General features: G+C 40.0%; 49 protein-coding genes, 1 tRNA gene and 1 pseudogene (1 of these 51 cut by a window edge). 24 read left to right on the forward strand and 27 right to left on the reverse strand.

Annotation, left to right across the window (positions count from 1 at the left end):
* Positions 1-951: glycoside hydrolase family 18 (locus tag ABFX33_RS15730; RefSeq protein WP_346086810.1), on the reverse strand; the 951-nt coding region annotated here is incomplete at its 3' end.
* 311 nt (positions 952-1262) lie between these two features.
* Here ABFX33_RS15730 and ABFX33_RS15735 point away from each other — a divergent pair.
* Positions 1263-2084: a M12 family metallopeptidase gene (locus tag ABFX33_RS15735; protein WP_120257547.1), complete on the forward strand. Its 822-nt coding sequence runs from the start codon at positions 1263-1265 to the stop codon at positions 2082-2084.
* Between the two features lie 59 nt (positions 2085-2143).
* On the forward strand, positions 2144-3040 hold the full coding sequence (locus tag ABFX33_RS15740; RefSeq protein WP_346086811.1) for a hypothetical protein: 897 nt from the start codon (positions 2144-2146) through the stop codon (positions 3038-3040).
* Positions 3041-3112: 72 nt separating this feature from the next.
* Here the strand turns inward: ABFX33_RS15740 and ABFX33_RS15745 are convergent, their stop codons facing one another.
* From ABFX33_RS15745 to ABFX33_RS15760, 4 genes are all read right to left on the reverse strand, one after another.
* Positions 3113-4267, reverse strand: coding sequence for an efflux RND transporter periplasmic adaptor subunit (locus tag ABFX33_RS15745; RefSeq protein ID WP_346086812.1), 1155 nt, complete (start codon positions 4265-4267; stop codon positions 3113-3115).
* On the reverse strand, positions 4260-8636 hold the full coding sequence (locus tag ABFX33_RS15750; protein WP_346086813.1) for a CusA/CzcA family heavy metal efflux RND transporter: 4377 nt from the start codon (positions 8634-8636) through the stop codon (positions 4260-4262). Before ABFX33_RS15750 ends, ABFX33_RS15745 begins: the two co-directional genes overlap by 8 nt.
* Positions 8637-8746: 110 nt before the next feature.
* Complete coding sequence (locus ABFX33_RS15755; protein ID WP_346086814.1) at positions 8747-9124, reverse strand: hypothetical protein; 378 nt, start codon at positions 9122-9124, stop codon at positions 8747-8749.
* A gap of 197 nt (positions 9125-9321) precedes the next feature.
* Entirely contained in the window at positions 9322-10674 is a 1353-nt protein-coding gene (locus tag ABFX33_RS15760; RefSeq protein WP_208642419.1) for a DUF3472 domain-containing protein, read from the reverse strand.
* 241 nt (positions 10675-10915) lie between these two features.
* Between ABFX33_RS15760 and ABFX33_RS15765 the strand changes: the two genes are divergently transcribed.
* The 3 genes from ABFX33_RS15765 to ABFX33_RS15775 all read left to right on the forward strand — a co-directional run bounded on the left by ABFX33_RS15765 (position 10916) and on the right by ABFX33_RS15775 (position 14741).
* Positions 10916-11374 (forward strand): GNAT family N-acetyltransferase, encoded by a 459-nt coding sequence (locus ABFX33_RS15765; protein ID WP_346086815.1) that lies wholly within the window; start codon positions 10916-10918, stop codon positions 11372-11374.
* 12 nt (positions 11375-11386) lie between these two features.
* On the forward strand, positions 11387-12217 hold the full coding sequence (locus ABFX33_RS15770; RefSeq protein ID WP_346086816.1) for an arylamine N-acetyltransferase family protein: 831 nt from the start codon (positions 11387-11389) through the stop codon (positions 12215-12217).
* A 190-nt stretch (positions 12218-12407) separates the two neighbouring features.
* Positions 12408-14741 carry a TonB-dependent receptor gene (locus ABFX33_RS15775; protein ID WP_346086817.1) on the forward strand — a complete coding sequence of 778 codons (2334 nt, stop codon included), beginning with the start codon at positions 12408-12410 and terminating at the stop codon, positions 14739-14741.
* On the opposite strand, the gene ABFX33_RS15780 is transcribed toward ABFX33_RS15775, so the two are convergent.
* A complete protein-coding gene (locus ABFX33_RS15780; RefSeq protein ID WP_346086818.1) occupies positions 14707-15876 on the reverse strand; it encodes a PepSY-associated TM helix domain-containing protein in 1170 nt (389 codons plus the stop codon). The genes ABFX33_RS15775 and ABFX33_RS15780 overlap by 35 nt on opposite strands.
* A 308-nt stretch (positions 15877-16184) precedes the next feature.
* Here ABFX33_RS15780 and ABFX33_RS15785 point away from each other — a divergent pair, with 308 nt between their 5' ends.
* The 4 genes from ABFX33_RS15785 (at position 16185) to ABFX33_RS15800 (ending at position 20262) form a co-directional block, all read left to right on the forward strand.
* Positions 16185-16919 carry a hypothetical protein gene (locus tag ABFX33_RS15785; protein ID WP_346086819.1) on the forward strand — a complete coding sequence of 245 codons (735 nt, stop codon included), beginning with the start codon at positions 16185-16187 and terminating at the stop codon, positions 16917-16919.
* 30 nt (positions 16920-16949) lie between these two features.
* Positions 16950-17525 (forward strand): hypothetical protein, encoded by a 576-nt coding sequence (locus ABFX33_RS15790; RefSeq protein ID WP_346086820.1) that lies wholly within the window; start codon positions 16950-16952, stop codon positions 17523-17525.
* Positions 17526-17852: 327 nt separating this feature from the next.
* Complete coding sequence (locus ABFX33_RS15795) at positions 17853-19661, forward strand: tetratricopeptide repeat-containing sensor histidine kinase (protein ID WP_346086821.1); 1809 nt, start codon at positions 17853-17855, stop codon at positions 19659-19661.
* A complete protein-coding gene (locus ABFX33_RS15800; RefSeq protein WP_346086822.1) occupies positions 19636-20262 on the forward strand; it encodes a response regulator in 627 nt (208 codons plus the stop codon). Before ABFX33_RS15795 ends, ABFX33_RS15800 begins: the two co-directional genes overlap by 26 nt.
* A gap of 97 nt (positions 20263-20359) precedes the next feature.
* On the opposite strand, the gene ABFX33_RS15805 is transcribed toward ABFX33_RS15800, so the two are convergent.
* From ABFX33_RS15805 to ABFX33_RS15835, 7 genes are all read right to left on the reverse strand, one after another.
* Positions 20360-22024, reverse strand: a complete 1665-nt coding sequence (locus ABFX33_RS15805; RefSeq protein WP_346086823.1) for an FISUMP domain-containing protein — start codon at positions 22022-22024, stop codon at positions 20360-20362.
* Positions 22025-22049: 25 nt separating this feature from the next.
* The gene (locus tag ABFX33_RS15810; RefSeq protein ID WP_120257535.1) at positions 22050-22247 is read right to left on the reverse strand and encodes a hypothetical protein; all 198 of its coding nucleotides are present in this window, start codon (positions 22245-22247) and stop codon (positions 22050-22052) included.
* A 618-nt stretch (positions 22248-22865) separates the two neighbouring features.
* A complete protein-coding gene (locus ABFX33_RS15815; protein WP_346086824.1) occupies positions 22866-24767 on the reverse strand; it encodes a RagB/SusD family nutrient uptake outer membrane protein in 1902 nt (633 codons plus the stop codon).
* Positions 24768-24795: 28 nt separating this feature from the next.
* Positions 24796-28287: a SusC/RagA family TonB-linked outer membrane protein gene (locus ABFX33_RS15820; RefSeq protein WP_346086825.1), complete on the reverse strand. Its 3492-nt coding sequence runs from the start codon at positions 28285-28287 to the stop codon at positions 24796-24798.
* 84 nt (positions 28288-28371) lie between these two features.
* Complete coding sequence (locus ABFX33_RS15825) at positions 28372-29589, reverse strand: FecR family protein (RefSeq protein ID WP_346086826.1); 1218 nt, start codon at positions 29587-29589, stop codon at positions 28372-28374.
* Between the two features lie 100 nt (positions 29590-29689).
* Positions 29690-30292 carry an RNA polymerase sigma-70 factor gene (locus ABFX33_RS15830; RefSeq protein WP_257090826.1) on the reverse strand — a complete coding sequence of 201 codons (603 nt, stop codon included), beginning with the start codon at positions 30290-30292 and terminating at the stop codon, positions 29690-29692.
* Between the two features lie 394 nt (positions 30293-30686).
* Positions 30687-30878, reverse strand: coding sequence for a cold-shock protein (locus tag ABFX33_RS15835; protein WP_120259193.1), 192 nt, complete (start codon positions 30876-30878; stop codon positions 30687-30689).
* 426 nt (positions 30879-31304) lie between these two features.
* Between ABFX33_RS15835 and ABFX33_RS15840 the strand changes: the two genes are divergently transcribed.
* A complete protein-coding gene (locus ABFX33_RS15840; protein ID WP_257090828.1) occupies positions 31305-31433 on the forward strand; it encodes a hypothetical protein in 129 nt (42 codons plus the stop codon).
* A gap of 116 nt (positions 31434-31549) precedes the next feature.
* Here ABFX33_RS15840 and ABFX33_RS15845 read toward each other — a convergent pair whose 3' ends face one another.
* Both ABFX33_RS15845 and ABFX33_RS15850 read right to left on the reverse strand, forming a co-directional pair.
* A complete protein-coding gene (locus ABFX33_RS15845; protein WP_346086827.1) occupies positions 31550-32335 on the reverse strand; it encodes a CPBP family intramembrane glutamic endopeptidase in 786 nt (261 codons plus the stop codon).
* Positions 32336-32473: 138 nt separating this feature from the next.
* Positions 32474-33115 (reverse strand): hydrolase, encoded by a 642-nt coding sequence (locus ABFX33_RS15850; RefSeq protein WP_120259192.1) that lies wholly within the window; start codon positions 33113-33115, stop codon positions 32474-32476.
* Between the two features lie 355 nt (positions 33116-33470).
* Here ABFX33_RS15850 and ABFX33_RS15855 point away from each other — a divergent pair, with 355 nt between their 5' ends.
* On the forward strand, positions 33471-33995 hold the full coding sequence (locus tag ABFX33_RS15855) for a TetR/AcrR family transcriptional regulator (RefSeq protein ID WP_346086828.1): 525 nt from the start codon (positions 33471-33473) through the stop codon (positions 33993-33995).
* An 86-nt stretch (positions 33996-34081) separates the two neighbouring features.
* Positions 34082-34411, forward strand: a pseudogene (locus ABFX33_RS15860) (DUF1348 family protein); the annotation flags it as partial.
* A gap of 111 nt (positions 34412-34522) precedes the next feature.
* Here the strand turns inward: ABFX33_RS15860 and ABFX33_RS15865 are convergent.
* Together ABFX33_RS15865 and ABFX33_RS15870 are read right to left on the reverse strand one after the other, a co-directional pair.
* Positions 34523-34852: a YegP family protein gene (locus ABFX33_RS15865; RefSeq protein WP_257090833.1), complete on the reverse strand. Its 330-nt coding sequence runs from the start codon at positions 34850-34852 to the stop codon at positions 34523-34525.
* Positions 34853-35109: 257 nt separating this feature from the next.
* Positions 35110-35197, reverse strand: a tRNA-Ser gene (locus ABFX33_RS15870).
* A gap of 174 nt (positions 35198-35371) precedes the next feature.
* On the opposite strand from ABFX33_RS15870, the gene ABFX33_RS15875 reads away from it, so the two are divergent.
* On the forward strand, positions 35372-35812 hold the full coding sequence (locus ABFX33_RS15875; protein ID WP_346086829.1) for a GreA/GreB family elongation factor: 441 nt from the start codon (positions 35372-35374) through the stop codon (positions 35810-35812).
* A 74-nt stretch (positions 35813-35886) separates the two neighbouring features.
* The gene (locus tag ABFX33_RS15880) at positions 35887-36399 is read left to right on the forward strand and encodes a BON domain-containing protein (RefSeq protein ID WP_346086830.1); all 513 of its coding nucleotides are present in this window, start codon (positions 35887-35889) and stop codon (positions 36397-36399) included.
* 88 nt (positions 36400-36487) lie between these two features.
* On the opposite strand, the gene ABFX33_RS15885 is transcribed toward ABFX33_RS15880, so the two are convergent.
* From ABFX33_RS15885 to ABFX33_RS15910, 6 genes are all read right to left on the reverse strand, one after another.
* On the reverse strand, positions 36488-37213 hold the full coding sequence (locus tag ABFX33_RS15885) for a tRNA threonylcarbamoyladenosine dehydratase (RefSeq protein WP_346086831.1): 726 nt from the start codon (positions 37211-37213) through the stop codon (positions 36488-36490).
* On the reverse strand, positions 37182-37874 hold the full coding sequence (locus ABFX33_RS15890; protein ID WP_346086832.1) for a TatD family hydrolase: 693 nt from the start codon (positions 37872-37874) through the stop codon (positions 37182-37184). Before ABFX33_RS15890 ends, ABFX33_RS15885 begins: the two co-directional genes overlap by 32 nt.
* Positions 37875-37938: 64 nt before the next feature.
* Positions 37939-39225, reverse strand: coding sequence for an anthranilate synthase component I family protein (locus tag ABFX33_RS15895; RefSeq protein WP_346086833.1), 1287 nt, complete (start codon positions 39223-39225; stop codon positions 37939-37941).
* Between the two features lie 3 nt (positions 39226-39228).
* Positions 39229-40506 carry an adenylosuccinate synthase gene (locus ABFX33_RS15900; protein WP_120257513.1) on the reverse strand — a complete coding sequence of 426 codons (1278 nt, stop codon included), beginning with the start codon at positions 40504-40506 and terminating at the stop codon, positions 39229-39231.
* Between the two features lie 130 nt (positions 40507-40636).
* Positions 40637-41128, reverse strand: a complete 492-nt coding sequence (locus ABFX33_RS15905) for a Fur family transcriptional regulator (protein ID WP_104381932.1) — start codon at positions 41126-41128, stop codon at positions 40637-40639.
* A 77-nt stretch (positions 41129-41205) separates the two neighbouring features.
* Positions 41206-43425, reverse strand: coding sequence for a RelA/SpoT family protein (locus tag ABFX33_RS15910; protein WP_120257512.1), 2220 nt, complete (start codon positions 43423-43425; stop codon positions 41206-41208).
* 150 nt (positions 43426-43575) lie between these two features.
* On the opposite strand from ABFX33_RS15910, the gene ABFX33_RS15915 reads away from it, so the two are divergent.
* The 3 genes from ABFX33_RS15915 to bshB1 all read left to right on the forward strand — a co-directional run bounded on the left by ABFX33_RS15915 (position 43576) and on the right by bshB1 (position 45665).
* Positions 43576-44208 (forward strand): DUF4294 domain-containing protein, encoded by a 633-nt coding sequence (locus ABFX33_RS15915; RefSeq protein WP_120257511.1) that lies wholly within the window; start codon positions 43576-43578, stop codon positions 44206-44208.
* Positions 44209-44282: 74 nt separating this feature from the next.
* On the forward strand, positions 44283-44774 hold the full coding sequence (locus ABFX33_RS15920; protein ID WP_120257510.1) for a glutathione peroxidase: 492 nt from the start codon (positions 44283-44285) through the stop codon (positions 44772-44774).
* Between the two features lie 159 nt (positions 44775-44933).
* A complete protein-coding gene (gene bshB1, locus ABFX33_RS15925; RefSeq protein WP_346087902.1) occupies positions 44934-45665 on the forward strand; it encodes a bacillithiol biosynthesis deacetylase BshB1 in 732 nt (243 codons plus the stop codon).
* A 96-nt stretch (positions 45666-45761) separates the two neighbouring features.
* Here bshB1 and ABFX33_RS15930 read toward each other — a convergent pair whose 3' ends face one another.
* From ABFX33_RS15930 to ABFX33_RS15945, 4 genes are read right to left on the reverse strand one after another with little or no spacing between them, the layout of a single operon-like run.
* Positions 45762-46571, reverse strand: a complete 810-nt coding sequence (locus ABFX33_RS15930) for a phosphate ABC transporter ATP-binding protein (RefSeq protein ID WP_346086834.1) — start codon at positions 46569-46571, stop codon at positions 45762-45764.
* Complete coding sequence (locus tag ABFX33_RS15935) at positions 46529-47380, reverse strand: PstA family ABC transporter permease (RefSeq protein WP_120257508.1); 852 nt, start codon at positions 47378-47380, stop codon at positions 46529-46531. Before ABFX33_RS15935 ends, ABFX33_RS15930 begins: the two co-directional genes overlap by 43 nt.
* Positions 47373-48269 carry a phosphate ABC transporter permease subunit PstC gene (pstC, locus tag ABFX33_RS15940; protein WP_346086835.1) on the reverse strand — a complete coding sequence of 299 codons (897 nt, stop codon included), beginning with the start codon at positions 48267-48269 and terminating at the stop codon, positions 47373-47375. Before pstC ends, ABFX33_RS15935 begins: the two co-directional genes overlap by 8 nt.
* Position 48270: 1 nt before the next feature.
* Complete coding sequence (locus ABFX33_RS15945; RefSeq protein WP_346086836.1) at positions 48271-49242, reverse strand: PstS family phosphate ABC transporter substrate-binding protein; 972 nt, start codon at positions 49240-49242, stop codon at positions 48271-48273.
* A 145-nt stretch (positions 49243-49387) separates the two neighbouring features.
* Here ABFX33_RS15945 and ABFX33_RS15950 point away from each other — a divergent pair, with 145 nt between their 5' ends.
* The 7 genes from ABFX33_RS15950 to gdhA form a co-directional block, all read left to right on the forward strand.
* A complete protein-coding gene (locus tag ABFX33_RS15950; protein ID WP_346086837.1) occupies positions 49388-51493 on the forward strand; it encodes a HEPN domain-containing protein in 2106 nt (701 codons plus the stop codon).
* An 11-nt stretch (positions 51494-51504) separates the two neighbouring features.
* Complete coding sequence (cobA, locus tag ABFX33_RS15955) at positions 51505-52263, forward strand: uroporphyrinogen-III C-methyltransferase (RefSeq protein ID WP_120257504.1); 759 nt, start codon at positions 51505-51507, stop codon at positions 52261-52263.
* A 2-nt stretch (positions 52264-52265) separates the two neighbouring features.
* Positions 52266-52844 carry a precorrin-2 dehydrogenase/sirohydrochlorin ferrochelatase family protein gene (locus ABFX33_RS15960; RefSeq protein WP_346086838.1) on the forward strand — a complete coding sequence of 193 codons (579 nt, stop codon included), beginning with the start codon at positions 52266-52268 and terminating at the stop codon, positions 52842-52844.
* A complete protein-coding gene (locus ABFX33_RS15965; protein WP_346086839.1) occupies positions 52834-53535 on the forward strand; it encodes a phosphoadenylyl-sulfate reductase in 702 nt (233 codons plus the stop codon). Before ABFX33_RS15960 ends, ABFX33_RS15965 begins: the two co-directional genes overlap by 11 nt.
* A 54-nt stretch (positions 53536-53589) precedes the next feature.
* Positions 53590-54480, forward strand: a complete 891-nt coding sequence (gene cysD / locus ABFX33_RS15970) for a sulfate adenylyltransferase subunit CysD (protein WP_120257501.1) — start codon at positions 53590-53592, stop codon at positions 54478-54480.
* Positions 54481-54512: 32 nt separating this feature from the next.
* Positions 54513-55757, forward strand: a complete 1245-nt coding sequence (locus ABFX33_RS15975; RefSeq protein WP_346086840.1) for a sulfate adenylyltransferase subunit 1 — start codon at positions 54513-54515, stop codon at positions 55755-55757.
* Between the two features lie 656 nt (positions 55758-56413).
* On the forward strand, positions 56414-57671 hold the 5' portion of the coding sequence (gene gdhA / locus ABFX33_RS15980) for an NADP-specific glutamate dehydrogenase (RefSeq protein ID WP_346086841.1). Its footprint extends 74 nt past the window's final position; the window shows 1258 of its 1332 coding nt (coding positions 1-1258); it begins with the start codon at positions 56414-56416; its stop codon lies beyond the right edge, outside the window.

Here is a 57671-nt window from a genome sequence, read left to right on the forward strand (position 1 = left end):
AACCGAGTAGTTGGTTGGGACAATCTGATTTTGTCCGTAAGGGACACCATCGCGATCTATTGCATAACTAAATACGCCAGCTTTTTTCCCTTGTGTAGGATTCCAATTGGTATAGCTATAGGCTCTGCTGCTTGCCAATGGCGAGGTGACATCACCCCAATTTGCACCATTCTCCTCATAAAAAGAAAAACCGATCAAATATTGATTGGGAAGGATTTTACCGGCATAGGAATTGAAAGTGCTCTGTAAACCATTGACCGAACGACCATAAGATTGCACTAATACGTAATCGAGTAAGCCATGAACAGCTGTAAATAACGGTGTATTGCCCTCTTGATTGGTATCATAGATCAACAACTTGCCCGTGCCAGATTTTGGTCCCAAAGACTTCGAAAGCGCTGTGAAAACACCTGTGGCTCGTTGTAAATCTTCGGTATTGAGGGAGCGTTCGACGTCAAAATCGATACCATCCAAATCATACTTTGTGATTTTATCATTTATGATTTTGGTTGCAAGTGCCTCGTAACCTGCTGCAGTGTTTGGAAAACTCTTATCCAATGCTGCACCAATATCCGCAGTCATCACCACTTTGGTACCACGTGCTCTTAAATGCGGTACATAGGAGGTCTTTAACGAATCCCAAAAAGCATTGGTCTCAGGTGTATAGTCCGGAAAGACAAAGGCGATATCCAAACTGTCTGGAAGTTCCTTCATGGATGTCTTGTTGGTCGCAGGATCTGTTGCTTTGTCCCGCCAAGTACGAAAGTAACCCGCCATAATCTGGTGATCGCTCTTTTTGTAGTTACGGAGATTTTCCAAATAGTTTGCTGCTGTATCAGCAGGATAAAGAACCGTATTGTCCTTCGTACAGGAGGAGACAGAAGCAGTTAGGAGAAGTGCCGCCAGTCCACAACTAAAAAAATAAGTTGCGTTTTTCTTAAATCTAATCATAATTTAAATGTTATCTATGATTAGAAAACGTTTAAGAAAACAAATTGTTGTAGAATACATTAAATATTTTTAGAATGTTATTAATATTACCTTCGGGCAAGCATTGTTAGCCGATTGGTGAGGGACTGTAAGGAAACAATACACAGTAACTAAACTTAATTTATTTTTTATCAAAAATACTATTGTTTCAATAAAATATATTTTTTAGATTTGATTTAATGTAACAGCAGTGTTACATTTTTGGTTGTTAGTTTTTCATGTGGCCACGTTGTAAGCTGACTTAAATTATGATTGATTAAAAAATTAAACGTATGGAATTAAGAAAAAAAATCCTATTTGGATTGATCATTTCCGCTTCGGCTACGCTCGTAGCTTGCAACAAAAACGCAGACAGTACAGAAGCCCCACAAGATTCTGAAGAACTGAAACCTGTTTCAAAAGCTGACATACCAGCCGGCTTTAAAGATGCACATGTCTGTAAAGACGTCTATTTGCCTGGTGGTACAGATCCTAGAGGCGCGGTGATCAGCGCAAAAAAATGGACCAATGGTAGTGTTATCACCGTACGCCTGTATGGTGGATCGACCAAAGTGCGCCAAAAAGTAATGCAATACGCCAATGAATGGTCCAAGTACGCCAATATTACCTTTCGTTTTGTCACCAGTGGTAACGCACAGTTAAGAGTTACCTTCACGGATGGTGCTGGGTCTTACTCGTATATTGGTACTGACGCATTGCGTATTGCTTCGAATGAGGAAACCATGAATTTTGGCTGGTTTGATGACAATACACCAGATTCCGAATTTAGCCGGACGGTAATCCATGAATTTGGTCATGCACTCGGTATGATCCACGAACATCAGCATCCTTTGGCGGCTATCCCATGGGATAAAGACAAGGTTTATACCTATTACGCTGGCTATCCAAATTATTGGAGTAAAAGTGATGTTGATAATAATCTGTTTGCAAAATATGCAACAACACAGACCCAGTACAGCAGCTATGACAAGAATTCTATTATGCACTATTCTATCAGCAGCGCGTTGACAACCAATGGTTTTAGTGTTGGCAACAATACGGTATTATCCGCAACAGATAAGTCCTTTATTGCACAGGTCTATCCTAAAAATTAATTATTAAGCTGATCTTTTCATACACCCCAGTAGATCGGGGTGTATGATCTTTTTTGTGTATGAAAAAATATCTTGCCCTCTTTTGTTCCAGCTTGTTTGCATTTGCAGTCTTTGCGCAGGAAAAAAAACCTAAATTCGCAATAACTCCTGTTATTGGCTGGAATCAGGAAAAATTGGACTGGAATATTGCGGGTGATGAAAATGGACAAAATCCCAATATATTATCCGAACTTAAATGGCGGAAACTCAGGGGACCTGAAATAGGACTTTCCTCAACGGTAGCGCTATCTTCGGTTTTACATGCCGACGTTTCCTTTCGTCACTTTTGGATCAGCCAAGGTGCCGTCAATGATGCTGATTATGCAAGCGATAATAGAGCTGTAAAAACAGCAGATTATGATTTTAAGGCTAATCGAGGTCATTCAAGCAATATTCGGGCGGAAATTTTTTACACAATCCGGACAACTGAAAAGTTCGCATTTGCAGCACATACCGGCTATTTTGGTCGCTATCAAACCTTGTATATGCTGGATGGCGTGACGCCGCTTGTCGAAGGCAAAGAATTGAAAAGCACCTATAAACCCCGATGGCATGGTCTTATTTTGGGATTAAAGACTGATTATCATACTGATCACTGGAGTCTGCGGCTTGATGTTAGCGGCCTATATTTTCCCCGTTATTCCGCAAATGCCAATTGGAACCTGCAGGAGGATTTTAACCATCCCATTAGCTTTACCCATAAAGCAAAAGGTCTGGGCTGGGAAGCAAACTTCCGGTTGGAGCGCCAGGTTGCCAAAACAATTTTCCCTTTTGTACAGATCGGTTATACAGGCCTGAAGACTGGAACAGGTACGGACCAACTGTTTAAGATCGATGGTACCAGCACGATAAGCCAGTTAAATGCTGTTCAATCTTCGAGTTTTAGGTTGGGATTGGGTGTTAGCATTAAGCTTTAAGAAAACCATAAGCGGGCAGCCTATCTTACGATAGACCACCCGCTTATATTTATTCATTCAGAAGATATGGTCCTATTCTTCCTTATTTTGTGCTTTCATTAAAAGTGCGAAGGCATTTTTTAAGACTAGTGCGGTATCTGCGTTGATCTCTTGCGAAATAATCTGTTGTTTCCCTTTGTCTTGTATACCAAGTTTTACTTCATTCATCTGGAATACTCCTGAACGGCGCTGAACAAAGACAAAATATTTATTCTGCCAACGGACGACAGCGTCTTCGGGCACAACTAAAGCAGTGGTATTGTCTACATTCAGATCTGCGTTCATAAACATTCCTGGGGTCAATATAGATTCAGATTGCTGAAAACGGCACAGGACTTCCGCCATTCTATTTTCGTCAAAAGTACGGTTGACCAAAAAAACGGCTGCTGCAATTTTCTTTGTTACATCAGAATTGGTATAGGCAGCAACTGTACTTCCGATTTTTATTTTTGGAAGATCTTTTTCGAAAACTTTAAGCGAAAGATACATATCCGATGGATTGACAATCTCAAATAGAATATCTGTAGGCGCGGTGTATTTACCCACAGTAATATTGACTTTCGTAATAAAACCATTGGTCGGCGAAATAATAGGAACCTCTTTTTTTATGTTTGCCGTGGTCAGTTTTTGTGGAGCAATTCCAATCAGACGAAGCTTTTCGGCTAATGAACTAATGAGTATTCGTTCACGATCCATTTCAGCTTTGGCCTGTTGAAATACTTTGTCACTGCTAGCCTTGCTTTGATTCAGTTCGTACTGCCTTTTGTATTCTGTCTCGGCTAGCGCATAATTTGTCTGGGCCGTCAAATAATCCTGTTGAAGTTGGATAAATTGGATGTCTTCAATGGTTGCTAGTACCTGACCTTTTCGAACGGGTTTTCCGGGGAGCATGGTGGTGGACCTGATATAACCGCCAATTGGAAAGCTCAAACTCACGGTATGCTCTGGCGCCACGGCCACATTACCCTGGAGGGTAATTTTACCACTGATACGCTCCTCCGTCGGTGATCCAACGACGATACCGGCTGCGGAAAGCTGTTTTGGATCCAATTGGACATTTTCATCCACATGAGAAGAATCCGCTACAACTGTTGTTGTTTTGTTTTCGCTTTTTTCTCCCCGTGTACAGGAAAGACTGCAGAAAAGGAGGAAACTCCCGTATATTATTGTGCTTATCGATTTATTCATTGTATAATTTGCTTAGTTGGATGGCTGCCTGATTGTAACTGTTTAAGGTGTTCATATATTCACTTTGTATGTTGATGGCTTGATTGACAAGAATGACCCATTGTAGGTAATCTATTTCACCATTAACAAATTGCTGATCGGCGGTGACAAAAATTGTTTCGGCATGTTTTAATCCCTGACTCTCATAGTATTGGAGTACTTTTTCAAATTTTTGGACTTGTTCCTGCGCGTTATCACGCTCTGTTTTGAGCTCATTTTTAACATAAGCGAGTTCTTTCAACTGGCTTTGCCAGGAGAGTTTAGCGGCATTTATTCGATTGGATTGGGCACCAAAAAAAAGAGGTACGCTGATGCCGGCACTAAAATAGCCCAAGCGATCGGATGAGCGGTACATGACCTCTTGGCCGTTAATCGTCTGCGGCCCCTTTAACGTTTGGCTATTATATCCCAGGGTAATCTCAGGAAGAAGTTTGGCGCGCTCCAGTTGCCACTGTTGCTGTGCAGCTTCAGTCTGAAGCTGCGCAATCCGGTAAAATGGAAGTGCTTCCATCAGTCCGGTCGAGTCCGCCTTGAGGAGCGAAGTCCATTGATACTTGACGGTTTCGGATGCCGGAACATAGCGAATACTATCTTGTAATAGAAAATTAAAGCGATTCAGCGTCATGTTCATATCTTTTTGGAGCAAACTCAATTGATTGTTAATCTCCTGCCGCTGTGTCTTTGCTGCTGTCTGCTCCAATATATTCGCAGCCCCGGCTTCAAAGCGTTTGCTCGTTTTGGCTTCAAAGAGACGATATAGGCTGTCTGCGTGTAGTAAGAGCTCCTTGCGCTTGTCCATCACCAAATAATCAAAGTAAAGCCTTTTAACGGCCGTACGAATCTCGAGTATATTGATTTTAGTTGCTTCTCGTGCAATGGAAAGATCATTTTGTAGAAGGGCTGTCTGTCTCTTGTACACTACGGGAAAGCTCAGCATCTGGCTAACACCAACACGATTGTCCTGATAAGCACTGTTTACATGGCCATAATCGCCAGAGATTTCTAATTTTGACGGATCAAACCCTGTTTTTGCTAATTTCTCTTTGGACTGTTCAGCGAGCCGAAGCTGCTGTATACGATAGCTATTGTGCGCTGTCATCTGTAGTGCATTTGCTAAAGATATAGGATGGATAGTGGTCGCTGTCTGTGCAGAAAGATTGGACAGTGGTAGGAAAAAACAGATCAATAGGACAGGGGTGATAACTTTTGCCTTTATTATATTTTTCTTATTAAAAAGTAAGTACAAAGCGGGCAATACAAATAGCGTCAGGAAGGTTGCGGAAATCAGGCCACCGATAACGACCGTTGCCAGTGGGCGTTGCACTTCAGCTCCCGCACCATTGCTTAATGCCATGGGTAAGAACCCTAAAGATGCGACTGCGGCAGTCATCAGTACTGGCCGAAGTCGATTTCGGGTACCCATCAGAATCAGTTCCTTCATATCTGTAACCACAGCTTCCTTTTTTATCCTGTTGAACTCGGAAATCAACACGATTCCATTCAAAACTGCGACGCCAAATAGTGCAATAAAACCTACACCTGCGGAGATACTAAAAGGCATTCCACGAATTGCTAGAGCAAAAATACCACCGATGGCAGAAAGTGGGATCGCGGTGTAGATAAGTGCGCCGTCTTTTAGGGAAGAGAACGCGAAATAGAGCATTCCAAAGATTAAAAGCAATGCAACGGGTACAGCAACACTCAGGCGGGACTTGGCCTGTTGAAGATTTTCAAATGTTCCGCCATAAGTCAGGGTGTATCCGCTATCCATTTTGAGCTTTGTGTTGACTTTCTTTTCCAGTTCATCTACAATACTCTGAACATCACGGCCCCTAACATTGAATCCGACGATAATGCGGCGGCGGGCATTTTCGCGCTGGATCTGATTGGGGCCTTCAACTTCGTCAATATGAGCGAGCTGATTAAGCGGAATTTGTATTCCCTTTGGCGTGGTGATCTGCAGATTTCTGACATCTTCAATGTTGCGGCGCCCTTCATCGCCAACACGTATCACAAGATCAAAGCTTTTTTCGCCTTCATAAATCTTGCCTGCAGCAGCACCAGCAAAAGCTGCATTGACGGTACGATTAATTGTGGCGATATCTAGACCATATTTTGCAATTTCATCCCGGTTGTAGTCAATCACGATCTGCGGCATTCCAATAACGGATTCTACATACAAATCTGCTGTTCCATTGACAGATTTGGCGATCTCTCCAAGCTTTTCAGCATAGCTGGCCAGCTTATCCAGATCTTCACCGTAAATCTTACAGACCACATCTTGTTTTGCACCTGTCATCAGTTCATTAAAACGCATCTGCACGGGAAATTGAAATCCCGTTGTAATTCCCGGCATCACTTCCTGCGCCGTAGCTGACATCTTGCTGGCGAGTTCTGGAAATGATGTAGCATTCGTCCATTCGGACTTCGGTTTGAGCACAATGATCATATCACCACCTTCAATAGGCATGGGATCGGTCGGTATCTCTGCACTCCCGATCCTAGATACAATCTTTTCAACTTCGGGATAACGGTTTTTTAGGGCCACAGAAACCCGGTCGATGGCATTGATCGTGGTCGATAAGTTTGTGCCAACAAGTAAGCGGGTCTCTACAGCAAAATCTCCCTCCTCCAATTGTGGAATAAACTCACCGCCCATTTTCGAAAAAACAAGGATTGAAATCGCAAAAAGTGAGATGGTAATCGCAATGAGTATTTTACGAACGGCTAATGCCCGGATTAGTGCGCGTTGGTAAATTTTTTCCAAACCAGCCATGACTCTATCTGAGAAATTAGGTTGATGATTGAGTTTTTTGCTCACAAAGATTGCACTGATCATGGGCACATACGTCAACGATAGGATAAAGGCGCCTAGAATAGCGAAAGCAACCGTCTGGGCCATTGGTTTAAACATCTTGCCTTCAATTCCGGTAAGCGAAAGAATAGGTAGGTAGACGATCAGGATAATGATTTGTCCGAAAACAGCAGCATTCATCATGCGGGCAGCAGAAGAAGTTACTTCCTGATCCATTTGCTGCTGGGATAAGCGATCCACATGATGATACTTTTTGGAGAAATGAATATGATGTAAAATAGCCTCCACAATAATTACGGCTCCATCGACGATCAAACCAAAATCTAAAGCGCCTAAACTCATCAAATTGCCACTGACGCCAAATAAATTCATCATACTGATGGCAAAGAGTAAAGATAACGGAATGACTGAGGCCACGATAAGTCCGGCGCGGAGATTACCCAAAAATAGAACAAGGACCAATATAACGATAAGCGCACCTTCAAGCAGGTTATGTTCAACGGTTCCAATAGCATTGTTTACCATTTTTGTCCGATCGAGGAAAGGTTCGATAACAATACCTTTGGGAAGATTTTTCTGAATTTGATCGATCTTATCTTTTACAACTTTGATAACATCCGATGAGTTGCCTCCCTTGAGCATCATGACAATACCGCCGCAGACCTCACCTTGACCGGCCATGGTCAGCGCACCATAACGGATCGCCGATCCGAGCTTGACATCGGCAACATGACTTATCAATACCGGAATGCCGGCATTATCTTTAACAACGATTTTATTGATATCGGCAATGGACTTGGTCAAACCAACACTCCGGATATAAAGCACAGCCGGACCTTTTTCGATATAAGCTCCACCCGTATTCTGATTATTATTTTCCAAGGCAGCAAAAACTTCGCTGATGCTAATATTCATTGCTTTTAACTTAGCGGGGTTGACGGCAACCTCATATTGCTTGAGCTCCCCACCAAAAGTCGCGACATCAGCTACACCAGGGGTGCCGAGGAGCTGTCTCCGAACGGTCCAGTCCTGGATTGTCCGTAGATCAGCCAGAGTATATTTTTGTTCGTATCCTTGTTGAGGTTTAAGAACATATTGATAAATTTCCCCCAGGCCAGTAGTGACGGGAGCCAGCATTGGGGCACTCGCATTTTCGTTGATTTCAATTTGCGAAAGACGTTCGCTGACCTGTTGTCGCGCCCAGTATACATCGGTACCATCTTCAAAGACAATGGTAATTAATGATAGACCGAACCTTGACATACTTCTGCTTTCCTTAATTTCGGGAATATTGCTGACAGCCAATTCTACGGGGAAAGTGATGAGGCGTTCCACATCTTCAGCACCAAGCGAAGGAGCTGTTGTGATGACCTGAACTTGATTATTGGTAATATCTGGTACTGCATCAATGGGCAACTTGGTCATTTGGTAGATGCCATAGCTGACCCATAGCACTATAAATAGACCAATCGCCAGTTTGTTTTGAACTGAAAACTGTATTATTCTATTAAGCATTCTAATAAAGTATAATGTATAAAATAGTCGTGCAAGCCTTGTTTTTGAACATAAAAAGGCCTACAACTTGAAAAAATCAGGTTGTTTTGAACATACTGATTAGTTACAAATTATACTTGTGGAGGACGGAATAAGGCCGAGATATAGGATTGAGAATAATTATCAGGTTTAGCTAAGCCAAAGGCTTTAATGAAGGCTACTTGAGGCGGTTTATAAAAATGGAGCTTATGATTTGATACAAATACAAATGAAAACGCTGTAAGATCGTATTTTTTGAATGGTAATTTCATATCCTCCTGCTCATCATTGTCAGGAAGATCCTGCCCCCAGTAATGCATAGAAAGAAATTCCATGAGCGATAATGGAGGACCTATTTCATTATGGATCGTAAAATGCTGATACAGCTTGGGCAATTTTGCCAGCTGGGATAGCATCGTCGATTCCCCGATAACCAAAAATAGAAATATGTAAAGAAATATTCTTTTCACGGCCATAAAAATACATCAGTTAAATCACTTTTACAATAAAATGCTGATTTAATAAATTTGGAAGTCGTCGATTAGGAATATCTGGCACCAATAAATCCAGTGCGCAAATAGCTACCTTCAAAAAAAGGGCTTCCGACATAAATCGGAAGCCCTTTTTTTGAAGGTACGCAACATGCCCTGTCACAGCGCCGCTGTGGTTATGGCAATGTTGTAAGATCTATCGCAGGTGCAGCATTTCCATTGGTTACCGTAAACAAAGTACCAGGGCTGACTACGGTATTGAAAAAGCCGCCATTTTTGAGGAAGAAGCTATTTCCATTGCTGCCGCCCATGGCATCGATGCGCTGGTTGCTGGAATAGGTTCCATCCACTGTAAATTTGGCCTGAACCACCGGCATCCAGGTGCCCGAAGCTGTCCGTACCCATTGATTTTTATAATCTGCCGAGCGTCCAAGGTAGCCGTTATCGGCGTTAAAGTTTTCAAGGAAGCTGTGGAAGTTGGTCAGATAAGTGGATATCTTGGGTCTTTTCCAGCTCGCCACCAGTACCCAGCTGTTGACCGAAGGATCATTAAACCAGGCGGTAAAATCAGTGGCACCATTTCCATCAGGCTCACCTTTAAGTAAGAATTTGTAGCTCTTACCACTTGTCCAGCTGTATTTCATGTAACTCTGTCCACCGGAACCCTCGCCGCCAAACTCGCCCGTCGTGGTGTTAGCTCCTTTGCGGTTGAGTGTAATACGATCTTCAACGGGTATTTCTGCTGGATTGTCCGTGCTGTAAGGACTCCATACTGAAAATAGGATACGGCGCTCCGTAGCCGAATTGACCTGCATGCCAAAATAGCCCTGGCCAAATCCATTGGCCATAAAATAGGAACCAATTTTATCTTCACCGGTAGGGACGTTGATTTCGCTATAATAATAGGAGACCTGCTGACTGGTCGGTACGGTGTAGCCTAAGTGACAGGAAGGTCCACGTCTTGACCAATAGTAGGTATTGTCGATATTATTGTCGCTGTAGATTGCGGTACCTGTTGTCGCTGATCCGCTCAAAATAAGATGGGAAACATCGGCAAAGTAACCGCCAGTTTTGGAAACACCCTGCAGGTCCATTTTGACATAACCGCCAGCATTGATTGTATAGTTACCCACGGTATAATCCTTTACGGTGCCACCTTTGAGACTCAGCTGCTTGCTGACACCGTTGATGGTCAGCTTGACCACGCTGCTGTCACCATTGGGCAATACTTTGGCTCGGATTTTCACGCTTAATGTTCCTCCCTGTGGCAATTTGGCATAGGTGCTCACAATGCTATTGGCATTGGTCCAGTTGGCTAAGCCATTGCTATTGACAACTTCAGCTGCGCCGGAGGGTGCTGCAGTAACAAAGGCATTGCCACCTAGCGGCACTTCATAGCCGTTGGGACCTGGGGTCGCCGCCCGCAAGGACAGTTTTTCCTCGGCCTCTGATTTAACAATAGTCTTCTGACAGGAAACAAAACAGATCAGTGCCGCACCGAGCAGTGCCGCGAATTTAATTTTTCTCATAATTTATCTTTAATTGTTTACTATTAATTTATCAAAAAACTTACATGTTACGAAAAGGAATTAAACGCAATCGATTGTGTTATTTACTTCTGTAACAAGCCCTACACTTTTGTAGCAATTTACAACAACCTGACATTTAATCCGATCCTCGAGCCGCCGATTTTAGTATATTGCATTAGCCGTTTATTACCCCAAATTTGAACAGGTATAATTACAATTAGCACAAACACAGCTCTTAGAAATGGAACTAAAAATCAGACAAGCACAGGAGAATGAAATCGATGTATTACTTGAATTTGAACAGGGAATTGTTGCAGCCGAGCGTCCCTATGACGAAACCTTAAAAGAAGGAGAATTTCATTATTATGATCTGCTGGAATTAATAAAATCAGCGGAAGCGGAGGTTCTGGTGGCTGCTATTGGCGATCAGATCGTCGGATCGGGTTATGCCAAAATAGTCGATGCCAAGCCTTATCAAAAGTATGCGAAATATGTCCATTTGGGATTTATGTATGTTAGGCCTGAATATCGTGGTCAGGGTATCAATAAATTAATTCTGGAGGCATTGACAAGCTGGGCAAAGGAACAAAAGATCTCCGAGGTCAGACTGCAGGTTTACGATCAGAATGAAAGTGCAAAAAAAGCATATAGCAAAGCAGGATTTAAGCCCAATTTATTGGAAATGAGAATAGAGATTTAATTTTTAAAAATAATGGAAGACTCAACATTAAAAGGCTATCTGGAGCGAATAGCAATATCGGAAGGCGTTTCTGCAGATCTAGAAACATTAAAAAAGCTTACGCAGGCGCATCCGAAGCATATTACTTTTGAAAACATAGATTCATTTACAGGCATTGTCCCAGCAATCGATACAGCGGATATTTTCCAGAAGCTGGTCACTGAAAAACGGGGTGGCTATTGTTACGAGCAGAATTCTTTATTCAAAGAAGTATTGCAAACGCTGGGATTTAATATGAAAATGCATCTGGCGCGAGTGTTGTGGAGCAGCAAAGATGGCTCAGAAACCGCACGTACACATATGCTGCTGACGACCGATATCGAAGGCAAGAAGTATCTAGTCGATGTGGGCTTTGGCTCAATGACACTGACAGCACCGATCGTATTTAATTCGGAGCAGGAAACTCCAAACGGTCGATTTCGTCTGATCAGCCTGGACGATAATTTCTACCGGTTGGATGTGTTCAAAAATGAATGGCTACCCATTTATAAGTTTACTTTAGAGGAAGTGCAGGTATCGGATCTGGATATGGCCAATTGGTATGTAGCGACCGGTCCCAGTTCAATGTTTAATAAATTTCTAATGATCACCCGTGTTGATGAGCATGCACGATACGCGCTTTTCAACAAGGAATTTAATATCCGCGATAGTAAGGGTGGCAAGGAAAGCAGCGAAATCACCAACGAGGAGGAGCTACAGTCGGTTTTGATAAATTACTTTAAGTTAGATCTACCAGCTACCATATTAACAACTACATATGCAAAACTTAACGAAGTCCAAAGTAGCTTTCAGGTTACACAATAAGGGATTTGCACAAAGGTTAAGCAGGCAGCACGGACAATAGGGCTTGTCTGTGCTGTGTGCACAATAATTGATAGCTTGGCAATATTTTTCTTGTACCTGTATTTAGATTTATTCAAAATAATGATATCTTTGGGCCGTTATTATTTTGAATTTAATTGGCACCATAATCATCTACAGACCGCTACAAGAAATGAAAGTTAATCCATCTAAGCTCACAATCGCATTATTATCTTGTTCTTTTTCCTTATCCCCATTCGTCTCCACAGGGTCAGTATTTAGCAGCAAAACTCCTTTACATAATTCGGTTTCCAAAACACAACAAAAGGGCTCGATTTTAGGTCGGGTAGTCGATGCGCAAGGTATGCCTTTGGCAAATGTGCATGTTCAGCTACATGGTGCAAAGAGTACCAAGTCTGATAAAGATGGTTACTTCAGATTAACCGATATTGATTATGGTAAATACCGATTGACATTAAGTTCCGTCGGCTTTGGCAAGCTATCGCAAGATATTGAATTGCGCGAAGAGCAATATGATTTAGAGGCTTTTACGTTGACTGCTGAGCAACAGAGTTTGGATGAGGTTGTGGTTACAGCAAGCCGATTAGCGGAACATATTGATGAAGTGCCGTCATCGATCACCTATATCGGTGGTAAGGCGCTCGATCAGCAGCGACAGATCAACGATAACCTACCATCTATCTTGATGCAGAAAGTGCCCAGCATTTCACCCAGTGAAGAAAGCCAAAATAATTTTATAGCTAAAATTCGTGGGCGCAATTTTTTGGTATTGATTGACGGTATTCCACAATCTACTCCTTTACGTAATGGTGGGCGCGACTTGCGGACGATCGATGCCAGTGCAATCGATCACATCGAGGTTATTAATGGTGCTACAGCGATGTATGGTAATGGTGCTGCAGGAGGTGTGATAAACTACATTACCAAAAAGCCGCAGAAAGGTAAAAAACTGAGTTCGTCAACCTATCTCAATAATTCACTGAATCTGGTAAAACCGAGCGAAACTTATGGATACAATATTGCTCAGGTATTTTCAGGGCAGTTAGACAAATGGGATTATGTTATTCAAGGTAAAGCTGGGCGCACCGGTGTGGTTCGCAGCTCCGATGGGGCAGTTGCCAGTCCGTTTTATGGACTGGGTGAGACAGATTCTTATAATGTCCTCGCCAAAATTGGCTATCAACTAGCCCCTGATCATCATGTCGAATTTATGGGTAATTATTATCGTAGCTTACAGGATAGTAAATATGTCGGTACCAAAGGCGATTTTGGCAAGTCACCGGCCATTGGCATCCCTTCTGATACCGTTATTAACGGTGGTACGCCCTATAACAAAGCATTTCATTTAAAGTATGATGGTCAATATGGAAAGACAGCCGCAAATTTGAACTTGTACTATGAGGATATGAATACGGTCTTTGAAACTTACAATCAAAATTATTCTGACCACAAAGGAGCAAGGCTAAACTTTAATACACCTTTTCAGCTGGGTGCATCGACCAATATGTCCCTGATCTACGGTGCTGATTTTCTGAAGGATCATACCGTACAGAAAACTATGAAAGATGATCTGGTTACACCAGATATGAATATGAACAATGTGGCGTTCTACCTGCAGAGTAAATTGAACATCGGTACTGATTGGATTTTAAAAGGCGGGGTGCGCTATGAAAATATCCGGTTTAAGGTGGGTGATCTGACCAAAAATGGAAAGCTAACTGCTGGTGAAAATAATAATTCAGATGCTTTTGTCTTTAATATCGCCACGCGGTACAATAAATATAGTTATGCGCAACCTTTTGCTTCGTTCTCACAAGGATATTCCATCGGTGATGTCGGGCTTATTCTGCGTAATGGTGTGCCATTGAGCCAAATAGATCCTAAACCTGTGGTGGTCAATAATTTCGAACTGGGCGTAAATGGTAAGATGGATATATGGGACTACCAGGTGACGGGGTATTATAGCACGTCTAAGAAAGGAACCACTTTTGCGGAAACCTCTACACCGGGCAATTATGAACTGAGCCAAGTACCACAACGCATTTATGGGATTGAGTTTGTTGGAAACATAAAGCCCGTTCGATGGTTGTCTTTAGGAACTGTGCTTGGTTATATGGATGGACGTCAGGATCTGAAAAATGAAGGCAAGTACAAAGATAAATTAGACAACTCCATTATTTCTCCATTCAAAATTAATCTAAATGCCGATTTCAAGTTAACGGATCAATGGAATGTGTATTTGCAATACCTCCATTTGGGTGGGCGGGACGTATTTCCTGCGGCAGAATATAATTATGGAAAATACCCGATTTCCGGTTATAATCTGGTTGATTTCCAAACGCGATATAAATATCAGAAATTCACCTTTTTATTCTCCATCAACAATTTATTCAATGCTGATTACTATCCCACCCATGCCGAAGTACGTGGTGCAACGAATGAGGGTCGGTATTACATTAAGGGAACTGGCACTATGGCAAATTTAGGGGTGCAGTTTGATCTCTAGGTCTACGCTTTTTTCTGGCCGTTGTCTTTTTACTTCTCTTATTGAGCCATATCCACAGACCGGTTATGGGGAGGGTGGCCGCAAGACTAACCGCCAGAAACACGATAATTTTTGAAGGAAGGCCAAATACCGAACCAACGTGGATGGGCTTAACCATCTTTCGCATTTGCTCGGCCAAAGGCAACTTGTTCATGGGGTTGTTTTTAATCAGCTTTCCAGATCTGCTGTCGAAATAGGCCTGATTGATCTGCAACAGTGCGCCAGCAAATGATTCTTTTGTCAATGAAAAAGCTAGATTTCCCTGATCTGGAAATGTCATTAGTATATTTCCCGGATTAGGATAAAGGTTCTTAATCTGCTGATACATTGTCTCCAGCGGCGAAAAAACAACGGGAATTTCCAATGTTGGATTTTTTACTTTTTCTTTTACCGTCTTGATATCTGCACCAAATAATCTAAAAAACTGCTTATTGTACCAGTCAAAGCTCCAGGTTAAACCGGTTAGGGTAAAAATAAGAAGAAATAATGCCGCATAGAATCCCCCCACAGCGTGAAAATCCCACACCTTTCTTTTGGTAGAAGCGGACATGTTGATTTTAAGACGTTGCTTGAGCAGGAGTTTATTTTTGGGCCACCATAGATAAATACCACTTATTGCGAGAAATAGGGTCGCAATGGCCGAAATCCCTGTAATGGTCGCTCCAATTTTGTCAATCAAAAGAAAGCGATGGATGTCCAATACTTTTTGAAAAAAACGCTCCGCCTGTGCGCCTTTAGACAAGACCTCACCTGTATAAGGGTTGATATAGGCATACCAATATTTTTCTTTTTTTGAACCATATTGAACCCGATAACTCCTTGAGGGATCAGCGAAGATTTCCATACGAAAAAGCCTTTTATTCGGAAAAATATTTTTTGCCTTTGATACAATCGCATCGATGGGTAAGCGATTTTCTAGGACAACAACCCGCTGTTCTTTAGGCCATAGCAAAGGCGTCAGTTCTTTCTCAAAACTCAGGAGCATACCTGTAACACAAACGGTCAAAAAAATAAAACCAAAAAGTAATCCGATATAAAGATGTAATTGTTGAAATACTTTTTTTAGACTATTTTTTTTGGTCGTCTTATTTGCCATTGCTTTCGATAAAGTATGATGATGGGACAAAAGTACAGTATTATTAGTAATAATTCTAAACAAGAGAGATGAATTCCTATAAATACAGGGTTAACATAATCTATATCATTTATCTATTGTCCAACAACCGAATGCTGAAATCGGCATTGTAGATTTAGGGATCGAGAAAATGGTAGTAAAAACCATGATATAAGTGTTAGCGTTTCTTTCCAATTGTCCAACGAATCGTAATTTTCTATTCACGGATTTTAAATAGGAGGTCATGAATATTGTCGAATCCCTTATTTTTATTTCGAAAATTTATATAGATGAAAATAATTTGGACATGCATTCAATGGTTGGTGGTTGCCGCCTTTATCGTTGTGTTTGTTTTTGTAATCAACAGTTACCGTTATCTGCTCTATGCCTTGATATGTTCTTCTCTGCTCTATTTTCCATTGACAAAAATGATTGTCAGCAAATTAAGCAATCTAGATGGTAGCGAGAAGGTTCGATATGATGTCAACGGGAAACGTGTAACAATGCAAATGAGCAAGCTCACCGCATCCGTTATTTTGTTAATCGTTGTTTATAGTATAGTGATTAGTATCTTTTCCGTAAGTCCGTATTTGGAGCGGAAAGAATTTGTGCTGACGCATCCCAACTGGGTCGCAGTAACGCCTTCCATCCTAAACCTTACAGCTGACATTCAATGCGGAAAGACTAAATACGCATATGTCGATTTGGAATATCAGTTTACGACCAATGGACGTTCGTATTCACAAAAAATAGATAAAGCAGAAAAATTGTATTCATTTTTCCCCATTATGGGGCAGCGGCGTTTTGAGGAAATGCGGATTGAATTGTTAAACAGAGCTACTCAAAAAAAGGTAGCTAAAGAATACCTATTGTTTTATAACCCGAATGATCCTGAACAGCAAAAGTTTTTTCTGGCTAACGATAGCTTCTATCCACAGGGATCCTGGCTGTACAATATACTGTTTGTATTTTCTACAATACTTTCTGTTACTGTGGTCATGGCCTTGTTGTTTAGAAAAAATTAGCATTAGCAAGAAAAATCAAATCATCTAGCTATGAAAAAATACTTTATATTGCTCGCGGTTGTTTCGTTTATTCGGTGTAGTGGACAAAATAGGTCCGACACAAACGAGTTTGTAAACAGCTCGGATCTGAAAGGGGAAGTGTGGCATGCCGGTAAAAGTCGTGTATTCAATAAACGTGGTGGGATTATCTTTTCCAATGACGTCTATTTACATTTTCTGGACAAAGACAGTATTCAAATGACATACTCCCGGTATTCGCCAAGCATTGGTCTTCGTACCATGAAGACAAATGGAATTTACCGAGTCGATAGGAAAAACGAAGTTTCTATTGTTTTCTCTGAACCAAAGGACACATTTGGACGTAGTCGACTTTCAATAGGTGGAAAAGATGTACAGTTTTCGCTATATGTAATGAGTTCTGTCAGAAGTCCTGATGAGCCAGCATTCGACATAACAACATTACCGCAAATTAAAACCTATCATTTTAAAATTAGCAACTATTTACCAAACGGCGATTTTATGGCGGAACTTACCTTATTAGACGACAAGCAAGTGGCCTATAATTTCGGAACTTACCTGTTTGACCATAATAAAACTGCAAAGTAGGGGTTAAGCCCATTTTATTGAAAATGAGCATAGCGATTTAAACAGCGGAGTTTAGGTATCCTATGGAAATCAAGCTTTTGTGAGATAATTAATAAAAAAAAGGTTAGGATAAGTGCTCCATTTTTGTTATATTAACAGTAACAATTTAGTGCATTGCCACCTATGTACCATCTACCACTTATTCAAACAATACTGTTTTGTTTTTTGGAGAGCTTAGTCTGTCCGACGTGGGGGTATGGGCAAATTTCTGAGGATCATTTTTTAAGTAAAAAAGACACACTAGAACAATCTCCAGCTCACTATAGTCAAGTAGAGCTCTATTTTCAAATGGCTAATAAATCTGCTAAAGAAGATCCGGATAAGGCCTGGCAATATTTAAGGAGAGGAAAGGAGTATGCAGGGTCTGATGCCTACCTCAATGCAAAGGCGGCTTTCTATGAAGCACAGATTTTAACACATACGGATCCATCCAAGGCAGAAAAAACGTACTTACAAGCCGATAAATTACTTTCTCCTTTTCATTCCAAAGAAGCGCTATCTATGCGTGCCAGAGCGCTGAATCATTACATAGACTTTAGAAGGCGCAAGGGCGATTACAAAACTGTGCTAGCCGTGCTAACAAAAAAAATCATTCCTTTGGCAAAAGCAGCACAGGATAGGCCTTATTTGGCGCAAAGCTATGCCTCCGTTGGGCATTTACTGATGGAACATGAACAATATAAAAAAGCGGAACAATATTTTGAAGAAGCGCTTGAGCAATTAAAAGACCGTCCAAGGAACGGCCCGCTACAATTGTCCATTAAGTTAGGTATATGCCAAAATCTATTGCGCTCCAAACAGGCGGCCAAAGCTAAATTACTGTTGGAAGAACTTCGGAGCTTTATTCCCCCGAACACTATGCTAAGCGTGCGATTTGGATTAAATGAAGGTATGCTTTATAATAAGCTTTCACAGCCTGAGTTGGCACTCCAAACATTAACAAGAGCTAAGGCGCTGGCGGAAAAATTAAAGCAACCCGAACTTGTCAAGATAGTTACTTACTACCAGGTCAGGACGTTAAATCTACTGAAAAAACACCAGGCGGCACAGGCGCTCACATCAAAAACTTTTGCTGCCCCCCCCTTAATTCCCCATAATAAACTGGTGTTGTATCAAAACAATGCTGACAACTATTTCCTACAAAAAAAATACGATTCGGCCTATTACTATCTTCAGAAATTGGAATACCTCAAAGACAGTCTGTATCATACTAAAGTCGAAAATGAAATAAGTGCACTGGAGATTAAATTTAAAAGCGAGGAAAATAAGAATAAAATTGTTGCACTGGAAAGTTCGAATCTAAAAGCCTTGTTGGATGTGAGCCAGAGCAGATTTTACATGGGTATGCTTGGGATGTCGACGATTTTGTTGGCGGCATTGGTATTATTACTTTATACGTACCTACAAAAGAATAAGAAAGAACAGGCGCAACGGGAACGAGTGAGTGTAGCAACAGCGCTGTTGCAGGGACAGGAGGAAGAACGCAAACGTGTGGCAAGAGATCTTCATGATGATCTTGGTGGTACCCTAACAGCGATAAAAATGGGTGTTTTAGGTTTAGTTAATGAAAGGAATTGGGCTATCGGGGAGGACCCTGTGAATAAGATTTTAGGACAACTGAATCATTCTGCAAATAAAGTCAGACAGATTGCCAATAATATGATGCCCGAAATGCTACTGAAACTTGGTTTGGAAGCCGCATTAAACGATCTCTGTACCTATTACAGCTCAGACAACCTACATATTGATCTCAATTATATGGAAATCGCTGAATCAATCAGTGAACAAGATAAATTGACAATCTATCGGATTATCCAGGAGTTACTGACCAATACCGTAAAACATGCCCAGGCACGACATGTATTAATTCAATGCTCCAGAATGGAACACACATTTTTCTTAGTTTTTGAAGATGATGGCATTGGCCTGAATCCGGCTAAAAACCACAGATCCAAAGGGCTGGGACTGGAAAATATTAAGGCCAGGGTCGCCTATATGAATGGGTCGATCGAGATTGTCTCCGGAGGGACCTATAAGGGTACCATATTTAATATTGAATTAAACTTATCAGATGAAATATCGAATCGCAATAGTTGACGACCATCCGTTGATTTCGGAGGGCATCCAAAATCTGATTACCCAGAACAGTGATTTACAGCTTGTGGGCAGCTTTGTTGATGCAACGCATTTTTTGTTAGATATGCGGTCAACTGAAATCGATCTAGTCCTTTTAGATCTTTCCCTTCCTGACATGGACGGAATTGATCTCTGTTTACAGATTAAACGGTCCAAACCGCAGATAATCGTAGTAGGTTTGAGCAATCATGCGGAGAAAAGTGCTGTGATGAAAATGCTGCAAAATGGTGCAAGCGGTTATATCCTCAAAAATACTCCTCCAGATGAATTAATAGACTGTATCTATAGAGCACTTCAAGGTCAGCTTGTTTTCAGCAGCAGTATCCAGCAGATCATGGCCAAGCCCGAATTGAGTCTATTGTCCACAAATATGCAGTTAACAACACGGGAGAAAGAAGTTCTCAAGCTACTTGCCCAGGGATTAACGGGCATTCAGATTGCTGAAAAGCTCTTCTTAAGTAAATTTACGGTTGAGAATCATAGGAAAAATATGCTTCGAAAAATGAATGTCAATAATGTGGCATCGTTGATTGTCGAAGGGACAAAAATGGGATTACTATAAAATCCTTTTAAAAGAGAAGAGCGGCCCAATCCATTAATTTGGGCCGCTCAACGGGATTAAAGATATATTACATGAAATTGAACTTCCTGATAAACTATTATTCGGCTATACAACGGACATTGAATCCCCACTCTTTATTCCGATTATCTGTTGTTTCAACGATGTGAGCCGTAGGATTTGATGTTCTGGATCTTAGATAGGTGACACCACCACTTCCATTGCTGCTCCAAATAATTGCCATATTTCCGCTATTCAAAAGGACGTCGGGATCAAATGGAGGATTTGTTAAGCCTTTATAATTCCAATACCCTTGTGCAGGAATTGTTAATTTGACACTTTTATTTCGTTTACTCGTCAATATAAGTGCTGAGGCATAACGGCTAGTGGACCAAGGACCCGATTGACTAGATACAGTATTGCTGATTAAAGTTCTTAACTCAGCCTCAGTGGGAACACGATATCCGGTCGGACAGGGATCATTGGTTGTCTTAACAGGTGCCGCTTCGCTGCCGGAGTTCCAAGCGCTGGCTGCCGCCATAGAGGTATTCCAGTTGGAATTCGTCGCGGTCCCGGTTCCTGTGGCTACGTGGTTTTTACGGCCAAATTGATAGTAATTTCCGGCAATGGATGATGCCAGTACATCCGGATCTCCGCTCGCACCTAGATTGTGTCGTAGCCATATTTGACCATTTATCCGTCCTGCTGAATACCCCGCGTGTACCAAATAGATATCTTTAGGGATAAGGCTGAATTTAACATCGTATTTGACACCTGGCTCAAAAACCAGATCGGTAAAAGGCACTAGATTTGTTGCCGAAAGCGGTCCAACAGTAATAGCTCCAACAGTAAGTGTGCCAGCGGTAGAATTCGCATTGATGATCGTCGGGGTACCAGTGACCATCAATGCGTCAATGGCTGTCGGGAAAGCAACATTAACGGATCCGGCAGTTCCTGTTCCACTTGCGGATCCATCCGATAGATTGATGGTCGCACTGCTATTATGGGGCGCGTACATCGCCGATACTGCTGTTATATTATACCCGGTCTGTGAAGCATCCACAATCGTCGTCACCTGACACAATTGATGTTTTAAAACAATACCTACATAGTTATCTGTATTTCCAGACACCTGCATATTCATTTTGAAGTACATAAAATCATCACTTCCGTTAATTGCAAGGTGGGAGCCAACTAATGTTTTATTATTGGGATCGGCAAATGTTATTGCGGGAATTGCGCTTGCACTATTAATGGAATAAGCAACAAAGGTGTAGGTATTGCCACCATCCAGATTTAAAGCTTGCGCATTGCTTTCCTGTCCGCTGACATAATCACGTTCAGTCACATAATTGCCACTCTGATCATAAACCGCAAGTTTGTATTTGACATTCGGTGAAAGATCCTTTGTTTCCGCGACCGCTTTGGCGCCATTGGTTGTCGCTGCTTTTGCTTTCAGAATGAGTTCAGTTGCTGGATCCACAGCAGAAACTTCTGTCACTAAATCAAAATCCTTATTGAAAGGAATCTGACTTGTTCGATTACTGCTGATCGCCGCTGTATTTTTTGAATTAGAAGCTTTCAGTCCGATGCCTGCCGCTGTATTAAATTCAGTGCCGACGATATTAACTTTTATTGGCGCAGTTCCCTTTGAAATAGCCGTGTTTGTATCCTTAGCACAGTTGGAGAATATAAATAGTATAAGTGGAAGTAAGGCATAGAGCTGTATACCGCTGCGAAATCTGTTTTTGTTTGTGTTTTTCATCGTGTATCTTGTCATTAAATATAAATTACCAATCCAAACCGCCATCCCGGTTTGTACCCGTTCCCCATTCTTCCTTAACGGCATCGTTGCTCCCTCCAGGATTGACTGCTGCTGAACCGCTGGCGATTCCTTGTTCAAGCTCAATGACCTGCAAGGCGATGCTCGGCGGAATATAAGTTTTCTTTACATTTCCATCTTCTGTGATTTCTAGTTTCTTTTTCATCTTTTCTAACTATTGGTTGATTTAAATATGCTTTTCGTGGTATCGTTGTCATTGTATTTATATATTGACTCAACAAAACTACTGCAGAGCGAATAAAAAAAAAATGACCTATATTGGTCATTTTGTCTAGCTGTTTTCAGTCATTTTGTAAATCACAGAATGTAAGACCAGATCTAAGTCTTTGGATAACTGAAGCGCACATGAAAGGAATATGAGGTTATTTATCCATGGAATATTTGTATGGACCAACGGGATGAGATGAACGGTTGACTAATTAAGCCGTTTATTGAAGCTATTTAAAAAAAGCGTTTCCCGACGGGGAAACGCTACCAAAACTAATGAAATGATCAAGATAAACCTAGCAGCCAAGCTAAATATCTAACGGTATAAAGATCTATAATTAGATCGCTATAATATTATTCAAATTATTCCATCGCTAATTAAATTTATAACAACATAGAGCACCATCTGCTGAGGCAACAAACAATGCTCGGATTGATGGTGATTATTTGCTTCAATAGTAATGGATGTAGAATAAGTGAACATTACGATGATAAGGAAGAAAAAACGGGGCATTTGGTTGACAAATGCCCCGTGTAATGAAAGGTAGCTTGCTATTTATTCAATGTAGCCAGGATTTTGAACTAGCAATGGATTCTTTCGGATCTCATCCCGTGAAAGTGGTAAGAAATAAAGCTGATTTTTCCAGGCACGATCTTCTCTTGTATTAAATTCTTGAGGTGTATAGGTATAATCGTATATAGTTTCATCATATCTATAAGTGCCTGAGAGTGATTTTCCGGGTTTGAATGTCCCATTGACTTGGATGATCGTCACTTTACGGCCCAGCGTTTCGGCGGCAATCAACCAACGGCGCGCATCAAAAAAACGCTGTTGTTCGTAAGCCATTTCTATGCGGCGTTCATGTCGATATATTTCCCGCAACGTATTTTGATCCGTTGCAGTAATAGCAGGCATACCGACGCGGAATCGAATTTTATTTAACCAATCTTTGGCTGGCGCCGTTTCACCCAGTTCAATACATGCTTCAATGTAGTTAAACACCGCTTCGGTATATCTAAAATAGGGCCAAGGTACAAATTGTCTTCCTTGAGCATCGACAATATCAGGATCTGGATCAATAAACTTATGAATATAGTAACCTGTCCAGGTTCCATTATGTGGTTCTATTGAACTTTGCTTGGTATCAAGTCCAGAAACTTTAGTCAATTTCCCATCTATTATCAAATCGTAGGAACCGGTTTGGATCTGATTGGCCGGATCAAATCCATAACCCGATTTGTCTCTGGGTTTCCAATCTGCACCATCGTAGAGAATGGAAGCATAAAAACGCGGATCCCTGTTTTTATAGGGAGCAGATTTCTGTGCGGGATTGTTCCAGCTAAATTTGCTACCGTCCGCCATCTCATAATCATCCACCAACCACCCAATGGGCTGGTTACCACCCCAATTTCGGTAGCCATTTGGTCCATTATGCAGGCCCTGTGAGGAGCTACTTTCAATGATGAAATAACGTGCAAAAAGAAGATCAGTCGCAGCGGCAGGATCGATACCAGGAGCTTTACTTCCGCCACCCATGGCAATGCTTTTATAATTTGCCCGACCTTCGGCAGCAGATACTGGATCCGAAAGATTAAGTTTATATCCAGTTCCAGCATCTAATACAGCTTTAGCTGCGGCCTGCGCCAATTTATACCGTTCTTGCTGGGAACCACTCATATAACATAATAAAGGTAGTTTATCTTTTAAATCACTCAGGTCTGTAACTTTTGCTGTCAATTTCGCATTGTCATGTAGATCGCTTGCTGCGTAAAGGAGCATTCGGGATTTAAGTGCTAAAATGGCGAGGGCTGTGACACGTCCTTTATCCAATTTTTTACGTCCAAGTAGTCTGGAAGCTTCATCACAATCTTTGACAATCAGGTTGACACATTCTTCATAGCTGTTCCGTTTGATTTCATAAATGCTGGGATCCTCCGAATAGTCGTAACTGCTTGTTATGATCGGAACGCCACCATAATAACGGAGTAACTGATGATAACAATAAGCGCGAATAAAGTAAGCCTGTGCTAGGAGTTTATCTTTTGAATATTGATTGGAGATTCCATTTTTGCTTGCATCGGAAAGGCGTTCAATGGCAATATTGCTGAATCGAATGTAGACATACATCCGTTCCCACCATCTCGATGTGCCATCCCAGCCCAGTGTTGCCCCCGTGATAGTTCCCATATTCAATAAACGGAAGGCATCGGAGTGATTCCAAATCGCTTCATCGGTAGCGGAGGCCTGCATCTGCTCTGTAAAACCAGAATTACTGGTTTCAAATGCATTGTAAATATCACTGACAAATTTTTCAGCCAGCACAGAGTCCTGCCATACTTTTTCATCCTGAAAGCGATCGCGGGGAGTAACATTCAGAAAGTCTTTTTTACAGGATGTTGAAAGAAAGATCACCAATATCAGGATAGAAAAGAATTTATTTTTAATAATCGTTTTCATAATTATGCTTTTAATGTTGTACTAAAGTTTATAAACCGACTTTGACACCAAAACTGATGATTTTGGATTGTGGATAATATGCGCCGGCACTATTATCTGATTCGGGATCCCATATCTTTATTTTATCCCATGTGATAAGGTTAATACCATTCGTGTAAAGCCGAACAGAATGGAGACCGATCCGTTTGCACCAATCGTCTGATAAATTGTAACCTAGTTCAACATTTTTGAGCCGCAGATAGTTGGTACTCCTAATCCAATAGGTATTATCGTTCATATAATATTGATCCGATCGGTTTGTCAATCGGGGATCTTTGTCGCTAGGATTGTCGATACTCCATCGGTTTTCATAGGACCATTCGAGGTAATTTCCGATAGCGCCAGACTCAAGTGAGGCGATTCTCCGAAGTCCTCCTGTGGCACCTTGCAGCAGCACACTTATGTCAAATCCTTTATACTGAGCAGCGAAGTTAAAGCCGCCAGTAAATGTGGGACTACCATTTTGATTAAGACGGACCCTATCATCGCTTGTGATTTTTCCATCCCCGTTATAGTCGACAAACTTCATGTCACCCGGTCTAAGCTTATTTTGCCCAAGTCCACTGTAATCTATTGTATTCGCATCAATGGCTGCCTGATCTTTAAATACGCCGTCATACAAATAAACGAGCCATGAATCCGTCACCTTTCCAATCTGCCGCTGATGTTGCGGCGTATTGGCGACATCACTGGAGTACTGGACATTATTGCGCGCATAACCACCATTGACACCGACGTTATAAGTAACTTCTCCAATTTTATCGGTATAAGTCAATTTAAACTCGTAGCCTTTATTGATGAGATTACCAAGGTTGGCAATAGGGAGATTACCAGCAATACCAGAGCTTTCGGGAATTTGCCCTGGATTTTTTGTTAAAACGCTTGTCCTTTTATTATAGAAATAGTCAAGTTCTAGATTTAATCGGTTATTTAAAAACAATGCTTCCAATCCGATATTGCTATTGTTGGCAACTTCCCATGTAAAGTAACGGTTTGGAATATCACTTTCGTAGAGTGTTTGAAACACCCTATCATTGAAAACACCAGACCCAGTATTCATGAGGGACAAATATTTATATTCCTGCAAACTTCCGCCATAATAAGCCTCAGCACCCATTTGCCCCCAAGAGGCCCGAAGTTTTAAGTTATTGACAAAGGAAACGTTATTTTTAAAAAAATTCTCCTCTGAGATACGCCAGCCAGCAGAAACTCCAGGGAAGAACCCGAATCGCCCATCTTCGGGGAAAACATAAGATCCATCTACACGCCAATTGAATTCGATAAGATACTTTTCGTTGTAGTTGTAATTGAACCGGCCATAATAACTCAGGCGGGCTCTATCATAAACATTCTCGTTGCCCATTGTCTGACGCTCGCGGTCACCGAAATTTAATTGTTCAACCTGAGCGGAAGGGAAATCCATTCGATTGGCAAAAAAGCCGTTATTTGTTACTTTTTCACGTGTTAATCCTGCGATAGTGGAGATATTGTGTCCCCCTTTTAGACTTGTGTCATAGGATAGAAGAGCCGAAAGGTTTACTGCCAGTTGATCTTCCTGTGCCTCTCTAAGTTGGGCTTTACGTTCTATTCCGGCAGGCACACGTGCTGTAAGCTTGGGTGTTACACCATCGGCCTCGAAAGTTATTTTATCCCAGTCGTAAAGTGTCCATGGTGTTTCCCATCTTTTGCTACGCCCCCAATACTTGTCTATTGAGGCAGTTCCCGTTAATTTCAACCCTTTAACTCCAGGGATCTTAACATCAATGGACCCCGTGTTTTGCAAATAGTCTCTGGTATTGCGGTCGTACCCCGTATCACCTGTGGTAATAACGACAGGATTGGCTCCTTGTTCCAGGTCTGGACCAGGGAGACCATTGGGCCATGTAGCGATATTTGTGGGGAGTCCACGGACCAGGAACCGAAAGATCGTTCCGGCACTGCGTGTGGGGTAATTGCGAGACTCTTCCCGACCGGTGATGGCCAGCCGTGCTGTAATGTAATCATTTAGCTTAAATTCAAAATTTGTCCGAAGGTCATACTGTTTATAATAGGTCGCCGAATTTTTATAAATAGCATCTTGATCCAAATAACCCAGCGAAACAAGGTATTTTGTATTTTCTGTACCGCCAGTGATCTGTAGATTATGGCGTTGTTGTGGAGCCCAATCTCTCATTGTAGCGGAGAACCAGTCGGTATTTGGGTAACGTAATGGATCGGATCCATCCATATACTTTTGTCGATCTGCAGGAGTATAGGTTGCTTCGATAGTCTTCGAGGGGCCTTTATAGATACCTGTTCCTGTATTAAGTGCTTTCCATATCGCTGACCATTGGGATGGATCTTCGGGATATACTTTGGTTACTTCATTAATAATATCGGTGTACTGTGCCGAATTTGCCATCTTGGGTGTTCGTGTAGGACGTTGGAGACCATAGGTAAAATCGTAGGTGAACCGTGGTTTACCCATCTTGCCTTGTTTGGTTGTAACCAAGATCACTCCGTTACCCGCGCGCGAGCCATAAATTGCTGCGGAAGCATCTTTCAGTACAGAGACACTTTCCACATCATTTGGATTGATTCGGTCGATACCACCTGCTCTTGAAGGCACACCATCAATGACAATCAATGGACTGCTATTGCCTCCAGACAAGGAGTTTATACCACGAATACGTAGCGTAGAACCATCACCGCCCGGCTCACCACTATTTTGCATCGCTGTCACACCAGGCAGACGGCCAGCAAAGGAATTGGAAAGATTGATAGAGGAAGACTTGGCCAGTTCTTCGCCTTTTACGGAGGCTATAGCACCGGACACAACAGCTTTTTTCTGGGTACCATAACCTACTACAACCATTTCATCGAGTACCTGCGTTTGCTGTTTCAATACAATATTCTTTAGTTGCGCCAGATTGGCGACCGGAACTTCCAGGATTTCATAACCAACGGCACGGATCAAAAGGATTTCTCCTTCGGATACTTCTAAACTAAATCCACCGTCAGGTCCCGTTGAAGTACCTTTAGCCGTACCTTTAACTGTTACGCTGGCGCCTGCAATAGGATCTCCCTTCGCATCTTTTACAATACCTGATATAGGCTTCAATTTGTTAATTCTATTGATAGCAACGGTATTACCTTTTATGGTGTACTGGAATGGTATCTGACTAAAAAGTTCCTCTAGTACCGCTTCATTGGTCTTGTTGATCAGATTGGGATCCACCACCCAAATATCTTTGATATCTGCAGATCTATAAAAAAATACCAACCCGGTTTTGCCTTCTACTTTTTTGAGTGCTGTCACTAGAAGAATACGCTGATTGTTGTGGGTTGCTGATTGTGAAAATGCGAGTGTATCAATCGACTGCAAGCTCATTCCTGCCAGTACAACACCACATTTGAATGTTAGCATCAATGATGCTTTCCGCTTCCAAAAATGCATATCCGCATATTTGAAAGGGCACTTAATTGGGGTAAAGTGTCTCATACTTAAAAATTGGTTTTAAATTTAGTTTTATAATTCTCATACTGTTCCCTTTGAGGGGGAACAGTATCTTTTATGTTTGTAGGTTTAATAAGCCGTTTTTATGACGACTTTGCGGTTTGTAGCGGTTGTATCTAAACTGAATTTAATATCGGCTCCACCGATGATTTCCATGACTTGGGTGAAACTGAGTTTTTTACCTATCTTACCCGAAAATGTGGCCGTTGATTTTGGTCCCTGATATTCTACCTTGATATCATACCATCGCGCCAGTTCCAGCATAACAGATTCGATGTTATCATCTGAAAAGCTGAAGTAATTATTTTTCCAGTCAACATCAGTCTTGTTTATCGCCCTATTTTTTAATTGTATAGAGCCATCTGCATAACTAATAGCCCGATCACCGGGTTGTAAAATCAATTCAGCCTGTTTATTGAAAATACGAACCTTACCTTCCAGTAAGGTTGTCACAAAACCATTGTCTTCGGGATAGGAGGAAACGTTAAAATGCGTTCCCAAGACTTCAATCTTGCTGTCATTGTTGTTGATATTGACCAGAAAGGGGAGCTGTGGGTTTTTACTGACTTCAAAATAAGCTTCACCAGTCAGGAAAACTTCGCGTAATGCACCATTAAACGCAATTGGAAAGCGCAATTTGCTACCTGCATTTAACCAGATCTGTGTACAGTCACTCAGCGTGAGGTGATAGCGTCTTCCATTTGGAGTTTCAATGGTGTGATAAATATTTTGCGCTTGGGCCTGAGGTTGACTCAGAGAATAAACGGCCTGCGCGCTATCATACTGCAAGGAGACTCCAGCACTCACAGCTAAAGAATTTTTATTGTCACTGCTGTTGTCAAGTTGGATTATTCTTCCGTTAGGCAAACTGAGCATGCCACCATCATGTCCTGGCTCAAAGTCTGCCGCAATGGTTCGTTGAGATGGCGTTTTTTTAGATTCGGGTTGATACCAGTAGATCCCACAAACGAGAACAATACAGGCTACAGCCGCCGCAATCCCAAGTCTGAGCTGGAAAACATTGGATTTATGTTCTGTAGGACCACCCATTATTATTTCGGTTTCAGGAACTTTATCAATGGCTAGGATACGCTCAATTTGGCTGGTCTCCAATGGAGCGAATGTCTCCTGATCGGTGTTATATTTCTCCATCAATCGAATAAAAGCCTGTTCGACCGTCTCTTGATCATCCTGTAACAGAAGATGATGCAGTTCAGACCACTCTGCTTCGGTCAATTGTTGCAGGTAATAACATTCCAATAGATAGTCTATCCGGTTTAGGTGCATGATATTGGTTTAATAAAATTTAAAGAAAAAGCAATCTATTCCCCCTTTGATTATAGGAATGTAGTTTCTGAACGGACTACTATTGGGGATTATTATTTTTTTAAAATATTTTTAATAACAATAGAATTCCAAAGGAAACTGGATAGCCTTGATCCGAAAGAGCTTGCCGGATTTGCTTAAGGGCGGTACTGATTGTGTTATGTACGGTACTCGTCGAAATTGCAAGTTGGCTGGCGATCTCTTTGGAATTGAGATGCTCTTCTCGGCTAAGTAAATATATTTTTCGACGCTGATCGGGCATACTGGCAACGGTTTGATAAACAATCTTTTTGATCTCATCAAATTCCATTGCGCGGGGCAGATGTATAGTAGACAGAAGCTCTTGGTCGTATTGCAACTTAAGTCGGGAAACCTTGTTTTTGGCATGGACTTCCTTGCGTAAGAACGTTAAACTCTCCATGCTGACGACTTTATAAAGCCAAGCTTGGAAGTTGTCAATTTCAAGAATACGATCGCGGTATAGCCATACGCGCAAGAAGGCCTCTTGTAGGATATCCTCGGCTTTGGAAGGATCTTCATAGGTAAACTTCTTTAAGAAAACGATCAGTTTGGCATAATAGATTTCATATAAACGACCAAATGCTTTTTCGTCTCCAGTTGAAATGGCTAATAATAATTCCCTATCCTTATCCAATGATTCCATTTTTTCTTGAAAGTATCTTCTTTTCTAATTACAGGATAAAATTAGGAAAACCGAAGCAGGTTTTCTCACGCTTATTATAGAATTTGAGTACATTATATAAAAGTTTTTTTTAAACCCAGTCTTGTTTCTATTACATAAGACAACGATTTATTCGATCTTGTACTATTCCTTTCCAAATAAGACGTTTCCATCTGCGTATAGTCCTAAAAAAATTACACCTCCCTAATTTCCCGTATCTAACTAAAGGATCTTGAAATGTTGATTTAAGCTTAAAAAGAACTAAGGAACAACCGATTAGTTGATAAGGGGAGGAACAAAAAAAAGTGCAACAGTAATCTGTTACACTTTCTTAGAAGATGCGCCATGCAACTTCGAGATTGAGTATTCTACTTAATTAAGCGATACGTACATTAGTTGCGTTAATGCCCTTTTTTCCGTTTTCTACATCAAATGTTACGCTATCATTTTCACGTACTTCATTGATTAGACCGGTAACATGTACGAAAATGTCTTCACCACCATCAGCTGGTGTAATAAAACCGAAACCTTTTGTCTGGTTAAAGAATTTTACTGTTCCTTCTTGCATTGTATTATATATTAGTATTAAATTATTCATTATTAAACCTATTGAAAAGATACTGCTATCCCTGCAATGATAAATCTATTTGTTCACAAGAAATGATGTTTTGTATTTTAATGGGCTTGGGTTTATGCAAGTTCAAAAAAGGTACTTCACCTATTATTTTGACAACAAAATTAGCTTCTGAAAATGCAAAAACTGAGCGGAAAGTGAAACTTTGACGATTTCAGAAAAGCAAAGGCGGAGCCTGATTATGTTACAAGTATAGGTATAAAATATTGATATATAACATATTTTATGTTTTATTTTCGAAACGCATTCATTCTTGACCTTGACGCTCACATTAGAAACTTCTTTTATTACAATTATCTTTGAAACAGAAAGTTAATTAGCCGATCGTTGTTAAAAAGGAATCTGGATCTCGATCAATGTATGACTCTCTGCCTGTTTCAGACGCATATTGCCCTTCAAGAGTTCCACCTGATTATGAATATCTGGTGGAATAGCTCGTTTAGACTTGAGCAGCCCGATACGGAAGTCGATGCCGATGCTGGATTATGACTAGGTTGCAAGCTATATAGATCAGGGGAGAAGCTTTGGATGTGTGAAATGATCTTTTTGAAATAATGAAGGCTACTCTATCGTATTCCTAGTATTGATAATTTTTAGTTGATTCTTTATTTTTCCAATCGCAGTTTTAAAGGTTTAAAGAATAGATAAACTACACCGATGCCTATTGTCATTGCAACAACATAGCCTATAAATGCGACTGTTTCAGCCTGCTGTTCTGTTCCTTTGTGAACTGTTTCAACGAAAAAACCTGTATTCCCCTTGAAGCCAAATAACCAATGTGTTAGATTCCAAGCAAAATGAAGCCCCGCTGATAACGCAATATTTCCTGTTCTTAGGGTAGCAAATCCAAATAGGATCGCTCCTAATCCCGATCCAATAAGTGCGTTTACAACGGTATACCCTCCAAGAAGGTGCTCAATAATGAAAATCACTACAACAATAATCATTGCGATAAAAGAACCAGTAGTTGCCTTTAATTTCCAAAGCATATATGTTCTAAAGACAAGCTCTTCACGACAAGCCACAAAAAGAAACAAAGGAATATATACACCAAAAATATTTGGGTTGAAAGTTTGTGATCGGGTAAAAGTAACCTTACTAAAATTGAATACAATCACGGTCATAATAAAGACCATAACCATACCTATGACAAATCCTGATGTAAAGTATATAAGACTCTTTCTATTATAACCTAGTCCATTTTTGGAAAGTGTACTTTTATCATTACGAACGAACCAATAAACCAAGGCAAAAGTAAGGATGGATGCAACGATTATAGAGAACAGATCTGATGAAGGAAGCTGTTTTGTAATCGCAGATGAGCCAACAAAAATAAGCAATGTAAGCAGGTAAAAAGCGATCACCTTCAAATAGCTAGATACTTTTTTCATTTTTTTAGGTTCTTTTACATAAAGTTAGTTAATTGATGCCAGGAATCGTTGAGCTATTTTCAATTATCCCCAGGATCGCTGATAAAGATTATCCTGGGGATAGCTTGTTAACCATTATAATGTTTTTATACCCATTCTTTATTCCGCTTTGTCATAGGAAAACTGAATACCTGCAGTTCCGCCAGTTTCTATAAAAAGATTCATAAAGCCATGGGCGGTATCTGCTCTCGCCCAATCTCTTTGTAATTCACAGAAAAGTTGTGCAACACTAACCGGCTGACCTCCGGCTTGTTCAATTCTGCGCAATGCGGCATCATGTGCTGCTACAGAAGTCCCCCCGACAGCATCAACAACCGGATAAACTTCAAATCCTTCTTGTAGTGCATCCAAAGAAGGGAAGGAAAGGCAGGCTTCAGTCCATAAGGCAGTCATAATGAGTTTAGACCGTTTTGTTTCTTTAACAGCCTTTAAAAACTCCACATCCTCCCAAGCATTTATTGTCGTACGATCATAAGAAGGTATCCCTTTAAGCTCTTTCCGTAATTGGGGAATTGTTTCAAAGTTCAAACCAGTTTTCACATTGACAGTGGAGAGGATGATAGGAAGATTATAGAGCTTTGCCATCTTGGCCAACCCAACAATATTGTTGATAAGGAGTTGCCTATCCATGGAGGCAATCGAATTAACCTGTACTGGCTGATAATCAATAATGACTAGAGCCGCATTTTCTGGAGTAATCAAATGATCTTTCTTTTGATCACGAATTGGAAAACTTGCCATAATGTTGTTTTTTAATTTTTTGATAATCTTTGATAATCTCAATAGGCCACATTCGCGACCTATTTTTCTCACTTATAAAATTAGATAAGGCCGCTCTTTTAAAGAATAATCTAGATTAAGTAGTAAACTTAATGCACATTAAGTTTTTGAGAATGCTGATAAAAGTTCTTTACAGCTAATTTTATATATAGTGATAACTTCAAAAAAACCATAACCGACTGAATATAAGACAAATTACAGCTAGTATTGTTTTATGACAGGTATCTTTTATGCGTCTATTTAAAACAATCATTAAACAGACAGACTTGTCTGTTTAATGATTGTTTTCTATTTTTGTATTACAAAATTTAAAGAAATGGATAACCCAAGAGAGAGAGTTTTAAATACAGCCTCCTTATTATTCCATCAACAGGGATACAATAGCACAGGGATAAATCAGATCATAAGTGAGGCAAAGGTTGCCAAAGCTAGTTTTTATCAGCATTTTAAATCCAAAGATGATCTTTGCATCGCTTTTTTGACCTCTAGACATGCCTTTTGGTTTTCGGAGCTCCGCGCATATACGCAAGACTCAGTCAGCCATAAACAATCCATATTGGCTGCATTTGATTTTATTATTCATATGAATAATAAAGAAAATTTTAGAGGTTGTAGTTTCCTAAATATTCTTTCTGAGCTCTCAAAAAATCAAAGTGCAATTCTTTCTGTCATACAGTCTCACAAAAATGATCTGAGAAGATTTTTCACAGAAATACTAGGTGAGGGCTTATTGGCTGCGCATATCTATCTATTGTTTGAAAGCGCTATTATTGAAAGTCAGCTTTTTAGGTCAAATGAACTTGTTCTGCAATCAAAAGAAATTGTTAATCATATTATTTAAAATTTATGGAACAGAAACATCCATTGCCACCTTTTACATTGGAAACGGCAAAACAAAAGATCCAGATGGCTTAAGATGCATGGAACTCCCAGAATCCTGAGCGGGTGTCCATGGCTTATACGATAGACAGCGAATGGCGAAATCGGCATCTATTTATCAATGGTAGGGAAGAGATCGTCCAGTTTCTAACGACAAAATGGGCGAATGAACTGGATTATAAATTGAAAAAAGAGTATTGGTCTCATACCGAAAATAGAATTGCTGTCCGATTTGAGTATGAATATAAAAACAAAGATGGAAGATGGTTTAGAGCTTATGGAAATGAGAACTGGGAGTTTGATGAAAATGGTCTGATGAGCAAACGGTACGCGAGTATTAATGATTTAGAAATAGCAGAGAGGGATCGGCATTTGTAAAAGTGTTATTGCTTTCTGAAAGCGGAACCTATCATGTTCTGATATGAGTAAAGCCCGACATATAATATCGGGCTCTACTTGCACTTGATTATACAAATCATTTTTTATTCGCTAATCAAGATCTTCGATCGTTGCATCTGGTGCGTTTGATTTTACAGATTCAATACCGTTTTCCATTCCATTCGCACTTTCATACATTTCGCTTGTTCCTATAACTTGGCCGTTGGTTGCTTTCAAGTTGAAATAATGCTTCCCATTTGTTGAAGTCTTTCTTTCAAATTTATCATTATCCTGGGCGTTCCTTTTTACAGATTCAATCCCATTTAAACAGTTCGCCTTTGTTTTATATCCTTCACTGTTCAAAATAACCTGACCATTTCCAGCTTTTAAATTAAACTGGAATTCGCCATCTTTTCTTGTTTTCACTACAAATTTTCCCATTTTTTCTATTATAAATTTTTATGTGATAAATGCGATTTACGCTCCTAATAAAGATAACGTAATAAATTGTTTTTATTGTGAAACAATGATTAAATTATTTGCGCTAAAACAGTAAGCCGCCAAAACAGTAGATAAAAGTTTACATGATAAAATCAAAAAAATGTGTATGTGTGCTTTATCAAATTTTTTCAGGAATAAAGAAGAGGAGTTTCTACGAAACAAAAAAGAGCAACTTTCTACAGTTGCTCTTTTTTTTGCGGAAAGGGAGGGATTCGAACCCTCGATACAGTCATCCCGTATACAGTCTTTCCAGGACTGCTCATTCGACCACTCTGACACCTTTCCGTGTTTCAGTGCACAAATGTAGTAATTTTTTACTTTATTGCAATACCACTCATGTTTTTTACAGCTTAATTTTTTCTATACTGTTGAACTTAAGCCTATTGTTTTTATATTTTTTTGAATAAAACATATTTCTTATTTTTCAGAATGACAAATAGCTATTTTGATATAAAAAAGATGGTTTTAGAAGTTTCCATCGCACGGACAAATGATCGGATCGCGATGATTGAATCTGCTCTGGAAACCGCTAGAGATTCCAGTAATGACGATACAAAAAGTAGCGCTGGTGACAAATATGAAACTTCCCGCGAGATGATCCAACAAGATATCAATCGCTATCAGGGACAACTTCTGGAAGCGAATAAAGACCTATTACAACTGACCAATATCGCGACAACAATAGCAGACGCAACGGACTTTGTAAAACTAGGGAGCCTTGTCAAGACAAATCTAGGACTCTACTTTATTGCAACTAGTATCGGGGCATTAAAAATAGACGATATGAATGTATTTGCAATTTCACCAGTATCACCTATAGGTCAACTGCTTCTGAGTAAAAAAACAGGAGATAGCTTTCTATTTAACAAACTAAATCAGACAATTACAGGAGTCTATTAATCGCTAAAATACAGGAAAGCTAAACAATATCTCAATCTAACTGTTTTTACTATGAACGAAAATAAAACGATACGATGAAATTAAACAACTTACTTTTGATATTTTCATTAGGTGTTTTACCTTTTGTTCACTCATGCCGGTCACCAGAATCCGATGATAAGTTAAAGTCTAAAATTGAAGAAGCTTTAGCAGATAACCAAGGCATAGCAGTGGATGTAGAAGCGGGTAATGTTACCTTGAACGGACAATTAGGATCAGATTCATTGAAACAGGTTATTGAAGAGAAAACAAAGTTGGCCGGCGGTGAAAATATCAAATCGATCCATAACAATATTATGGTCAATCTTCCGGAACCAGAAGATGCACGCGAAAAATATCATGAAATAGTGGAGGGGGCAGTGGATTCGACTTTAACTAGAGATGTCAATCGGGTTTTAAAGGATTTTCCGACGATTACAGCTCAAGTAAAGGAGGGGACAATTATCGCTACCGGAAATATTGAAAAATCGCAATTGGATTCGTTAAAGAAAAGATTGGAACATATTAAACCAAAAGGTCTTGATATGAAAGGAGTAACGAGTCGATAGCTCACTCGTATCCATAACAAAAATAAGAGCTACCAACCCATAGGCGAGTAGCTCTTATAATTTATGCATATGTTTATTTAGCACCAATTTAGGCATTTTCCATCAGATCCCGAATAGCAACTGAAGCAATCGCACCGCCAAAAGCTGCCGGTAGATAGGACATTGTTCCATAAGCCGATTTCTTGAAATTACTTCCATCGGTATACAGCAAGGATTTTTTGTCTGGCAATTCAGTTGAGAAGGCAACTTTAACACCGTCACGGATACCATGTTTACGCAATTTTTTGCGGATATGCTGGGCTAACTTGCAGTTATAGGACTTACTTATATCGGCAATCTCAATCTTAGTTGGATCAACTTTACCGCCCGCACCCATTGAACTTACAAATGGCATTTTTGCATCCAGTGCCAGTCTGATGAAGAATAACTTCGGTGTGATACTATCAATGGCTTCCACACAATAGTCAGGTTTCATTTCCAATAAAGCTGGTATTTTTTCGGGGATAATAAAGTCTTGGATTACGGTCAACTCCAATTCTGGATTGATAGCCAAAAGACGTTGTCTCATAATTTCAGCTTTCGCTTCACCATGGTTCGTTGCAAGAGCTGGGAGTTGTCTATTTCTGTTAGATGGGTCTACCGTATCACCATCTATAATGGTCATTTTACCAACCCCTGCACGACAGATAAATTCTGCAGCAAAGGAACCTACACCACCTAGACCCAGAACCATTACGTGTGAATCCGCTAATTTTTCCAAAGCTGTCCTACCGACCAATGCCTCAGTGCGTGACAGCCAACTTAAATCTTTCATTTTTTAATACAATCTTATAATTATGATATAATGCCTGCTTTAGCATCTCTACTGGAATAGACCGAACTTGAGCGACATATTGATATAGGTTAGCAATTTCCGTTGCTGTATCGGTATCTGTTTCCAAAAATAAATGTGCAAGGGGAATATTTTTTACGACTTGATCCTGGCTGCCATCCAAACAATGGACACCGATTGAAAGGTAGTACCCTTTATCAATGAGCTGTTTGGCTAAGATCCAATTCTTGCGATAACCATGAAAGATAACCGGGAGTTGAAATTTTTCTTTTGCCAAAGAAGCCTGAATCTCCTGAAAAGCACGAACACAATGAATAATCAGCGGTTTCTGAAAAAATATAGCCAATAGAATCTGCTGGTCAAAAACCTGTTGCTGTTCCTCAAAGGGAACAGTGCTATTTTTGTCCAGACCGCATTCACCTAATGCTACAACATTCGCGTTTTGTATCATTGTACGCATCAATTCCAATGCTTTTTCCGTATTGTTGTTGATATACCATGGATGTAAACCAATCGAGCAGTCTCCTTTAATAATAGATTCACTATGGTTCAATGCTATATTTACAACAGATAGTGTAGAACCGTCCTGTATAGTATTAGGCCGATGTGTATGTATATCGATATAGGGGATCTGCGTTGTCAACAGCACAAAGTTCGAAAAAATAGTTGAAGCAAAAAATATTCTCTACAAAATTAGTATAGTTTTATTATTTCAAACTAGTATTCAATGCATGAAAGATTGCAGAAGCCTTTAAAAGACACTCCTGATATTCTTGTTCTGCTAATGCTTGGTTGGTAACTGCCCCGCCTGTATGAAAAGAGAGGTAATGTTCCTGTTGATTGTAAAGGAGAGAGCGGATCACGACATTAAAATCAAATTCGTCATGTAAGGTATCAAAATAGCCTATGGAACCCGCATATACACCTCTTTTGGAATCTTCAATCTGATCACAGATTCGCATAGCAGCAATCTTGGGCGCCCCTGTCATGGAACCCGCAGGAAATGTATGTCTAAATACGTCCATATTGGGCATCTTTGGATCTTGAGTACAGGTGATGGTAGATATCATCTGATGTACCTGTTTAAAAGATTGGATTTCAAACAAACGTGTTGCTTCAACAGTTCCAGGAAGGGCACTTCGCGTTAAATCATTACGGACAAGATCAACAATCATTACATTTTCGGCAATCTCTTTCTGCGATTGGAGCATACGACTGACAATCTCTTGATCCTCGTATGCTGTAACACCTCTTTTGGCAGTGCCTTTAATGGGCTGAGAAATCAGTTTACCTTGTCTTTTCGCCAAAAAACGTTCTGGAGAAGCGCTCATGATATAATGATGGCCAACTTTAAAAAAGTTGCTGAATGGAGTAGGTGATACAGTATTCAATTTTAGATAAACTTCCATCGGGTTAATATCTGCATTTTCGGCGAAGAACTCCTGACAGAGATTTACTTCGTAAATATCACCACGCTGGATATGTTGCTGCACTTTATCAAAGGCATCAAGGTATTCTTCTTTCGTCCACCGAGAGCGTAGGTGCAGATCTAGGGTAGCATCTATCTGTGGAATTGTTGTGTCGCAGATGGACTGATACACCGCAACGGGGTCATCTGCTTCAATGTTTACCTGGTTAGCTGTCCATCTGATTGTAATGGCAGGTACAAAAAAGTATGCTGTTGGGAATCCAAGTTTATCCGTTGCACTCGTATATAAATCTTCGATCTCATTTTTAAGATCATAAGATAGAAATCCTGGAATAAACTCGCACTGATGCTGGAATAGGAACTCTTGTAATTGATCCAATACATTATCATCCGTGCAAAAAGAATGCAACGCCTTCACCGCCAATACACTCTCAAATCTTCCCCATTCGTCAGGCGCGCCATTGCTATTAAAGAAAGAAATTTCATCAAATTGCCCTGACCAATGCAGGGCTTTTTGATGAAATTTATCTTTAGAATCGAGAAGATCAAAACTTTCGATCCTCATATTTTACTTTGATAAAGCCAGTGTTTGTTTACGATCCGGACCTACCGATAAAATCGTAATGGGAACTTCAAGTGCTTTCTCCAAATAAGAAATATAGTTGTTTAATGCCTCAGGAATCTCTCCCTCGGATGTGATACCAGTCAAATCTTGTTTCCAACCCTGAATTTCTTCCAAGATCGGTTCTGCCTGATGGGTAATAATCTCGTATGGCATGTAATCAATTACTTCACCATTATATTTATAATGTGTACAAGCGTAGATTTTGTCAAAAGTATCCAATACATCGGCCTTCATCATGATTAAATCAGTCACACCATTCAGCATAATCGCATATTTTAGTGCTGGGATATCAATCCATCCTGTACGGCGGGCACGACCTGTCGTAGCACCAAATTCATGACCCAATTGACGTAGTTTTTCACCAGTCTCATCATGAAGTTCAGTAGGAAAGGGACCTCCACCTACGCGGGTCGCATAAGCTTTGAAAATACCATATACCTTACCAATTTTATTGGGAGCGATACCAAGACCGGTACAAGCTCCAGCAGTAGTTGTATTTGATGAAGTAACAAATGGATAAGAACCGAAATCCACATCTAAAAGGGTACCTTGAGCTCCCTCAGCCAATACACGTTTGCCTTCTTTCAGATATTGATTGACTAAATGCTCTGAATCAACATGAGGAATGGTTTTAATAAATTCGATAGCATCTAGGAACGCTTGTTCTTTTTCACTGAAATCAGGAATATCGCCATAGTGTGAAAGAATATTTAAATGCTTTTCTTTCAACTTTTGATAACGCTCTTGAAAATCTGGAAGAGTCGTATCACCTACACGTAAGCCGTTTCTACCAGTCTTATCCATGTACGTTGGGCCGATACCTTTTAAGGTAGATCCAATCTTGCCTGCGCCCATTTTCGATTCTGAAGCGGCATCCAATAATTGGTGTGTTGGCAAAATAAGGTGTGCTTTGCGCGCTAGCACCAAATTGCCTTTACCCACCGGATCAAAACCAGCTGTCTTAAGGTTGTCTAATTCTCTTTTTAGGATAATCGGATCAATAACGACACCATTACCAATAAGATTTAGTGTACCTTCATTGAAGATACCAGATGGAATTGTGTTGAGCACGAATTTTTTGTTATCAAATTCCAACGTGTGTCCGGCGTTAGGGCCGCCTTGGAAACGAGCGATTAAATCGTATTTTGGACAAAATACGTCTACGATTTTACCTTTACCCTCGTCACCCCATTGTAAGCCCAAAAGCACATCAACTTGCATAGCTTTTAAAGTATAGTAATTAAAATGTTATTAATAAAAATAGACTCATTAAAAAAATAAAAATGTTCAGGAATTTTTCTCCTGAACATTCCTGAACAAATGTACTATTATATTTAACAAAAATATAAGATTAATTTGAAATAGCTTCTTGGGCTACGGTTTCTTCTTTTTTATTTTTTTCCTGGCAATCTTGACATACACCGTATAAATTTAAAGAATGGTGTTTGATGTCAAACTTCAATAGGTCCCCCATAAGGCTTTGGATCTGGTTGATACGAGGGTCACAAAACTCTACAACCTTATTACATTCAATACAAATCACGTGGTCGTGTTGTTTGAAACCGTAAGACTTTTCGAATTGAGCCATATTACGGCCAAATTGGTGTTTAGTAACCAAATCACAAGACACTAATAATTCGAGGGTATTATAAACTGTAGCACGGCTGACACGGTATTTTTTGTTCTTCATATGGATATACAAAGACTCAACATCAAAGTGATCAGTACGTGAATAGATCTCTTCCAAGATAGCATAACGCTCTGGAGTTTTTCTTAGATTTTTATTTTCTAAGTATGCTTCAAAGATTTTTTTTACAGTTGCAAAATTTTCAGCTTGATTCATAGTAAAAATATTCTTGTACAAATTTACCAATTTAGATTGACATTTGATAGTATTTCTAAATTGTGATATTCATTTGATTAATTTTCAGATTCATAACGATTTACTCCTGTAATCCCTCTTACTTGTTTGAGGTTTTTCATCAAGCTCTCTAATTGCTGTGTATCATTGACGTATACCATAATATTCCCATCAAAAATACCATCATTACTCGATATGGATAAGGAGCGAATATTAACGGCAAACTCTTGGGAAATAACCGTTGTGAGTTTATTGACCAATCCGACATCATCGATCCCCACAATATGCAACCCAGTCAGGAATGCAGAGTCTTTTGTAGAAGCCCAGCGTGCCTTCAGGATACGGTAGCCATAATTCGCCATTAACTTGGACGCATTGGGGCAACTGGTACGATGGATCTTGATACCGTCATTGACTGTCAGGAAGCCAAAAATATCATCGCCAGGAATCGGATTGCAACAAGGGGCTAGGGTATAGTCAACTTTTTGCATATCATCTCCAATAAGGATGGTATCAAACTCTTTCTTATTGATCTTTTCGACCAAACCACCGATATGGCTATTGAACTGATTGCCAGAAGAAGAACCCGCATTAATTTCAACTGCTTTCTCATGCGCCACGTACTCGCGCAATTGCTTGATATCAACAATGCCTTTTGCGACGTTATAAAAAAGATCCTGAGAACTTGGATATTTCAGATAATTAGCAATCTTGTTGATATTATCTGTATTGTAGGTTACTTTTAAAGACTTCAATTTACGTTCCAGAATTTCCTTACCGTCCTCTGCGACTCTTCGTTTTTCTTCTTTAAGGGAGGATCTAATTTTAGATTTCGCTTTTGCGGTAACTACAAAATTGAGCCAATCTTCTTTTGGAGACTGCTTACTCGATGTAATAATCTCTACTTGATCACCATTTTGCAAGACGTGGCTAAGTGGGACCAATTTATGGTTCACTTTGGCACCAATACAACTTGCACCTATATCGGAGTGAATCTCAAAGGCAAAGTCCAAGGCCGTGGCATTATTGGGTAATTGAATCAGTGTACCTTTTGGCGTGAAGATAAAAATCTCATCGGAGAACAGATTCATCTTAAAATCATCCACAAAATCCATGGCATTCTGATCAGGGCTGCTCAATACATCGCGTACCTTTTTGATCCATTGATCCAGGCCAGAATCTGAATTAGACTCTTTATATTTCCAGTGGGCCGCAAATCCTTTCTCTGCAATTTCATTCATCCGTTTGGTCCGAATCTGTACCTCTACCCATTGGCCTTTGGGGCCCATCACTGTGGTATGCAAAGATTCATAACCATTTCCTTTGGGGGAGGAGATCCAATCGCGTAAACGGTCTGGATTGGGGCGATATAAATCCGTAACAATGGAATATACTTTCCAACATTCGGTTTTTTCCTTTTCGTCTACCGCATCGATGACGATACGGATGGCAAATAAATCATATACTTCCTCGAATGGAATTGACTTTTTGCGCATCTTGTTCCAGATCGAATGGATGGATTTGGGCCTTCCAAACACAGATGCTTTAATCCCTTGTTCTTCTAGAATTTCTTTAATAGGGTCAATAAAATCACCAATAAATCTCTCGCGCTCAGCCTTCTTCTCATTCAGTTTTCGGGCAATAAATTTGTAGGTATCCGGATCGGTGAACTTCATGGACAAGTCCTCCAATTCTGATTTAATTGCATATAGACCCAAGCGATGCGCTAAAGGGGCATAGAGATAACTGGTCTCCGAAGCAATCTTCAGCTGTTTATCTCTTGCCATAAACTCCATCGTCCGCATATTATGCAGCCTATCCGCCAATTTGATAAGAATAACACGTACGTCGTCTGCAAGAGTGAGCAGCATTTTACGGAAGTTTTCGGCCTGCATTGAACTATTAGGATCGAATATTCCGGAAATTTTAGTTAATCCGTCGATAATGCGACGAACTTTTTTTCCAAACATTTCCTCAATTTCGTCCAAGGTCACATTGGTATCCTCAACAACATCATGGAGCAAAGCGCATACAATGGAGGTCGTACCTAAGCCTATTTCCTCAGCAGCAATTTGCGCCACAGCAATAGGATGATAAATATAAGGTTCTCCTGATTTGCGGCGCATTTCCTTATGACTATCCAATGCCAAATCAAAAGCTTTACGAATCTCTTGCTTATCCCCGCGCTGCAAAGTAGGCTTGCAGGCACGCAATAATGCACGGTAACGTTTTCTTATCTCTTTGTTTTCTGCCTCTATATCAATCACATAATCTTTCATAAACGTTGCAGGTAAATGATGTTTTTTTGAGTATTTTTGTTTAATTTAGTTAATGTATTTCGAATACGATTATCAAGCTAACTTATTTTGTAATAAATTTACCAAAATATAATAGCATTGACAAATTAAAAGAGTTATATAGTCATTCAGATGAAGACAATAGTAGGTGGTTTGCTTTTTCTTCTTGGGACCTTGTCAGGTGTGACACAGGCTCAATCTCTTGTTCTTCCATTGTATGGTGAAGGGGCGCAAGAGACTGTGACTGATTATATGAAAACAACATTACCTTCGGGCGAGATTCTACCTTGGTTTCCCATCCCTGAGGTTGTTATTGTCAGAAAACGAGTATGGTCAAGCGAGGAAGCAAGACGGGAATATCTACGCTTTAGACGAAATGTACTGAAGGTACTTCCTTATGCGATCTATGCACAAAAAAGATACGACCAGCTGGATCGGGATCTAGCCATGACATCTGAAAAAAAGGAGCATGAAGCCTTGGTGGAGCGTTGTGAAAATGACGTGAAACAAATGTTTAATAGGGAAATTAAAAACATGACCATTTCCCAGGGTAAAATTCTTATAAAACTGATCGATCGCTATACAGGGCATACAAGCTACGAAATGGTAAAAGAAATGAAAGGTGGAATCTCCGCGTTCTTTTATCAAGGGGTTGCCAAAATTTTTGGGCATAATCTAAAATCTGCGTACGATCCAAAGGAGGACTTCGAAATCGAAAACATTATCCGGGAATTTGAAAGATCAAGACCTAAACCGGTCATGTAGATTTCGATATGCTAATTACAAGGAGACTTGAAAAAGTATCCGGATCCTCATGTAAATACCTAAATTAAGATAATATGAAAACGATTTATGACTTTGATGCCTTGCAATTCAATGGAACCATGAAATCTCTAGGGGATTTTGAAGGAAAGGTTTTGTTGGTCGTCAATACAGCGAGTCAGTGCCTGTTTACGAGACAATTTAAATCGCTTGAAAAGCTCTATCAAAAGTATAAAGAAAAGGGGTTTGAGATACTGGCATTCCCATCCAATAACTTTCGGAATCAAGAACCCCTGACAGGCAGTACGTTGGAGACATTTTGTCGAATAAACCAACAAGTCAGTTTTCCAGTTTTTAAGCGTAGCCATGTCGTTGGTACCTATACGACGCCATTGTATAATTTTCTTTCAAATAAGACAGAAAACGGTCATATAAATAGTAAACCTTCCTGGAACTTTCACAAGTACCTGATCAACAAGCAGGGAGAGGTTGTGGATTTCTATTACCCCACGACTTCGCCATTGTCAGGTAAAATTTGTCGTAATATCGAACGACTTTTAGCGGAGTAAACAACAAACTTTCTACCTTTGACCTCGGCTTCACAGCAGTAAGTCCATCTATGTTGGCTATCGTCAAAATAAGCTAGCAATATGAAAGAATTAACTGCAGAATCATTTTAACCGATTTTGGTGAAATTGGAAGCTGTAAACAAAAAAGAGGATATCAATATGCTAAAACTAGATTTATTAGTCATTGCTGTGCATCCCGATGACGCAGAATTAGGGGCAGGCGGAGTAATGGCAAAATATGTTGCTGAAGGAAAAAAAGTAGGAATTGTAGACCTGACACAGGGCGAACTAGGCACACGCGGTACAGCTGAGACAAGGGCGCAAGAGGCAAAAGATGCCGCAACGATCCTGGGATTGGCTACTCGCGAAAATCTTGGTCTCAGAGATGGTTTTTTCGAAAATGCTATCGAAGAAAAAATGGCTATTATAAGTGCAATAAGGAAATACCAACCTGAAATTGTTATTACCAATGCGATTACCGACCGTCACCCTGATCATGGCAGGGCAGGACAGCTTGTGAGTGAAGCTTGTTTCCTTTCGGGTTTAAGAAAAGTGGAAACAAAAGATGAAAATAATCATGTCCAAGAAGCCTTTCGACCACGGTTAGTATTACAGTTTGTACAGGATTATTATATCAAACCTGACGTGGTTATTGATATTACGGACTACTATACTATCAAGGAGAAGTCAATCCTAGCCTATAAAACACAATTCTATACAGGTGAAAACACCAATCCAGATGAGCCACAAACCTATATCTCCAATCCGGATTTTATGGAATCTACTGCTGCTAGAGCGAGAGAATTTGGCCGTTATATCCAGGCAAAGTATGCGGAAGGATTTACTTCTAAAAAGATATTAGGTGTTGATGATTTATTCGACCTGAGATAAAGAAGCTGTAATAAAAGTAAAGAAGTGAAAAGTCGAAGATTTTATGGAGCCTCCTAGAATCTTCGACTTTTATATATATAAACGATAGGCAGTTTATCAGGAGATAAAACCTTTTACATATTGTTTTGTAATCTCATGCTGTGGATTTAACAACACTTGCTCAGTGGGACCAAATTCAAGGATTTCTCCCCCATAAACGAAAAGAATATAGTCGGACACCCTTCTAGCTTGTCGTAAGATATGTGTAACCAGAACAATGGTATAATCCTGCTTAAGCTCAATTAATAATTCTTCAATTTTTGCTGTGGATAATGGGTCCAATGCGGAAGTCGATTCATCGCCAAGTATAATTTCAGGTTCAACAGCAAGGCCCCTGGCTAAACAAAGTCGTTGCTGCTGTCCAATCGAAAGACCACTTGCAGACTGCCCCAAACGATCCTTGACCTCATCCCATAAGGCTACATTTCGCAATTGTGTCTCGACAATTTTATCCAGTTCCTTTTTATTCTTGGTGCCATGTATACGCGGGCCATAAGCGACATTATCGTAGATGGACATCGGTAAGGGATAAGGTTTTTGGGATAAAAGCCCCATCTTCTTACGAATATGTGTTACCTCAGCATCCTTACCATAAATATCCTCACCGTTCACGAGCACAGACCCTGTTATTTCAACACCTTTCGTATCGTCAACCAGTCGATTAAGTGTTTTCAGCAAGGTGGTCTTACCACAACCCGAAGGCCCTATAATAGAAGTTACACTATTGTTGGGTAAGGCAAGATTAATATTTTTTAAGATATGTCGTCCGTCGATATATACATTAAGATCCTTAATCTGTATATGGGGATCAGTTAATGGGCTGTTTAACGACGATTCTTTTGTTTCGATTGAAGGATATGCGTGCATACTACGATAATTAAAATAATGATTGTTAAAACCAGGGCTGAAGCGTAAGCTCGCCCCTGTACCTCAGGAATTGGACTACTTAACTGAAAAAATATGGCCAAGGGAAGTGTTGCTGCAGGTTCATCTATATATTTAGGCAGATTATCACTGAAGCCTGTTGTCAATAGCACACCAGCAACATCACCAATAGCCCTTCCAAACGCCAACAGAATAGCCGTTAATAGTCCAGCGCGAATGCTCCGCAACATAACCTTAGCGAGCTCCCAACGTGTTGTACCAAGGGAAAGCGTGACATTTTTCAAATCTTCAGGAATCGTTTTGATTAATTCGTCTACTGTCCGTACCACAATAGGGATCGTCAATAGTGTGACCGTAATGATACCACCCAATAGCGAAGCTCTAATACCAAAATAGACCATGATACCAAAGCCGACAGCACCATAAACAATGGATGGAACACCGTAAAGTACATCGAACAAAAGCTTTGAAAACTGTGTTACTCTGGAATTTGTTCCTAAATAAATATTAAGATAAAGAGATATTGGGATGCCAATAAAAGCGGAAAGGGCAGTCGCTACACCTGCCAGATAGAGTGAACCTAATATGGCATTTAAGATTCCGCCTTCTTTGCCGATGTAAAACCCACCTTTGGGCAATTGGCTGACCATCTCCCAATTGAGATAGGGAAGCCCCTTATAGAGGATCGTACCTACAATAAAAAATAGGGAAGCAGTCACTGTGATTCCGGACAGATGCATGAAACCCTTCGCGATTTTTTCGCTCAATAACCTTCTTTTGGTATTATCCATCTAAACCTCCTTCGAGACGTCTCAAGATCAGACGTGATATTAAATTGAAAACAAATATGATCACAAATAGCAATAATGCTGAAAACATCAATGCTGACTCATAAAGTGGGATAGACATCATCTCACCAAAATTGTTGGCAATTAAAGCTGGGATGGGGTAACCGGCATCAAAGATGGACGTAGGAACCTTAGGCACATTACCACAAACCATTAATACCGCAATCGTTTCTCCAAACGCACGAGAGGTTGATAGGACAATTGCCGCAATAATCCCGGGCTTTGCTTTTTTGAGAATAACATGTTTTATGGTATCCCATTTTGTTGCTCCTAAAGACAAAGAGGCTGCTTTTAATTCATATGGAATCGTTTGGAGCACCTCAACCATAATTGAAATCATGATCGGAAATATCATGACTGCCAACACGACCCCACCGGCTAACACCGAATAACCAGATGTCACCACGCCAAAAATCGGAGCAATATAAAGCTGGATCAATGGTATAATAAATAACACGCCCCAAACACCATATAGCACTGGAGGAATGGCAGCCAAAACATTAACAAGCGGGAGCATCATATTTTTCAATGCATCTGAAGCATATTCAGTCAGATAAACAGCTGTTAATATACACAGTGGTATGGCAATGGCAAGGGATATCAATGTGACAGCGAGTGTGCCAGCGATAAAAGGCAAAAATCCGAATGAGCCCTTCATAGGCGCCCATACTTTGTCTGTCAACAGCTGAAATACATTGCTATATTCAAATAGTGGAATGGATTTTACGGTTAAACCGACCGCAATAATAAGGACAACTGAAAGCGAAATCAGCAGCAATAATAATGTGGACCGTTTTACTAAAGTATCTTTAACTAGACGTGTATTTAGCATGCTATAACTTATTTAGTTCTTCATTAATCAGTGTTGCACTCAATGGTACATAACCATTTTCCAGTAATTGTGATTGCGCCTGTTTCTGTAGTACAAATGAGATAAATTCCTTCAAGAGCAGAGATTCTGTCTTATTACGTGTGACAAATGTCAGATCACGCGAAGGGGGGGCAGGGTATCTTCCCGCCGCAACCGCTGCTGTCAAGTCCGACAGGGAGCCATAGAATTGCTCATCTGCTTCGATTTTCCCATTTTTATTTAAATCCAATGGCAATACATCAATATGATCAAATACTTTGTTTGTCTTTAAATTATATACATAATTAATGTTGTTGAAGCCAATGCCAAACTTATCATCTTTAATCGCTTGGGCGATGCCAGGGTCTCCGAAGATGCCAACACCTTGCAGATCCTCCTGTTTGTGTCCAAAAAATTTGGCCCAGGTTTCTGCCGCTCCGGCGGCATCCGAACGCACGTAGACATTAATCGGATCTGCTGTAAACTGCGGATCAATTTGATTCCATGTTTTAAATTTTCGATTGACAAAAATATCCGCAAGTTCCTCCCGTGTTAAACCTCGTTTCAGTAATGCTTTATAATTCGGATTGCCCGGATTCAATGTACAAATCACAGCGTCTTTAGCAACGATAATAGGAACTGCACCTTTTTTAACTTCTTGCGCATGAAGATCCCGTGATACCAAACCAATGTCTACCATACCAGTTAGCACATCGGCTATTCCTTTGCCCGCTCCGCCTGCGGAAATATTAAAACGAACATGAGGGTGAATTTTTTTAAAGTCTTCACTCCAGATTACCACCAAAGGGTAGAGGGCAAAGGCTCCAGATAATGAAATATTACCTTCAAACCCTAACTCTTTGCTATATCCATTCTTTACTTTTGGCGCGCATGACGTGATCTTAGATACAACTATAAAGCTAAAAACAAGGACTATAAAACATCTTTTTATCATTACACCTATTAGTCTACAGGTTTAGTATATTAAATTTTATACGGCAAATATATATTAATTTGGTAGATATTATAGAATATTAAAAAAATATTTTTACATTTGACATCGAGAAAAGAATACTAAATCAATAGATTTTATTTGTTTTATGCAAAGCTTCCGTACAGAATTAGAAAATCCAGTCGTGGAAAAGGAGATTATTGAACTTGAAAAAAAGATTCGGTTATTTCACGAAGGTAAGATCGCTGATGAGAAATTTAGATCACTGCGCCTTGCCAGGGGAGTATATGGACAGAGACAACCAGGGGTTCAAATGGTTCGTATCAAACTTCCATTTGGAAAAGTTACTTTTAAACAATTGATCAAAATCGCAGCAATCTCTGATGAATATGCAAGTCGCAACCTGCATCTGACCACACGTCAGGATATTCAGATTCATTACGTCAGTCTGGATCGCACGCCAGAACTTTGGTCAAAATTGGCAGAGGACGATATTACCCTAAGGGAAGCCTGTGGTAATACTGTTCGTAATGTAACGGCTTCACCAACTTCGGGTATTGATCCGAAAGAACCTTTTGATGTATCACCATATGCACAGGCGACATTTGAATATTTTCTACGTAATCCAGTCTGTGCGGAGATGGGTAGAAAATTCAAGATGTCTTTTTCTGCAAGTGAAGAGGACACCGCTTTCTCGTATATCCATGACTTGGGTTTTATTCCAAAATTAAAGTATGTCGATGGTGTAGAAGTACGTGGTTTCAAAGTCTTGCTAGGAGGTGGACTGGGATCACAGCCATTTTTAGCATCGCTAACAAATGAATTTCTACCGGAAGATGAGCTAATTCCTTATATAGAGGCTACCTTAAGAGTGTTTGACCGATACGGCGAACGCAACAACCGTAACAAGGCTCGCTTTAAATATCTTATTCAGAAACTTGGCTTGGAAGAGGTGTTAAATCTGATCGAAGCAGAAAAGATTGCTACAAAAGTAAAAGCTTTCGCTATCGATCGAACCAAAATTAAACAACCGCTACCACCGGATGACAGCCAAATCACCGTACTTGATCTCGATACCGATTTAAACTATCAGGTATGGAAGAATACGAATACATTTGAACAAAAGCAAGCAGGCTATTATGGTGTCTATGTACGTGTTTCCACCGGGGACATCGGTACCGATAAAGCGCGGTCCTTGATCGCTGGACTAAATGATCTCGTTGCGGATGATATCCGGATAACACAAAACCAAAGTTTGCTATTGAAGTATGCAACCGAAAAGTCGCTACCTCATATTTATCAACTGCTAAAATCATTAGATCTTGCTCAGGTAGGCTTTGACAGTACTGCAGATGTGACAACATGCCCTGGCACGGACACCTGTAATCTTGGCATTTCAAATAGTACCGAAATGGCGCGGGTCATTGAGTCATATATCGCCGAATTCCACCAAGATTTTATTTTCAACAGAGATTTGAAAATTAAGATATCCGGTTGTATGAATTCCTGTGGCCAACATGGACTGGCACATATTGGCTTCCATGGCAGCTCAGTTAAAGCAGAGGGTAAGGTAGTTCCTGCCGCCCAGGTTATGCTCGGTGGTGGCACGATCGGCGATGGTGAAGGCCGGGTAGCCGAACGGATTATCAAAGTACCCACCAAACGAGTATTGCATGTGGTTGAATTCGTACTGAACGATTACAAAAAGAATGCGGAAGAAACTGAAAACTTTCATGCGTATTACGACAGACAAGGTAAAAATTATTTTTACAATCTATTAAAGCCACTGTCAGATCTAACAACGCTTTCGGAAGATGAGTTTGTGGATTGGGGACATGAAGGTACTTTTCAAACAGCGATAGGTGTGGGTGAGTGTGCTGGGGTAGTGATCGATCTGGTAGCAACATTGATTTATGAGGCGGAGGAAAAGCTGCAATGGGCAAATGAGACATTCGGGGAAGCAAAATTCGCAGACGCTATCTATCATGCATACAATGCCTTTGTTCAGGCAGCGAAAGCCTTGCTGTTAGATAAAGGTATTAGCGCAAGCACACAAAATACAGTGATCAATGAATTCCAGACACATTTTGTGGAGTCCGGGGAATATAACTTTGATCAGTCATTTCCGGAGCTTGTCTTACAAATCAGTAAAAATGAACCTACGGAGGTTTTTGCAACAGGTTATCTACAAGAAGCCACAAAGTTTATCAATGAGGTTTATCAACGTAAAAATTTAACGCCTGTATTGGCTTAGGAGGGAACGGAATGTCGATAGAAGCAAAAGTAACTTTAGTAGGTGCTGGGCCAGGAGACCCAGAATTGATTAGCCTTAAAGGGATCAAAGCAATCCAGAAAGCGGATGTTATTTTGTATGATGCGCTGGTTAATGAAGAACTATTGGATTATGCGAAGGCAGATTGTATAAAAATTTACGTCGGAAAACGTGCTGAACAGCTTTCAACATCACAAGATGAAATCAATCGCTTACTGGTTGATTATGCTTTAAATTATGGGCATGTGGTGCGTTTGAAAGGTGGAGATCCCTTTGTCTTTGGACGTGGGGGTGAAGAGATCGATCATGTGGCACAATATGGTATTGAAACAGCCGTTGTACCGGGTATTTCCTCCGCTATCGGTCTGACGGGGCTACAGCAGATTCCTTTGACCTATAGAGGGATTAGTGAAAGCTTTTGGGTGATAACAGGGTCAAAATCTGATGGTAGTTTATCTAGCGATCTATACCTAGCAGCGGAATCCAATGCGACTGTAGTCGTTCTGATGGGCTATGGAAAATTAGCAGAGATCGTGGCCATCTACCGGGATAAAAATCTTCATCATTTACCTATCGCTTTGATTCAGAACGGTTCACTGCCCAATGAAAAGGTTGTATTGGGAACAATAGACAATATATTAGATGAATCTACTGAAAAAAGAGTTGGGGTACCAGCTATTATCATCATAGGTGAAGTGGTGGCGAAACACAGATCGTTTCAACAGATTAAAGAAAAGGCGCTTGCATTATAAATATGAATCAGTTGTTTCCCATATTCGTTAAACTTGATCAGATCCAGACCTTACTGGTCGGAGGAGGAAAAGTTGCGTTGGAAAAATTCCAGGCATTGATAACAAATGATGAGCGATTGAACCTAACTGTTGTTGCAAGGGAAATTGTTCCAGAATTTGAACTATTACTCAGGAATTATCCTCACATTCAACTTCATATACGTCCTTTTGAGACGACTGACATTGAACACAAGCAACTTGTGATTGCGGCCACGAACAATATGGAACTGAATGATGAACTTCGTGCGTTAACATCACTTCACAATATACTTTTCAATGCCGCGGATAAACCAGATCTATGCGACTTTTATTTGGGATCAATTGTTACTAAAGGCAATCTAAAAGTTGCGATTTCCACAAACGGCAAATCGCCAACGATTGCAAAAAGGGTGAAGGAACTGCTCAATGATCTATTACCAGCTGAAATCGACGAAACGCTTTCACTGATGAGTGAATATCGTGAACAGTTGAAAGGGGACTTTGAATTTAAGGTAAAGAAGCTGAACGAACATACCAAAAATATATTACGTCATGAGCGTTAAGGAAATTAAAGAAATTATCGGTGATAAAAAGGGAGTGGAGATGCTGCAAGTAATTGCATCCCTATATCCTTCAGAAGTTGTTTTTTCGACATCTTTTGGGATAGAAGATCAGATTATCACCGAATGGATCGGCAAAAACAATATCGGTATCGAGATTTTCACTTTAGATACCGGTCGATTATTCAAAGAGACGTACTCTTTGTGGAGCCGCACATTGGAACGTTATCAACTGAATATCAAGACATACACACCAAACACAATATTGCTGGAAGATTTTATCAGTAAAAAGGGGCCTAATTCTTTCTATGGATCTGTTGAAAACCGTAAAGAATGTTGTCGGATCAGAAAGATTGAACCATTGCAGCGTGCTATCAAAGGAAAAAAAATCTGGATTACCGGCATTCGGTCTGAACAATCGGTCAATAGACATGATATGGATTTTGTAGAGTACGACGAAGTAAATGATATCATAAAAATCCATCCGCTGTTTGAATGGACCTTTGATCAGGTAAAAATGTATTGTAAAGAACAGTATATTCCCTATAATGTCTTACATGACAAAGGATTTCCGAGCATTGGTTGTCAACCCTGTACAAGAGCTGTTCAGGAAGGAGAAGATTTTCGTGCCGGAAGATGGTGGTGGGAAGATCAGAGTAAAAAAGAATGTGGTTTACATGCTGTTAAATCTTAATCATAAAAAAGCGTATACCCGAATTCATTAAATCAAATTTTATTATTTCAAAGAATGGACTATTTAGATCATTTAGAAGCGGAAGCAATATATATATTAAGAGAAGTCGCTGGACAGTTTGAAAAACCAGCACTATTATTCTCGGGCGGAAAAGATTCCATTACATTGGTTCATCTAGCAAAAAAAGCTTTCAGACCGGGTAAATTTCCCTTTCCACTGGTTCATATTGATACTGGGCACAATTTCCCAGAAACTATTGTTTTCCGTGACAGTCTTATTGAAGAAATTGGAGAAAAACTTATTGTTGGCTATGTCCAAGATAGTATAGATCAGGGCAAAGTCGTTGAGCAGAAAGGTAAAAACGCAAGTCGTAATGCACTTCAGACTGTTACCTTACTCGATACGATCTCGAAACACGGTTTCGATGCATGTATCGGAGGAGCACGTAGGGATGAGGAGAAAGCACGTGCAAAAGAACGTATTTTCTCAGTTCGTGATGAGTTTGGACAATGGGATCCAAAAAGACAAAGACCAGAGTTGTGGAGTATTTTCAACGGTAAGATAAACAAAGGCGAGAATGTACGGGTATTCCCGATATCAAACTGGACTGAGCTCGATGTCTGGAATTATATCAAACGCGAACAGATTGCATTACCATCCATTTATTTTAGTCACGAGCGGGAGGTAATTACCCGTAACGGACAATTAATGGCAGCAGCACCATTTTTGAATATTGATGAGGAAGATGTTGTTGAGACTAAATCTGTTCGTTTCAGGACGGTCGGAGATATGACCTGTACAGCAGCAGTAGATTCTACAGCAACTGCTTTGGATGATATCATCGCGGAAATCAAGGCATCAACAGTCAGTGAACGTGGGGCTCGGATGGATGACAAAGTATCCGAGGCAGCAATGGAAGAACGCAAAAAACAGGGATATTTTTAATTCCTCAAATCTAATACTTGATATTGACAACAATGAATATATTGAAATTTATAACAGCTGGTTCGGTAGACGATGGTAAAAGTACCCTAATTGGTCGATTGCTATACGATACCAATTCTATTTTGGATGACCAATTGGAAGCGATACAGCGTGCCAACCGAAAAAATGATGATGGAACAGTAGATTTAGCGATATTAACGGATGGACTAAAGGCAGAACGCGAACAGGGGATAACCATCGATGTCGCTTACAAATATTTTCAGACCGATCATCGAAAGTACATTATCGCTGATGCTCCGGGCCATATCCAATATACGCGAAACATGGTTACCGGCGCATCCAATTCTGAGCTGATTATCATCTTGGTAGATGCACGGAAGGGGGTTATTGAACAAACGAAAAGGCATTCGTTTATTGCTAAATTACTAGCGATGAAGCAGGTATTAGTATGTGTCAATAAAATGGATATGGTAGATTATAGCGCTACTGTTTTTGAACAAATCAAAAATGATTACCAGCAATTGGCTGCCAACTTGGGACTTCAGGACGTTGATTTTATCCCAGTATCCGCATTGAAAGGTGACAATATTGTTCATAAATCCGATCGTATGCTCTGGTATTCCGGAGAATCGCTATTGGATTACCTGGAAAATGTTGAAATTCATGAAAATCAAGCGGCGAATTGGAGATTCCCTGTACAATGGGTTGTAAGGCCACAAACAGATGACCTCCATGACTATAGAGGATATGCCGGTAGAGTGTTAGGAGAGGGGCTTACTGTAGGCGATCAGGTGATTATTTATCCTTCTGAAACATATAGTACCATAAAGGCGATAGAATTTAACGGCCTAAAGCTTGACCGAGCAGAAAATGGACAGTCAGTTATTCTTCATTTAACAGACGATGTGGACATTAGCCGTGGCGACACGATTGCAAATGTTGAAAAACAGCCAAAATTTGAGCGCAATATACAAGCAAACGTATGTTGGTTTGACAATAAGCCCTTGGATACCGAACAGATCTACTTGCTTCAAAGCCACAGTAAATTGACAAAAATTAAGATTGTCGATGTGCTTTATAAATTTGACATCAACACACAGGAAAAAGTTTTCGACGAAACGATCAAGCTCAATGATATTGGTCGGATTGCAATCAAATCTGCTGAAAATCTTGTATTTGATTTACAGACAGAAAATTCTGCAAATTCTCAAGCCATTGTCATAGATCCACGGACTAACTTAACAGTTGGTGCTTTGATGATTCAGGCAGTTGATTAGCATTTTTCAATCTGTAAATATTCAACCTAAATATTTATTGAGGAATCTGAGCGTTTCGCTTGGATTCCTTTTTTATTTAAAATATGTAAGCCTTATTTGTAAATCATTGTAAGAAAACTTATTTTATATAATATCAAAAACCAGCAATAACTATATTAAATAATTCATTAAAAACCTCCATTCTCATCACTATACATATTTATTATAATTTATATTATGTTAAATAGTAATTTGCAAACCCTCCCTTTTTCCCAATAGTATTGCTACATTGTTATAACGAAGACTCTAATCTCATTGCACATAGCTATTTTAATTCCGCGTAAAATCAGATCTTACAATTTATTGAGACTTCACCATGTAATGGCCTTATAAATTTTAAAATATATAAGGCTTAGAATTACACAAATCATTACGTTTAGTCTGTTCTATTATAAAAACGAAAATGATTCTTTTTTTTAGCTAAAGTATCGAATAAAATACGCGGATGATTTGATTTCGGCTACAATTCTATATTATCAAGCTAAATAGACATATTTTATAGAATTCGAAATTTCATTATAACAACGTAAAATTTATAAAAAATTAACAAAAATTGGATTTTTATTAAAAAATACATAAATTAGTACCAGCCAAAGGGAAATTTTACTAATTAAAACATGTCAAAAAATTTTAACGAGTTCATTGCGAGCGTTGAGAAACGCAATCCAAATGAGCCAGAATTCTTACAAGCTGTAAAAGAAGTTACAGAGGATTTATTTCCTTATATCACCAACAATCATCCTGAGTTTTTCGATCAAAAAATTCTTGAAAGACTCACCGAACCTGAACGTATTATCTCTTTTCGTGTAACCTGGTTAGATGACAATCATGAAGTACAGGTAAACCGTGGATACCGTGTGCAAATGAATAGTTCTATCGGTCCATATAAAGGCGGACTTCGCTTCGCTCCTTCTGTGAATCAAAGTATCTTGAAATTTCTTGCTTTTGAACAAGTTTTCAAAAACAGTTTAACAGGCTTACCAATAGGTGGCGGTAAAGGTGGTTCTGACTTTGATCCTAAAGGCAAATCAGACAATGAAATCATGCGTTTTTGTCAAAGCTTTATGACGGAATTATATCGTCATATAGGTGCAGATACAGATGTTCCTGCTGGGGATATTGGTGTTGGAGGACGTGAAATTGGCTTTTTATTCGGACAATTTAAGCGTCTTCAGAACAATTTTACTGGGGTTCTAACAGGCAAAGGTGAATTATGGGGCGGCTCCTATATTCGTCCAGAAGCTACCGGATATGGCCTACTATACTTCGTAGATTGTATATTTAAACATAAAGGACAATCCTTAAAAGGAAAAGTGGCAACAGTTTCAGGTGCTGGTAATGTTGCATTTTATGCTGTTGAAAAAGCAATGCAATTAGGTGCAAAAGTAATTACTGTTTCTAATAGCTTGGGTACATTGTATGATCCAGATGGCTTTGACACAGAAAAAATGGCTTTTGGAGCAACTTTAGGACGGAATTTAGACCAATACCCTGCTCGTTATCCAAATGCACAGTTTTTACCGGGACAAAAACCTTGGCAATTTAAATGTGATATTGCATTACCATGTGCGACACAAAATGAATTGGATGAATCCGATGCGAAAACACTTGTGTCAAATGGCTGTATTTGTGTTGCTGAAGGCGCTAATATGCCTTCCACTGCCGAAGCTATTAAGGTTTTCTTAGATGCAAAAATTAGTTTTGCACCAGGGAAAGCTGCAAATGCTGGCGGGGTTGCCGTAAGTGGTCTGGAAATGTCCCAAAACTCGATCCGTACACAATGGGGTACTGAGGAAGTTGATAGCCGTCTGAAAACAATTATGGAAAGCATTCACGAAACTTGTTTAAAATATGGCAAAGAAAGTGACTTTGTTA

Source organism: Sphingobacterium ginsenosidimutans, assembly GCF_039536865.1.
Classification (GTDB): domain Bacteria; phylum Bacteroidota; class Bacteroidia; order Sphingobacteriales; family Sphingobacteriaceae; genus Sphingobacterium; species Sphingobacterium detergens.

Coding starts and splice junctions, on each gene's coding strand:
- ABFX33_RS15735 (WP_120257547.1), top strand. CDS start 1,263: ATGGAATTAAGAAAAAAAATCCTATTTGGATTGATCATTTCCGCTTCG.
- ABFX33_RS15740 (WP_346086811.1), top strand. CDS start 2,144: ATGAAAAAATATCTTGCCCTCTTTTGTTCCAGCTTGTTTGCATTTGCA.
- ABFX33_RS15745 (WP_346086812.1), bottom strand. CDS start 4,267: ATGAATAAATCGATAAGCACAATAATATACGGGAGTTTCCTCCTTTTC.
- ABFX33_RS15750 (WP_346086813.1), bottom strand. CDS start 8,636: ATGCTTAATAGAATAATACAGTTTTCAGTTCAAAACAAACTGGCGATT.
- ABFX33_RS15760 (WP_208642419.1), bottom strand. CDS start 10,674: ATGAGAAAAATTAAATTCGCGGCACTGCTCGGTGCGGCACTGATCTGT.
- ABFX33_RS15765 (WP_346086815.1), top strand. CDS start 10,916: ATGGAACTAAAAATCAGACAAGCACAGGAGAATGAAATCGATGTATTA.
- ABFX33_RS15770 (WP_346086816.1), top strand. CDS start 11,387: ATGGAAGACTCAACATTAAAAGGCTATCTGGAGCGAATAGCAATATCG.
- ABFX33_RS15775 (WP_346086817.1), top strand. CDS start 12,408: ATGAAAGTTAATCCATCTAAGCTCACAATCGCATTATTATCTTGTTCT.
- ABFX33_RS15780 (WP_346086818.1), bottom strand. CDS start 15,876: ATGGCAAATAAGACGACCAAAAAAAATAGTCTAAAAAAAGTATTTCAA.
- ABFX33_RS15785 (WP_346086819.1), top strand. CDS start 16,185: ATGAAAATAATTTGGACATGCATTCAATGGTTGGTGGTTGCCGCCTTT.
- ABFX33_RS15790 (WP_346086820.1), top strand. CDS start 16,950: ATGAAAAAATACTTTATATTGCTCGCGGTTGTTTCGTTTATTCGGTGT.
- ABFX33_RS15795 (WP_346086821.1), top strand. CDS start 17,853: ATGGCTAATAAATCTGCTAAAGAAGATCCGGATAAGGCCTGGCAATAT.
- ABFX33_RS15800 (WP_346086822.1), top strand. CDS start 19,636: ATGAAATATCGAATCGCAATAGTTGACGACCATCCGTTGATTTCGGAG.
- ABFX33_RS15805 (WP_346086823.1), bottom strand. CDS start 22,024: ATGAAAAACACAAACAAAAACAGATTTCGCAGCGGTATACAGCTCTAT.
- ABFX33_RS15810 (WP_120257535.1), bottom strand. CDS start 22,247: ATGAAAAAGAAACTAGAAATCACAGAAGATGGAAATGTAAAGAAAACT.
- ABFX33_RS15815 (WP_346086824.1), bottom strand. CDS start 24,767: ATGAAAACGATTATTAAAAATAAATTCTTTTCTATCCTGATATTGGTG.
- ABFX33_RS15820 (WP_346086825.1), bottom strand. CDS start 28,287: ATGAGACACTTTACCCCAATTAAGTGCCCTTTCAAATATGCGGATATG.
- ABFX33_RS15825 (WP_346086826.1), bottom strand. CDS start 29,589: ATGCACCTAAACCGGATAGACTATCTATTGGAATGTTATTACCTGCAA.
- ABFX33_RS15830 (WP_257090826.1), bottom strand. CDS start 30,292: ATGGAATCATTGGATAAGGATAGGGAATTATTATTAGCCATTTCAACT.
- ABFX33_RS15835 (WP_120259193.1), bottom strand. CDS start 30,878: ATGCAAGAAGGAACAGTAAAATTCTTTAACCAGACAAAAGGTTTCGGT.
- ABFX33_RS15840 (WP_257090828.1), top strand. CDS start 31,305: ATGACTCTCTGCCTGTTTCAGACGCATATTGCCCTTCAAGAGTTCCAC.
- ABFX33_RS15845 (WP_346086827.1), bottom strand. CDS start 32,335: ATGAAAAAAGTATCTAGCTATTTGAAGGTGATCGCTTTTTACCTGCTT.
- ABFX33_RS15850 (WP_120259192.1), bottom strand. CDS start 33,115: ATGGCAAGTTTTCCAATTCGTGATCAAAAGAAAGATCATTTGATTACT.
- ABFX33_RS15855 (WP_346086828.1), top strand. CDS start 33,471: ATGGATAACCCAAGAGAGAGAGTTTTAAATACAGCCTCCTTATTATTC.
- ABFX33_RS15865 (WP_257090833.1), bottom strand. CDS start 34,852: ATGGGAAAATTTGTAGTGAAAACAAGAAAAGATGGCGAATTCCAGTTT.
- ABFX33_RS15875 (WP_346086829.1), top strand. CDS start 35,372: ATGGTTTTAGAAGTTTCCATCGCACGGACAAATGATCGGATCGCGATG.
- ABFX33_RS15880 (WP_346086830.1), top strand. CDS start 35,887: ATGAAATTAAACAACTTACTTTTGATATTTTCATTAGGTGTTTTACCT.
- ABFX33_RS15885 (WP_346086831.1), bottom strand. CDS start 37,213: ATGAAAGATTTAAGTTGGCTGTCACGCACTGAGGCATTGGTCGGTAGG.
- ABFX33_RS15895 (WP_346086833.1), bottom strand. CDS start 39,225: ATGAGGATCGAAAGTTTTGATCTTCTCGATTCTAAAGATAAATTTCAT.
- ABFX33_RS15900 (WP_120257513.1), bottom strand. CDS start 40,506: ATGCAAGTTGATGTGCTTTTGGGCTTACAATGGGGTGACGAGGGTAAA.
- ABFX33_RS15905 (WP_104381932.1), bottom strand. CDS start 41,128: ATGAATCAAGCTGAAAATTTTGCAACTGTAAAAAAAATCTTTGAAGCA.
- ABFX33_RS15910 (WP_120257512.1), bottom strand. CDS start 43,425: ATGAAAGATTATGTGATTGATATAGAGGCAGAAAACAAAGAGATAAGA.
- ABFX33_RS15915 (WP_120257511.1), top strand. CDS start 43,576: ATGAAGACAATAGTAGGTGGTTTGCTTTTTCTTCTTGGGACCTTGTCA.
- ABFX33_RS15920 (WP_120257510.1), top strand. CDS start 44,283: ATGAAAACGATTTATGACTTTGATGCCTTGCAATTCAATGGAACCATG.
- bshB1 (WP_346087902.1), top strand. CDS start 44,934: ATGCTAAAACTAGATTTATTAGTCATTGCTGTGCATCCCGATGACGCA.
- ABFX33_RS15930 (WP_346086834.1), bottom strand. CDS start 46,571: ATGCACGCATATCCTTCAATCGAAACAAAAGAATCGTCGTTAAACAGC.
- ABFX33_RS15935 (WP_120257508.1), bottom strand. CDS start 47,380: ATGGATAATACCAAAAGAAGGTTATTGAGCGAAAAAATCGCGAAGGGT.
- pstC (WP_346086835.1), bottom strand. CDS start 48,269: ATGCTAAATACACGTCTAGTTAAAGATACTTTAGTAAAACGGTCCACA.
- ABFX33_RS15945 (WP_346086836.1), bottom strand. CDS start 49,242: ATGATAAAAAGATGTTTTATAGTCCTTGTTTTTAGCTTTATAGTTGTA.
- ABFX33_RS15950 (WP_346086837.1), top strand. CDS start 49,388: ATGCAAAGCTTCCGTACAGAATTAGAAAATCCAGTCGTGGAAAAGGAG.
- cobA (WP_120257504.1), top strand. CDS start 51,505: ATGTCGATAGAAGCAAAAGTAACTTTAGTAGGTGCTGGGCCAGGAGAC.
- ABFX33_RS15960 (WP_346086838.1), top strand. CDS start 52,266: ATGAATCAGTTGTTTCCCATATTCGTTAAACTTGATCAGATCCAGACC.
- ABFX33_RS15965 (WP_346086839.1), top strand. CDS start 52,834: ATGAGCGTTAAGGAAATTAAAGAAATTATCGGTGATAAAAAGGGAGTG.
- cysD (WP_120257501.1), top strand. CDS start 53,590: ATGGACTATTTAGATCATTTAGAAGCGGAAGCAATATATATATTAAGA.
- ABFX33_RS15975 (WP_346086840.1), top strand. CDS start 54,513: ATGAATATATTGAAATTTATAACAGCTGGTTCGGTAGACGATGGTAAA.